62 protein-coding genes (1 of these 62 only partly in view) are annotated in these 53,631 nt (G+C 69.4%); 22 read left to right on the top strand and 40 right to left on the bottom strand.

Annotation, left to right across the window (positions count from 1 at the left end):
- Window positions 1-430: the final stretch of a YhjD/YihY/BrkB family envelope integrity protein gene (locus ACYVAG_RS12535; protein ID WP_460770137.1), read on the top strand. Its footprint begins 944 nt before the window's first position; only the last 430 of its 1,374 coding nucleotides appear in the window; the start codon falls outside the window, past its left edge; the stop codon is at window positions 428-430.
- A 342-nt stretch (window positions 431-772) separates the two neighbouring features.
- Here the strand turns inward: ACYVAG_RS12535 and ACYVAG_RS12530 are convergent, their stop codons facing one another.
- Both ACYVAG_RS12530 and soxR read right to left on the bottom strand, forming a co-directional pair.
- A complete protein-coding gene (locus ACYVAG_RS12530) occupies window positions 773-1,993 on the bottom strand; it encodes a pyrophosphate--fructose-6-phosphate 1-phosphotransferase (protein ID WP_460770135.1) in 1,221 nt (406 codons plus the stop codon).
- 70 nt (window positions 1,994-2,063) lie between these two features.
- Entirely contained in the window at window positions 2,064-2,510 is a 447-nt protein-coding gene (gene soxR, locus ACYVAG_RS12525; RefSeq protein ID WP_460770134.1) for a redox-sensitive transcriptional activator SoxR, read from the bottom strand.
- 45 nt (window positions 2,511-2,555) lie between these two features.
- Here soxR and ACYVAG_RS12520 point away from each other — a divergent pair, with 45 nt between their 5' ends.
- Entirely contained in the window at window positions 2,556-2,969 is a 414-nt protein-coding gene (locus ACYVAG_RS12520; RefSeq protein ID WP_460770132.1) for a pilus assembly protein TadE, read from the top strand.
- A gap of 36 nt (window positions 2,970-3,005) precedes the next feature.
- Here ACYVAG_RS12520 and ACYVAG_RS12515 read toward each other — a convergent pair whose 3' ends face one another.
- The gene (locus tag ACYVAG_RS12515; protein WP_460770131.1) at window positions 3,006-4,142 is read right to left on the bottom strand and encodes a MalY/PatB family protein; all 1,137 of its coding nucleotides are present in this window, start codon (window positions 4,140-4,142) and stop codon (window positions 3,006-3,008) included.
- Window positions 4,143-4,256: 114 nt separating this feature from the next.
- Between ACYVAG_RS12515 and ACYVAG_RS12510 the strand changes: the two genes are divergently transcribed.
- Window positions 4,257-4,880 carry an L-threonylcarbamoyladenylate synthase gene (locus ACYVAG_RS12510; RefSeq protein ID WP_460770130.1) on the top strand — a complete coding sequence of 208 codons (624 nt, stop codon included), beginning with the start codon at window positions 4,257-4,259 and terminating at the stop codon, window positions 4,878-4,880.
- A gap of 60 nt (window positions 4,881-4,940) precedes the next feature.
- On the opposite strand, the gene ACYVAG_RS12505 is transcribed toward ACYVAG_RS12510, so the two are convergent.
- The 3 genes from ACYVAG_RS12505 to ACYVAG_RS12495 form a co-directional block, all read right to left on the bottom strand.
- Window positions 4,941-5,843: an HpcH/HpaI aldolase/citrate lyase family protein gene (locus ACYVAG_RS12505; RefSeq protein ID WP_460770128.1), complete on the bottom strand. Its 903-nt coding sequence runs from the start codon at window positions 5,841-5,843 to the stop codon at window positions 4,941-4,943.
- A gap of 127 nt (window positions 5,844-5,970) precedes the next feature.
- Window positions 5,971-6,174 (bottom strand): YbdD/YjiX family protein, encoded by a 204-nt coding sequence (locus ACYVAG_RS12500; protein WP_460770127.1) that lies wholly within the window; start codon window positions 6,172-6,174, stop codon window positions 5,971-5,973.
- Window positions 6,171-8,345 (bottom strand): carbon starvation CstA family protein, encoded by a 2,175-nt coding sequence (locus tag ACYVAG_RS12495; protein ID WP_460770282.1) that lies wholly within the window; start codon window positions 8,343-8,345, stop codon window positions 6,171-6,173. The genes ACYVAG_RS12500 and ACYVAG_RS12495 overlap by 4 nt, the downstream gene beginning before the upstream one ends.
- Window positions 8,346-8,620: 275 nt before the next feature.
- Between ACYVAG_RS12495 and ACYVAG_RS12490 the strand changes: the two genes are divergently transcribed.
- Genes ACYVAG_RS12490 through ACYVAG_RS12480 form a run of 3 tightly spaced genes read left to right on the top strand, consistent with a single transcriptional unit; the run spans window position 8,621 to window position 11,645 of the window.
- On the top strand, window positions 8,621-9,757 hold the full coding sequence (locus ACYVAG_RS12490; RefSeq protein ID WP_460770125.1) for an alcohol dehydrogenase catalytic domain-containing protein: 1,137 nt from the start codon (window positions 8,621-8,623) through the stop codon (window positions 9,755-9,757).
- A complete protein-coding gene (locus tag ACYVAG_RS12485; protein WP_460770124.1) occupies window positions 9,754-11,202 on the top strand; it encodes an NAD-dependent succinate-semialdehyde dehydrogenase in 1,449 nt (482 codons plus the stop codon). The genes ACYVAG_RS12490 and ACYVAG_RS12485 overlap by 4 nt, the downstream gene beginning before the upstream one ends.
- A complete protein-coding gene (locus ACYVAG_RS12480; protein ID WP_460770123.1) occupies window positions 11,202-11,645 on the top strand; it encodes a GNAT family N-acetyltransferase in 444 nt (147 codons plus the stop codon). The genes ACYVAG_RS12485 and ACYVAG_RS12480 overlap by 1 nt, the downstream gene beginning before the upstream one ends.
- On the opposite strand, the gene sppA is transcribed toward ACYVAG_RS12480, so the two are convergent.
- Entirely contained in the window at window positions 11,638-13,371 is a 1,734-nt protein-coding gene (sppA, locus tag ACYVAG_RS12475; RefSeq protein WP_460770121.1) for a signal peptide peptidase SppA, read from the bottom strand. The two genes, ACYVAG_RS12480 and sppA, sit on opposite strands and share 8 nt — an antisense overlap.
- A gap of 63 nt (window positions 13,372-13,434) precedes the next feature.
- Window positions 13,435-14,727, bottom strand: a complete 1,293-nt coding sequence (locus ACYVAG_RS12470) for an FUSC family protein (protein WP_460770120.1) — start codon at window positions 14,725-14,727, stop codon at window positions 13,435-13,437.
- A 65-nt stretch (window positions 14,728-14,792) separates the two neighbouring features.
- Between ACYVAG_RS12470 and ACYVAG_RS12465 the strand changes: the two genes are divergently transcribed.
- The 3 genes from ACYVAG_RS12465 to tpx all read left to right on the top strand — a co-directional run bounded on the left by ACYVAG_RS12465 (window position 14,793) and on the right by tpx (window position 16,459).
- Window positions 14,793-15,059 (top strand): DUF2277 domain-containing protein, encoded by a 267-nt coding sequence (locus tag ACYVAG_RS12465; protein WP_460770118.1) that lies wholly within the window; start codon window positions 14,793-14,795, stop codon window positions 15,057-15,059.
- 67 nt (window positions 15,060-15,126) lie between these two features.
- Window positions 15,127-15,882, top strand: a complete 756-nt coding sequence (locus ACYVAG_RS12460) for a hypothetical protein (protein WP_460770117.1) — start codon at window positions 15,127-15,129, stop codon at window positions 15,880-15,882.
- 79 nt (window positions 15,883-15,961) lie between these two features.
- Complete coding sequence (gene tpx, locus ACYVAG_RS12455; RefSeq protein WP_460770116.1) at window positions 15,962-16,459, top strand: thiol peroxidase; 498 nt, start codon at window positions 15,962-15,964, stop codon at window positions 16,457-16,459.
- A 16-nt stretch (window positions 16,460-16,475) separates the two neighbouring features.
- On the opposite strand, the gene ACYVAG_RS12450 is transcribed toward tpx, so the two are convergent.
- The 3 genes from ACYVAG_RS12450 to ACYVAG_RS12440 form a co-directional block, all read right to left on the bottom strand.
- Complete coding sequence (locus ACYVAG_RS12450) at window positions 16,476-16,862, bottom strand: hypothetical protein (protein WP_460770114.1); 387 nt, start codon at window positions 16,860-16,862, stop codon at window positions 16,476-16,478.
- Window positions 16,863-16,895: 33 nt separating this feature from the next.
- Entirely contained in the window at window positions 16,896-17,987 is a 1,092-nt protein-coding gene (locus tag ACYVAG_RS12445) for an Hsp70 family protein (RefSeq protein WP_460770112.1), read from the bottom strand.
- Between the two features lie 77 nt (window positions 17,988-18,064).
- A complete protein-coding gene (locus tag ACYVAG_RS12440) occupies window positions 18,065-18,823 on the bottom strand; it encodes an endonuclease/exonuclease/phosphatase family protein (protein WP_460770111.1) in 759 nt (252 codons plus the stop codon).
- A gap of 94 nt (window positions 18,824-18,917) precedes the next feature.
- Between ACYVAG_RS12440 and ACYVAG_RS12435 the strand changes: the two genes are divergently transcribed.
- Window positions 18,918-19,673 carry a phosphatase PAP2 family protein gene (locus tag ACYVAG_RS12435; protein WP_460770109.1) on the top strand — a complete coding sequence of 252 codons (756 nt, stop codon included), beginning with the start codon at window positions 18,918-18,920 and terminating at the stop codon, window positions 19,671-19,673.
- A 6-nt stretch (window positions 19,674-19,679) separates the two neighbouring features.
- On the opposite strand, the gene ACYVAG_RS12430 is transcribed toward ACYVAG_RS12435, so the two are convergent.
- Together ACYVAG_RS12430 and ACYVAG_RS12425 are read right to left on the bottom strand one after the other, a co-directional pair.
- Complete coding sequence (locus tag ACYVAG_RS12430; RefSeq protein WP_460770108.1) at window positions 19,680-20,372, bottom strand: tyrosine-protein phosphatase; 693 nt, start codon at window positions 20,370-20,372, stop codon at window positions 19,680-19,682.
- 79 nt (window positions 20,373-20,451) lie between these two features.
- Window positions 20,452-20,835 (bottom strand): DUF4870 domain-containing protein, encoded by a 384-nt coding sequence (locus tag ACYVAG_RS12425; RefSeq protein ID WP_460770106.1) that lies wholly within the window; start codon window positions 20,833-20,835, stop codon window positions 20,452-20,454.
- Window positions 20,836-20,958: 123 nt separating this feature from the next.
- Between ACYVAG_RS12425 and ACYVAG_RS12420 the strand changes: the two genes are divergently transcribed.
- Window positions 20,959-21,870 (top strand): AEC family transporter, encoded by a 912-nt coding sequence (locus tag ACYVAG_RS12420; RefSeq protein WP_460770105.1) that lies wholly within the window; start codon window positions 20,959-20,961, stop codon window positions 21,868-21,870.
- Window position 21,871: 1 nt separating this feature from the next.
- On the opposite strand, the gene ACYVAG_RS12415 is transcribed toward ACYVAG_RS12420, so the two are convergent.
- Window positions 21,872-22,174 (bottom strand): hypothetical protein, encoded by a 303-nt coding sequence (locus ACYVAG_RS12415; RefSeq protein WP_460770103.1) that lies wholly within the window; start codon window positions 22,172-22,174, stop codon window positions 21,872-21,874.
- A 108-nt stretch (window positions 22,175-22,282) separates the two neighbouring features.
- Between ACYVAG_RS12415 and ACYVAG_RS12410 the strand changes: the two genes are divergently transcribed.
- Window positions 22,283-22,672, top strand: a complete 390-nt coding sequence (locus tag ACYVAG_RS12410) for a DUF423 domain-containing protein (protein ID WP_460770102.1) — start codon at window positions 22,283-22,285, stop codon at window positions 22,670-22,672.
- Window positions 22,669-23,193, top strand: coding sequence for a flavin reductase family protein (locus ACYVAG_RS12405; RefSeq protein ID WP_460770101.1), 525 nt, complete (start codon window positions 22,669-22,671; stop codon window positions 23,191-23,193). The genes ACYVAG_RS12410 and ACYVAG_RS12405 overlap by 4 nt, the downstream gene beginning before the upstream one ends.
- A gap of 88 nt (window positions 23,194-23,281) precedes the next feature.
- Here ACYVAG_RS12405 and ACYVAG_RS12400 read toward each other — a convergent pair whose 3' ends face one another.
- From ACYVAG_RS12400 to ACYVAG_RS12385, 4 genes are all read right to left on the bottom strand, one after another.
- Entirely contained in the window at window positions 23,282-24,214 is a 933-nt protein-coding gene (locus ACYVAG_RS12400; RefSeq protein WP_460770099.1) for an ornithine cyclodeaminase family protein, read from the bottom strand.
- Window positions 24,211-25,578: an MFS transporter gene (locus ACYVAG_RS12395; protein ID WP_460770097.1), complete on the bottom strand. Its 1,368-nt coding sequence runs from the start codon at window positions 25,576-25,578 to the stop codon at window positions 24,211-24,213. Before ACYVAG_RS12395 ends, ACYVAG_RS12400 begins: the two co-directional genes overlap by 4 nt.
- A gap of 72 nt (window positions 25,579-25,650) precedes the next feature.
- Entirely contained in the window at window positions 25,651-25,857 is a 207-nt protein-coding gene (locus tag ACYVAG_RS12390) for a hypothetical protein (protein ID WP_460770095.1), read from the bottom strand.
- 84 nt (window positions 25,858-25,941) lie between these two features.
- A complete protein-coding gene (locus tag ACYVAG_RS12385) occupies window positions 25,942-27,333 on the bottom strand; it encodes a DEAD/DEAH box helicase (protein ID WP_460770094.1) in 1,392 nt (463 codons plus the stop codon).
- Window positions 27,334-27,541: 208 nt separating this feature from the next.
- Between ACYVAG_RS12385 and ACYVAG_RS12380 the strand changes: the two genes are divergently transcribed.
- Window positions 27,542-27,970: a DUF1810 domain-containing protein gene (locus tag ACYVAG_RS12380; protein WP_460770092.1), complete on the top strand. Its 429-nt coding sequence runs from the start codon at window positions 27,542-27,544 to the stop codon at window positions 27,968-27,970.
- A gap of 7 nt (window positions 27,971-27,977) precedes the next feature.
- Here the strand turns inward: ACYVAG_RS12380 and ACYVAG_RS12375 are convergent, their stop codons facing one another.
- Window positions 27,978-28,634 carry an SDR family oxidoreductase gene (locus ACYVAG_RS12375; RefSeq protein WP_460770091.1) on the bottom strand — a complete coding sequence of 219 codons (657 nt, stop codon included), beginning with the start codon at window positions 28,632-28,634 and terminating at the stop codon, window positions 27,978-27,980.
- Between the two features lie 146 nt (window positions 28,635-28,780).
- On the opposite strand from ACYVAG_RS12375, the gene ACYVAG_RS12370 reads away from it, so the two are divergent.
- Window positions 28,781-29,338: an NADPH-dependent FMN reductase gene (locus tag ACYVAG_RS12370; RefSeq protein ID WP_460770090.1), complete on the top strand. Its 558-nt coding sequence runs from the start codon at window positions 28,781-28,783 to the stop codon at window positions 29,336-29,338.
- A gap of 72 nt (window positions 29,339-29,410) precedes the next feature.
- Here the strand turns inward: ACYVAG_RS12370 and ACYVAG_RS12365 are convergent, their stop codons facing one another.
- A complete protein-coding gene (locus ACYVAG_RS12365; RefSeq protein ID WP_460770088.1) occupies window positions 29,411-29,587 on the bottom strand; it encodes a PspC domain-containing protein in 177 nt (58 codons plus the stop codon).
- Between the two features lie 163 nt (window positions 29,588-29,750).
- Between ACYVAG_RS12365 and ACYVAG_RS12360 the strand changes: the two genes are divergently transcribed.
- Complete coding sequence (locus tag ACYVAG_RS12360; protein WP_460770086.1) at window positions 29,751-30,089, top strand: hypothetical protein; 339 nt, start codon at window positions 29,751-29,753, stop codon at window positions 30,087-30,089.
- A 45-nt stretch (window positions 30,090-30,134) separates the two neighbouring features.
- Window positions 30,135-30,500, top strand: a complete 366-nt coding sequence (locus ACYVAG_RS12355; protein WP_460770280.1) for a DUF1345 domain-containing protein — start codon at window positions 30,135-30,137, stop codon at window positions 30,498-30,500.
- A gap of 9 nt (window positions 30,501-30,509) precedes the next feature.
- Here ACYVAG_RS12355 and ACYVAG_RS12350 read toward each other — a convergent pair whose 3' ends face one another.
- Both ACYVAG_RS12350 and exaC read right to left on the bottom strand, forming a co-directional pair.
- Entirely contained in the window at window positions 30,510-30,989 is a 480-nt protein-coding gene (locus ACYVAG_RS12350) for a DUF779 domain-containing protein (protein ID WP_460770084.1), read from the bottom strand.
- On the bottom strand, window positions 30,989-32,512 hold the full coding sequence (exaC, locus tag ACYVAG_RS12345) for an acetaldehyde dehydrogenase ExaC (protein ID WP_460770083.1): 1,524 nt from the start codon (window positions 32,510-32,512) through the stop codon (window positions 30,989-30,991). The genes ACYVAG_RS12350 and exaC overlap by 1 nt, the downstream gene beginning before the upstream one ends.
- Before the next feature lie 150 nt (window positions 32,513-32,662).
- Between exaC and ACYVAG_RS12340 the strand changes: the two genes are divergently transcribed.
- Window positions 32,663-32,884 carry a hypothetical protein gene (locus ACYVAG_RS12340; RefSeq protein WP_460770081.1) on the top strand — a complete coding sequence of 74 codons (222 nt, stop codon included), beginning with the start codon at window positions 32,663-32,665 and terminating at the stop codon, window positions 32,882-32,884.
- A gap of 24 nt (window positions 32,885-32,908) precedes the next feature.
- Here the strand turns inward: ACYVAG_RS12340 and ACYVAG_RS12335 are convergent, their stop codons facing one another.
- From ACYVAG_RS12335 to ACYVAG_RS12310, 6 genes are all read right to left on the bottom strand, one after another.
- A complete protein-coding gene (locus ACYVAG_RS12335) occupies window positions 32,909-34,597 on the bottom strand; it encodes an FAD-binding protein (RefSeq protein ID WP_460770080.1) in 1,689 nt (562 codons plus the stop codon).
- A gap of 119 nt (window positions 34,598-34,716) precedes the next feature.
- Complete coding sequence (gene aztD, locus ACYVAG_RS12330; protein WP_460770079.1) at window positions 34,717-35,955, bottom strand: zinc metallochaperone AztD; 1,239 nt, start codon at window positions 35,953-35,955, stop codon at window positions 34,717-34,719.
- Between the two features lie 84 nt (window positions 35,956-36,039).
- On the bottom strand, window positions 36,040-36,768 hold the full coding sequence (locus ACYVAG_RS12325; RefSeq protein WP_460770077.1) for a DNA alkylation repair protein: 729 nt from the start codon (window positions 36,766-36,768) through the stop codon (window positions 36,040-36,042).
- A gap of 42 nt (window positions 36,769-36,810) precedes the next feature.
- The gene (locus ACYVAG_RS12320) at window positions 36,811-37,227 is read right to left on the bottom strand and encodes a hypothetical protein (RefSeq protein ID WP_460770076.1); all 417 of its coding nucleotides are present in this window, start codon (window positions 37,225-37,227) and stop codon (window positions 36,811-36,813) included.
- 4 nt (window positions 37,228-37,231) lie between these two features.
- Entirely contained in the window at window positions 37,232-37,630 is a 399-nt protein-coding gene (locus ACYVAG_RS12315) for a thiol-disulfide oxidoreductase DCC family protein (protein WP_460770074.1), read from the bottom strand.
- Window positions 37,631-37,639: 9 nt separating this feature from the next.
- On the bottom strand, window positions 37,640-37,972 hold the full coding sequence (locus ACYVAG_RS12310) for a hypothetical protein (RefSeq protein WP_460770072.1): 333 nt from the start codon (window positions 37,970-37,972) through the stop codon (window positions 37,640-37,642).
- A gap of 59 nt (window positions 37,973-38,031) precedes the next feature.
- On the opposite strand from ACYVAG_RS12310, the gene ACYVAG_RS12305 reads away from it, so the two are divergent.
- The 3 genes from ACYVAG_RS12305 (at window position 38,032) to ACYVAG_RS12295 (ending at window position 39,724) form a co-directional block, all read left to right on the top strand.
- Window positions 38,032-38,811 (top strand): LysR substrate-binding domain-containing protein, encoded by a 780-nt coding sequence (locus ACYVAG_RS12305; RefSeq protein ID WP_460770070.1) that lies wholly within the window; start codon window positions 38,032-38,034, stop codon window positions 38,809-38,811.
- 369 nt (window positions 38,812-39,180) lie between these two features.
- On the top strand, window positions 39,181-39,438 hold the full coding sequence (locus tag ACYVAG_RS12300) for a type II toxin-antitoxin system Phd/YefM family antitoxin (RefSeq protein WP_460770068.1): 258 nt from the start codon (window positions 39,181-39,183) through the stop codon (window positions 39,436-39,438).
- 1 nt (window position 39,439) lies between these two features.
- Entirely contained in the window at window positions 39,440-39,724 is a 285-nt protein-coding gene (locus ACYVAG_RS12295; protein ID WP_460770066.1) for a Txe/YoeB family addiction module toxin, read from the top strand.
- 244 nt (window positions 39,725-39,968) lie between these two features.
- Here the strand turns inward: ACYVAG_RS12295 and ACYVAG_RS12290 are convergent, their stop codons facing one another.
- From ACYVAG_RS12290 to ACYVAG_RS12255, 8 genes are all read right to left on the bottom strand, one after another.
- A complete protein-coding gene (locus tag ACYVAG_RS12290) occupies window positions 39,969-40,298 on the bottom strand; it encodes a metal-sensitive transcriptional regulator (RefSeq protein ID WP_460770064.1) in 330 nt (109 codons plus the stop codon).
- 11 nt (window positions 40,299-40,309) lie between these two features.
- Entirely contained in the window at window positions 40,310-42,457 is a 2,148-nt protein-coding gene (locus ACYVAG_RS12285; protein WP_460742078.1) for a heavy metal translocating P-type ATPase, read from the bottom strand.
- Window positions 42,458-42,526: 69 nt separating this feature from the next.
- Window positions 42,527-43,123, bottom strand: a complete 597-nt coding sequence (locus ACYVAG_RS12280) for a YdhK family protein (RefSeq protein WP_460770062.1) — start codon at window positions 43,121-43,123, stop codon at window positions 42,527-42,529.
- A 147-nt stretch (window positions 43,124-43,270) separates the two neighbouring features.
- A complete protein-coding gene (locus ACYVAG_RS12275; protein ID WP_460770060.1) occupies window positions 43,271-43,612 on the bottom strand; it encodes a hypothetical protein in 342 nt (113 codons plus the stop codon).
- A 52-nt stretch (window positions 43,613-43,664) separates the two neighbouring features.
- Entirely contained in the window at window positions 43,665-45,935 is a 2,271-nt protein-coding gene (locus tag ACYVAG_RS12270) for a heavy metal translocating P-type ATPase (RefSeq protein ID WP_460770058.1), read from the bottom strand.
- Between the two features lie 66 nt (window positions 45,936-46,001).
- Window positions 46,002-46,901, bottom strand: coding sequence for a heavy-metal-associated domain-containing protein (locus ACYVAG_RS12265; RefSeq protein ID WP_460770057.1), 900 nt, complete (start codon window positions 46,899-46,901; stop codon window positions 46,002-46,004).
- The gene (locus tag ACYVAG_RS12260) at window positions 46,901-47,110 is read right to left on the bottom strand and encodes a heavy-metal-associated domain-containing protein (protein ID WP_460770055.1); all 210 of its coding nucleotides are present in this window, start codon (window positions 47,108-47,110) and stop codon (window positions 46,901-46,903) included. Before ACYVAG_RS12260 ends, ACYVAG_RS12265 begins: the two co-directional genes overlap by 1 nt.
- Window positions 47,111-47,576: 466 nt before the next feature.
- Window positions 47,577-49,052 (bottom strand): MFS transporter, encoded by a 1,476-nt coding sequence (locus ACYVAG_RS12255; RefSeq protein ID WP_460770054.1) that lies wholly within the window; start codon window positions 49,050-49,052, stop codon window positions 47,577-47,579.
- 254 nt (window positions 49,053-49,306) lie between these two features.
- Between ACYVAG_RS12255 and ACYVAG_RS12250 the strand changes: the two genes are divergently transcribed.
- Entirely contained in the window at window positions 49,307-49,939 is a 633-nt protein-coding gene (locus tag ACYVAG_RS12250) for a TetR/AcrR family transcriptional regulator (protein WP_460770052.1), read from the top strand.
- 156 nt (window positions 49,940-50,095) lie between these two features.
- Here ACYVAG_RS12250 and ACYVAG_RS12245 read toward each other — a convergent pair whose 3' ends face one another.
- From ACYVAG_RS12245 to ACYVAG_RS12230, 4 genes are all read right to left on the bottom strand, one after another.
- Window positions 50,096-50,563: a hypothetical protein gene (locus tag ACYVAG_RS12245; protein WP_460770050.1), complete on the bottom strand. Its 468-nt coding sequence runs from the start codon at window positions 50,561-50,563 to the stop codon at window positions 50,096-50,098.
- 373 nt (window positions 50,564-50,936) lie between these two features.
- Window positions 50,937-51,971 (bottom strand): TniB family NTP-binding protein, encoded by a 1,035-nt coding sequence (locus ACYVAG_RS12240; RefSeq protein WP_460770048.1) that lies wholly within the window; start codon window positions 51,969-51,971, stop codon window positions 50,937-50,939.
- Window positions 51,962-52,564 carry a Mu transposase C-terminal domain-containing protein gene (locus ACYVAG_RS12235; protein ID WP_460770046.1) on the bottom strand — a complete coding sequence of 201 codons (603 nt, stop codon included), beginning with the start codon at window positions 52,562-52,564 and terminating at the stop codon, window positions 51,962-51,964. Before ACYVAG_RS12235 ends, ACYVAG_RS12240 begins: the two co-directional genes overlap by 10 nt.
- Window positions 52,551-53,378: a hypothetical protein gene (locus ACYVAG_RS12230; protein WP_460770045.1), complete on the bottom strand. Its 828-nt coding sequence runs from the start codon at window positions 53,376-53,378 to the stop codon at window positions 52,551-52,553. The genes ACYVAG_RS12235 and ACYVAG_RS12230 overlap by 14 nt, the downstream gene beginning before the upstream one ends.
- Window positions 53,379-53,631: the final 253 nt, after the last annotated feature.

Genomic DNA, 53,631 nt, shown 5'->3' with positions numbered 1-53,631 from the left:
CCACTGGGAGGAGGCCGACGCCGACCGCGCGCGGCAGAAGCACCAGGAGTCGGTCAAGGAATGGGAGAAGGAGAAGAAGGAGGCGGCGAAGGAGGGACGCCCGGCGCCGACCTATCCGATCCCGGGTCCCGACGTCATCCCGCCGGCGAAGCGCTCGCGTCGCATGGCCGGCGCGACCGCCGTGAAGTCGGTCGAGGAGGCCCAGGCCGTGCTGGCCGGCCAGGACCGGGAACGTGCCCAGGCGCGCGAGCAGGCGTACGCGGGTGGGGTGGAGGCGCGCCGTGCCTTCGACGGGACCGCACCGGTGTCCCGCGAGGCGGCGGAGCGCAACGCGCAGATGACGATGGGCCTCGGCTGGGTCACGGGCACGACGACGGGCCTGGGCGTGGGCGCGCTGCTGTCGTGGCTGCTGCGGAGGCGTAGGCGGTAGACGGGTCGGGGTTGCGTACGGACGTGGGCCAGCGTAGGGACGTGGGCCAGCGTAGGGACGTGGGCCTGCGTAGGGACGTGGGCCTGCGTAGGGACGTGGGCCTGCGTACGGACGTGGTCGGGGTTCCCCCTCCCGCAACTTGTGCACACGGGTGCGAGGATTGCGTTATTGACCCGGCGTGTCGCCCCAACTCGTGCACGCGTGTGCACAAGTTGCGTGACAGGGCGGAGCCCGGCGTGAGTCACAGGGCGGAGTCCGGCGTACGCGGCCTCGCGCGGTCCAGGCGACCAGACGCACAAGCGCCCCGGGGAATGATCCCCGGGGCGCCGTTGCGTGTACGCGTCAGTGGGCCTCGGTCGCCTGCGGCTTGGCCTGCCCGATGTCGGACAACATGGCCTCGAACCAGTCGGTCGTGATGTCGAACGGCTTGCCGCCCTTGATGCGCGGGAAGTCGATGGCCGACAGTACGTCGCCGTTCTCCTCGTCCTGGCCGATGACGCCCGACTCGCCCTTCAACGCGCAGTCGACGGCGAGGTCGGTGCACTGCTTGATCAGTTCGAGGTCGGCCTGGTTCGCGGCCGCCGACCGCGAGTAGTAGCCCGACTTCTGGACCATGACCTTTTCGGCCCCCAGCAGCTTGGCGAACTGGTCGCCGAACCACGCCCCGGGATTGACCTTGTCGAGCTTCACGTGGCCGAACGGGTCGCGCGGGACCTCGGCGCCCGACTTCTCGAGCTCGGCGACGATCGAGTCGAGACCCGCGCCCTCGGACAGGAAGATCGTCACGTTGCCGACGCGGTCCATGACCTCGTTGAGGCGCTTCGCCTCGGCCTCGATGTCGATGTGGCCCTCCGGCACGAACACCGCGTGGACGTCCCAGGCCTCCTTCGACAACCCGATCTCCGGCAGCCACTCGCGCGTGTCGAGCCACTCGCGATAGCGCTGCGCCGTCGCGGCCGTGAGCCAGCCGCAGTGGCGGCCCATGACCTCGTGGATGATCAGCATGCGCGAGCCCGAGTTGTGTTCCGCCACGACGTTCTGGGCGAACCGCGAACCCATCTCGGCCGCGGTCCACGCGCCCAGCGACTGCTTGATCGGGATGACGTCGTTGTCGATCGTCTTCGGGAGGCCGACCACGGTCAGCCCATAGTCATGCTTCGCCAGGAACGCCGCGAGGTCGGCCGCGGTGGTGTTGGTGTCGTCGCCGCCGATCGTGTGGAGCACGTCGACGCCGTCGGCCTCGAGGCGGTCGGCCGCGACCTTCAGGGGGTCGTCGCCCTCGTTGACGAGGCCGCGCTTGACGAGGTCCTTGGCATTGGTGAGCTTCACGCGCGAATTGCCGATGGGCGAGCCGCCATATTCGTGCAGCAGGTGGGCCTTCTCGCGGATCTCCGGGGTCACCGTGATCGAGTCGCCCTTGAGCAGGCCCTCGTAGCCGTGCCTGTAGGCGATGATCTCGGTCTCGGGCGACACCTCGGTGTAACGCTGGATCAGGCCACCGATCGCCGAGGACAGGCACGGGGCGAAGCCGCCGGCGGTGAGGATCGCAACCTTCTGGACCATGGAAAGACAACCTCCTGTAGATTTCGAACTCGGGTGCTCGAAGTCGGGTGATTCATGCGTCGCATCCACCCTATTGGGTGGTCTCGTCGAGCAGCACGGGACCCGAGGCGGAGTCGCCCAGCCGGTCCGACGGGTTCGACAGCGCACACTTCTCCAGACTCAGGCACCCGCACCCGATGCACTGGTCGAGGCTGTCCCGCAGCGCCTGCAGCCGCCGGATCTCGGCGTCCACGCGCGGCTTCCACGTCTCGGCCAGGCGCGACCAGTCGGCGGTGGTCGGCGTACGCCCGGCCGGCAGCGTCTCGAGCGACTCGCGGATCTCCTCGAGCCTCAGGCCGACGCGTTGGGCCGAGCGGATGAAGGCAATGCGGCGCAGCGTGGAGCGGGGATAGCGGCGCTGGTTGCCGGCCGTCCGCGTGGCCTCGAGCAGCCCGTGGGCCTCATAGAACCGCAGCGCGGACGGCGCGATGCCGGCGCGTCGTGCGGTCTCGCCGATCGTGAGCTGGTCATGGGCCACACGGCGAGCCTAGCGATGGTCCCCGCGGGTGGCAGAGTGACGGCCATGCGGGAGGTCGCTGGGCGAACGATGGGGGAGCGCGACGAGCGCGGCGCCTCGATGTCGGTGTGGGTCGTGCTCATGGTCACCGCGCTGATCATGGTCGCTGGGCTCGTCGTCGACGGGGGACAGCGCGTCACGGCCGCCCGCCGCGCCGAGGCCGCCGCTGCAGGCGCAGCACGCGCCGCGAGCGACGCCGGCGCGAAGGCCCGGCTGGGCGGTCGCGCCGATCCCGGTGCCGCGGTGCTGGCGGCGAAGAGCCACCTGGCGGGCAGCGGCGTACCGGGCACGGTCCAGGTCGATGCCGGTGCCGTGTCGGTGCGTACGCGGGTCACCGCACCGACGATCTTCCTGTCGATGATCGGTGTGCGCGAGGTCGCCGCGGAGGCGTACGCCGAGGCGGAACTGGTGCGCCCCTGACGTTGGCTGAGCGAGCGCCAGCGAGTCGAAGCCCCCTCAGTCCAGCGCCGCCCTCATCCGTCGCACGACCTCCGTCAGGATCTCCGGTGACGTCGCGAGGTTCACGCGCACGCACTGCTGACCGCCCGGGCCGAACTCGGCCCCGGAGTTGAGCGCGACCTTCCCGCGCGTCAGGAACGCTTTCTGCGGGTCGTCGAGCCCCAAGGCCGAACAGTCGACCCACGCCAGATAGGTGCCGGCCTGCGGCCGATAGCGCGCGCCCGGGAGGTGCGCGGCGAGCAGGTCGACCAGCAACGCGCGGTTGGCCTCGATCTCCGCCAGCGCCTCGGTGAGCCACGGCTGGCCCTCGCGCAGGGCGGTGGTGTGGGCGATGATGCCGAGGTGGCTGGCGCTGTGGGTGACCTGGTCGGGCAGCTCCAGCAGGCGTCCCGCGAGGTCGGGCGACGCCACCGCGACGCCCGCCTTCAGCCCCGCGAGGTTCCACGACTTCGACGCCGACGTCACGATCACGGCGTTGCGTACGCCGTCGACCGCGAGGAACGGCGTGTGACGGGCCGGGGCCGACACCAGCGGCGCGTGGATCTCGTCGGAGATCACCAGCACGTCGTGTTCCGCCGCCAGCTCCGCGACCCGGGCCAGCTCGTCGCGGGTGTGGACGGTGCCGTGGGGGTTGTGGGGCGAGCACAACAGGTACGCCTCGGGCTTCGGCCCCAACTCCCCGGCGAACGCCCGCTCGAGCGCCTCGAGGTCGAGGCGGCCGTCGGCGGTCAGCGGCACGTCGAGGACGGGCCGGCCGGCGTACGCCAGGTATTTGTAGAACTGCGGATACACCGGCGGGTTGATCACCACGGCCGCGTCGTCGGCGGTGAAGTGGTGGAGGACGGCGACGATGCCGAGCATGACGTCGGGCACGATCACCGACGCCGCATCGACGTCGAACGACCAGTCCCAGTGGGCCTCGGCGTACGCGCGAAGCGCTTGTTGGTAGGCGTTTCCGACCGGATAGCCCGTGTCGCCGGTCTCGATCGCGGCGTGCAGGCGGCGGCGTACGGGCTCGGCGGGGACGCAGTCCATCTCGGCGACCCAGGCCGGCAGGACGTCGTCGGGGTACGCGCGCCACTTCAGGCTCTCGCGCGCGCGTAGCTGGTCGATGGTCAGGTCGAAGACGGTCACGGGGCGACTCTAGTTGGCAGAAAACCGGGTTGCGCGGCGCCGTCTCGATCGAGAGGGGCGGGTTGCCCTGACAGCGGTCCTTGCCATCCGTCACCTGCGGTCTAGACTCCCGTCATGGCACGGTATTTCGACGTTCACCCCGACAACCCCCAACCGCGCTCGCTGCAGCAGATCGTGGACATCGTCAACGGTGGCGGCCTCGTGGCCTATCCGACTGACTCCGGCTATGCGCTCGGCTGCAGTCTCGGCAACAAGGACGGCCTCGACCGCATCAGGACGATCCGGCAACTCGACGACAAGCACCACTTCACCCTGGTCTGCAAGGACTTCGCCCAGCTCGGGCAGTTCGTCCAGATGGACAACGCCGTCTTCCGCGCGGTGAAGGCCCACACGCCGGGCCACTACACATTCATCCTGCCCGGCACCAAGGAGGTGCCGCGCCAGATGCTGCACCCCAAGAAGAAGACCGTCGGCGTACGCATCCCTCCCCACACGACCGCCCTGGCGCTGTTGGACGCGCTCGGCGCGCCGCTGATGAGCTCGACGCTGATCCTGCCGGGGCAGTCCGAGCCGATGTCGGAGGGCTGGCAGATCAACGAGGAGCTCGCGAACCAGGTGGACGCGGTGCTCGACTCGGGCGACGTGATCCCGTCGTCGACCACGGTCATCGACTGGACGGGCGACGAGCCGGTGGTAGCTCGTGCGGGCGCGGGAGACACCGAGCCGTTCGAGGTCTGAGGGGGCGTACGCGGGTCTTCGCGGCGCGTCTCCGTGAGCGCGAACCCTGTCAGAACACGCTCAGCAGTGGTACGTGTCCGTCGGCGCCGGGAAGTGCACGTCGTACCCCTCCGGTGCCTTCAGCCCGAATGCCCCCGCCAGGTCCAGGACCTTCCGCGCCCGCGCCAGGCGCGGCAGGTCCGACCCGTTGCGGATCTCCCCACCATCGGCGTCGAACTCCGTCAGGAAGTCCAGCGCCCACGACATGTCCTCGATCGAGGGCGACAGGATCTCGTTGACCGGCGCGCACTGCTCCGGCATCAGGCAGATCTTGCCGGTCATGCCGAACTGCTCGGTCACCGCGGCCGCGTCGGCCAGCTTCACGCCGAGCGCGCCGACGGCCGGCCCGTCGATCGGCCCCGGCAGGTTCGCCGCGCGGGCGGCGATGGTGAACTGCGACCGCGCGTACGCCAGGGTCAGCGGGTCGTCGGCGAAGCCGGTGTCGCGGCGGAAGTCGCCGATGCCGAACGCGAGACGGAACGTCGAGCGCGACGCGGCGATCTGGTCGAGGTGTTGCACCCCGCGCGCCGTCTCGACGAGCGCCACGATCTTCTGGTTCGGCGACAGCAGGTCGGCGGTCTTCATGACGTGCTCGGGCGACTCGACCATGGCCAGCATGACGCCGGTCATGCCCTCGAACCCGGCCAGTGCCTTGCAGTCGGCCTCCCACCACTCGGTGCCGAAGCCGTTGATGCGCACCCACGCCTGACCGCCGCGCTCGAAGAAGTCGACGACGTTCTGGCGCGCCCTCTCCTTGTCCTTGGGGGCGACGGCGTCCTCGATGTCGAGGATGACGACGTCGGCGGCGCTGGCGACCGCGGCGTCGAAGCGGTCGGCCTGCGAGCCGTTGACGAGCAGCCACGAGCGCGCGAGCTCGGGGCCGATGCGGGTCGTGGTGGAGGACTGGGCCTCTGCGGTCGTCATCGTTGACTCCTTCGTCTGGGGACGCCACCCAAATTACTGGAAAGTAGCGCCGGTGGTGCCGACGATCCCGATACATGGAACGCGCCCGGCCCGGCCGGATCGGCCGGACCGGGCGCCTCCCAGTCTGTCAGCAGCAGCGCGTCTTCGGGTTGCGTTCCGCGTCCGCGTGCTTGTCGTCCCAGAACTCACGCTCGGTGGGCACCGGCGCGTCCGGGTGATGGGCCCGCTGGTGGGCGACGAACTTCGCGTACGCGTTGTCGCCCATGATCTCGTGGACATACCAGCGCACGCGCTTGAGCACGCCGACCACGGAAGCCGTCGCGGTGCTCATTCGTGACTCGCCCCCACGTACGGGTTCGGCTCGAGCCCCGCCTCCTTCCACTCCGCCGCGACCTTCTTCTCGGTCGGGGTCGGGAAGAAGCCGGTGGGCGCGAAGATCTTCGACTCCACGTCGGGGGTCTCGGTCGTCGGCAGGCCGCCGTTGCGCAGCGCCTTCGCCGCGACCACCAGGGCCGCGATGAACACGATCAGAACGAGCACCGCATAGAAGATCGACAGCGAGCCCTGCACGAACGTGTTGCGGACCACGGCCTCGATCTCGGCCGGGTTCTTCGCCGTGGAGAACGTCGTCTTGCCCGAGGCGAGGGCCTGCTTGGCCGCCGCGTGCAGCGACCAATAGCCGATCTTGGGGTCGGGGGAGAAGATCTTCTGCCACGACGCCGCCATCGTCACGATGAGGTCCCACGCCAGGGGCAGGCCGGGGATCCAGGCCCACTTGAACAGGCCCTGCTTCATCACGACGGCGAAGACCACGGTCAGCGCGATCGCCGCGAGCAGCTGGTTGGCGATGCCGAACAGCGGGAACAGCATGTTGATGCCGCCCAGCGGGTCGGTGACGCCCATGACCAGGATCGAGCCCCAGCCCAGCACGACCACCGCGGAGCAGAGCCACGCGCCCACGCGCCACGACGGGTCCTTGAACTTGCCGAGGCCCTTGATATTGCCGAGGGTGTCGGACAGCATGAACCGCGCCACGCGCGTACCGGCGTCGATCGTCGTGAGGATGAACAGCGCCTCGAACATGACGGCGAAGTGATACCAGAACGACTTCAGGCCGCCGATCAGCGGGATCTGGTTCATGATCTGCGCCATGCCGAAGGCCAGCGTCGGGGCGCCGCCGGTGCGGGAGACGATCGTCTTCTCGCCGACCTCCGAGGCGGCGTTCGAGATCACGCTCGGGTCGATCGGCGGCAGCGGCTGGCCGCCCGGCGACAACAGCCCCATGCCGTTGACCCACTTGGCCGCGGTCTCCGGCGTACCACCCGTGACGCCGCCGGGCGCGTTCATCACGAAATAGAGGTGCTGGTCGATCACGCACGCAGCCACGAGCGCCATGATCGCGACGAACGACTCGGTGAGCATGCCGCCGTAGCCGATGATGCGGGCCTGCGACTCCTTCTCGATCAGCTTCGGCGTCGTGCCCGACGAGATCAACGCGTGGAAGCCTGACAACGCGCCGCACGCGATCGTGATGAACAGGAACGGGAACAGCGACCCGGCGAACGCCGGGCCGGTTCCGGTGATGGCGAACTTGCTCACCGCCGGCTGGGTGATGGTCGGCGCGGCGACGATGATCGCGAACGCCAGCAGCACGATGGTGCCGACCTTCATGAACGTCGAGAGGTAGTCGCGTGGGGCGAGCAGCAGCCAGACCGGCAGGACGGAGGCGGCGAAGCCGTACGCAGCCAGCCAGTAGGCGAGCTGGGTCTTCGACAGCGTGAAGATCGGGGCCAGGGTGGCCGACTCGGCGACCCAGTGGCCGGCGACGATCGCGAAGACCAGCAGGGCGACGCCGATCAGCGACACCTCGGTGACCTTGCCGGGCCGCAGATAGCGGAGGTAGACGCCCATGAACAGCGCGATCGGGATCGTCATCGCGATGGAGAACACGCCCCACGGCGAGTCCGCGAGAGCACCGATCACGACGATGCCGAGCACGGCGATGAGGATCAACATGATGCTGAACACGCCGATCAGCGCGGCCCAGCCGCCGACCGGGCCGAGCTCGTCGCGGGCCATCTGGCCGAGCGAACGGCCGCCGCGACGGATCGACAGGTGCATGACCATGTAGTCCTGCACCGCGCCGGCGAGGATCACGCCCACGATGATCCAGATCGTGCCGGGCAGATAGCCCATCTGCGAGGCGAGCACGGGGCCGACCAGGGGGCCCGCGCCGGCGATGGCGGCGAAGTGGTGACCGAACAGCACCTTGCGGTCGGTCGGCATGAAGTCCTTGCCGTTCGCGAACTGCTCGGCCGGCGTGGCCCGCGTGTCGCGCGGCTTCAGGAGCTTGGCCTCGATCAGGCGCGAATAGAACCGCAGCGCCAGCAGGTAGGAGCCGACGGCGGCGAGCACGAACCAGACCGCGTTCACGCGCTCACCGCGGACGATCGCGATCATGGTCCAGCCGAGCGCGCAGAGCACGCCGATGCCGATGAACATGGCCTTGCTGATGTTGGAGGATCGCGGCTTCTCCACGACGGCCACCGGCGGCCGGTCGGGATCGGTGCGGATGGTGCGGGGCTCGTCGCCGGGGCGCAGTGCCTCGTCGTCCTTGACGCTCGTGCTCATGGGGTTCTCCTAGGTCCAGATGCTTGGAGGCTATTACCACTGGTCGCTTCTGGCGAGACTTCTGGACGCCCTGTCGCGTAACGATTCGGGCCGGGCATGCTGGGGGAGTGCGGCCCGCAGCGGGCGGCGCGGGGACAGGAGGATCGATGAGGATCACAGGAGCCGTCTGTGAGGAGATGGGACGCGCGAGGCCGTACGCGGACTCGCGCCCGCTGACCGTGTGCGAGCTGGAGCTGTCAGATCCCGGACCGACGGAGCTCCGCGTACGCATGGAGGCCGCCGGCGTGTGCCATTCGGACCTGTCGACCGTGGACGGCGTACGCCCCCGGCCGATGCCGATGCTGCTCGGCCACGAGGCCGCCGGGATCGTCGAGGCCGTCGGGTCCGAGGTGACCGACGTCGAGCCCGGCACGCGGGTGGTGATGACCTTCATCCCCCGGTGCGAGGACTGCGCGGCGTGCGCCCAGGACGGCCGCGTGCCGTGCGAGAACGGGTCGCGGTCGAACGGTGCCGGCGAGCTGCTGACGGGCTCGCGCCACCTGACGCGCGACGGCGAGGAGGTCAAGCACCACCTCGGCGTCTCGGGCTTCGCCACCCACGCCGTCGTGGATCGCGCCTCGGTGGTGCCCGTCGACGCCGACGTGCCGCCCGAGGTCGCGGCGGTGCTCGGCTGCGCCGTGCTGACCGGCGGAGGAGCGGTGCTCAACGCGGCGCGGCCCGAGAGGGGCGACTCGCTGATGGTGATCGGCCTCGGTGGGGTCGGGATGGCGGCCGTCCTCGTGGCCGTCGGGCTCGGCCTCGAGCGGATCGTGGCCGTCGACACCATGCCGGAGAAGCTCGCGCAGGCCCGCGAGCTGGGCGCGACCGAGACGTACACGCCGACCGAGCTCGCCGAGCAGGGCGTGAAGACCACCCACGTCGTCGAGTGCGCCGGCCACGCCAAAGCGTTCGAGGCGGCGTTCTGGGCGACCGCCGCGGGCGGGCGTACGGTCACCGTCGGCCTGCCCGCCGGCGATGCCCGCACCGAGATCTCGCCGCTGGTCATGACCGCGGAGGCGCGCACGCTGATCGGCTCCTACCTCGGCAGCGCGGTGCCGTCGCGCGACATCCCGACGTACGCCCAGCTCTGGCGCGACGGCAGGCTGCCGGTGGAGAAGCTGATCAGCTCACGCATCACCCTGGACCGCATCAACGAGGCCATGGACGAGCTGGCCGAGGGACGCGCGGTGCGCCAGGTGATCATGTTCGACCAGCCCGACCAGACCCAGGAGGACCACGCATGAACATCGCCGAGCTGCTCGCGCGCATCCCGCGCACCCACTTCATCGACGGAGCGTTCACCGACGACGAGACGCCCCTGGAGGTGATCAACCCCGCGACCGGGAAGGCCCTGGCGACGATCGCCGACGGCGACGCCACCGTGGGGACGCGCGCGCTCGACGCCGCCTGCGCGGCCCAGGCCTCGTGGGCCGCCACCGAGCCTAGGGAGCGGGCGGAGGTCCTGCGCCGGGCGTACGACCTGATCCAGGAACGCGCCGAGGACTTCGCGTGGGCCATGACGCTCGAGATGGGCAAGCCGCTGGCCGAGGCGCGCGGCGAGGTCGGCTATGGCTCGGAGTTCTTCCGCTGGTTCTCCGAGGAGGCCGTGCGGATCGAGGGGCGCTATTCGGTCGCCCCGTCCGGCGGCAACCGCATCATCACCGTGAAGCAGCCCGTGGGACCGGTCTATGCGATCACGCCGTGGAACTTCCCGCTGGCCATGGGTACGCGGAAGATCGGCCCGGCGCTGGCCGCGGGCTGCACCGTGGTGATCAAGCCGGCCCACGAGACGCCGCTGACGACGCTGCTGCTGATGCAGGTGCTGAAGGACGCCGGGGTCCCCAAGGGTGTCGTGAACTGTGTGCTCACGTCGCGCTCGGGCGAGGTGTCCGAGCCGATCATCACCGACCCACGCCTGCGGAAACTGACGTTCACCGGCTCGACCCCGGTCGGGCGGAAGCTCATCGAGCAATCGGCCCGGCGGGTCCTGCGTACGTCGATGGAGCTGGGCGGCAACGCCGCCTTCCTGGTGCTCGAATCGGCCGACCTCGACAAGGCCGTCGAGGGGGCGGTGGCGGCGAAGATGCGCAACATCGGCGAGGCCTGCACCGCGGCGAACCGATTCCTCGTGCACGAGTCGGTCGCTGACGAGTTCGCCCGCCGGCTGGCGGAGAAGCTCGACGCGATGACCGTCGGCGACGGGACGCACGACGGCGTGCAGGTCGGCCCACTGATCACCCAGAAGGCGCTCGACAACGTGCTGGGCCTGGTCGAGGACGCGACGTCCAAAGGTGCCCGGGTGCTGACCGGCGGTGCACGCGCCGAGGGTGAGGGGTTCTTCATGCAGCCGACCGTACTCACCGGCGTGGACCCGTCGTCGCGCGTCATGGTCGAGGAGATCTTCGGCCCGGTGGCCCCGATCTCGACGTTCGCGACGCTCGAGGAGGGGCTGCGCCTCGCCAACGACACCGAGTTCGGCTTGATCGGCTATGTGTTCGCGGCCGACCTGTCCGAGGCGCTGAAGGCGGCCGAGGGCCTCGAGACCGGCATGGTCGGCCTCAACTCCGGCGTGGTGTCCAACCCGGCCGCGCCGTTCGGCGGCGTGAAGGCGTCGGGCCTGGGGCGCGAGGGAAGCCACGAGGGACTGGAGGAATACCTCGAGACCAAATACATCGGGCTGGCGCTCTGATGGAGCTCAAGGTCCACTCGGCACCGTGGCGTGAGCTCGATCCCGAGGTCGCGTACGCGATCCTGCGCCTGCGCCAGGACGTGTTCGTCGTCGAGCAGGAGTGCGCGTACGCCGACCTCGACGGCCGCGACCTCGAGCCGGACTGCCGGCACGTGTGGGTCGAGGAGGACGGCGTCGTGCTCGCGACCCTCCGGGTGCTCGCCGAGCCCGACGGCGTCCGGCGCATCGGGCGCGTCGCCACGGCGGTGTCGGCACGTGGCCGGGGTGTCGCCGCCGCGATGATCAGCCACGCCCACGACCTCATCGGCGCCGCCGACTCGGTGCTCGCCGCGCAGTCGCAGCTCGAGCACTGGTACGCCCGCTTCGGCTATGTGCCCGACGGCCCGCGGTTCCTGGAGGACGGGTTCGAGCACACGCCGATGCGGCGTACGGGCGTCAGCTGATCTTCACCTGCCACGGCAGGGACAGCACGCCGGCCGGCACGCTGATGCCGGCCAGGTGGGCCGCCACGGCGAGCAGGGCCTCGGGCCCGCCGCCGAACCCGGCCGGGGTCGCGATGCCGGGGCCGCCGCCGGTGTCCTCCGACGAGTTGGCCGAGCGCAGGCCCTCCATCCACGGCATCGCCGGGATCGGGCGCAGGGCCATCTTGTCCAGCGGCTTGCAGGCCAGGGCCGCGGCCCGGTCGAGCGCGGTGCCCATGCCGCCGAGGTGGTCGACGAGTCCCCGGGCGTGGGCGTCGGCGCCGGTCCAGACGCGGCCACGGGCCAGCGGCTCGAGGCGGTCGAGGTCCATCCCGCGGTCGTGGGCGGCCTTGGTGGTGAAGTCGGCGTAGACCTCGTCGAGCCAGGCGTCGAGCTTCTCCCACTGTTCGGGGGTGAAGCCCTCGACCGAGCCCATCATGCCGGCGTTGCGCCCGACGTCGATGGCCTCGCGCACCAGGCCGAGGCGCTCGACCAGGCGCTGGGTGACGAACTTGCCGGCGAGCACGCCGATCGACCCCGTCAGCGTCGTCGGGTTGGCGACGATCTCGTCGCAGCCCATGGCGGCGAAATAGCCGCCCGACGCCGCGTACTGGCCCATGGCCGCGACCACCGGCTTGCCGGTTTCACGCAGCTTGAGCACCTCGCGACGCATCGCGTCCGACGCGATGTAGGAGCCGCCGGGGGAGTCGACGCGCAGGACGACGGCCTTGACGGCGTCGTCGCGCGCGGCCTCGCGCAGGTGGGCGCCCACGGTGTCGGCGCCCGCCTGCGGGCCGCCCATCGGCGAACCCGGCCGGCCCGGGCCGGCCACGATCGCGCCCGACACGCTGACGACGCCGATCGCCGGCTTGTTCTTGTTCAGCAGGGGTTCGAGGCCCTCGAGGCGGCTGGGGCGGTGGTAGCGATGGGCATAGCGCAGCGCCACCTTGTCGTCCTTGCCGTAGCGGCGGCGGAGCTCGGCGTACACCTCGTCGCGATAGCCCAGCTTGTCGACCAGCCCGCGCTCGAGCGCCTCGGCGGCCGTGAGCGGGGAGGCGTCGATGGCCTCGCGCACGACGGCCTCGTCGAGGCGGCGCGTGGCGGCGATTCGGGCGACGGTGTCGTCGACCATCGACTCGCCGATGCGACGGAGCATCTCGCGGTGGGGCTCGGTCACCTCGCGGGCGGCGAACTGGTCGGCCGCCGTCTTGTATTCCTTGCGCTGCGAGAACTCCGGCTCGATGTCGAGCTTCTCGAGGCCACCGCGCAGCAGCATCGTCTCCAGGTGGACGCCGGCGAGCCCGAGGGCGCCGGACGGCTGCAGCCAGATCTCGCTGGCGGCGGTCGCGATGCGATAGGGGAGCAGGCCGCTGGTCAGCTCGCCGAACGACTCGGTCCACGCGATGACCGGCTTGCGGGTCGCCAGGTCGCGGACGGCTTCGGCGACCTCGTCGCCCTGCGTCGGTGTCAGCGGGCACTCGCCGAGGTGGAGCACCAGCCCGGCGACGTCGTCGTCATCCTTCGCGCGCCTCAGCGCATCGCGCACCTCGCGCATCGACGGCGACTGCCGCTGCCGGAACGCCTCGAGGGGCGAGCTCGGCGGAGCGGTGACCACGCCGCGGGCGAGGTCGAGCTCGAGGACGACGGGGCCGTCCGGGTCGGCCTTGGGGGAGCAGAGGGCGGTCCTGACCAGCGAGATGGGATCCATGCGGTCGAGCGTACGCGGGCGCGGGGCACCACCGAAGGGTGTCGCAGCCGGATGGGGGACCGCTCAGGGGTGGGTGTCCTCCGGCGGGCGGACCCGGCGTACGCCGGTGGTCGGCGGGCGTCGATGGCGCAGGGCCGCCAACGTGTCGCGGTTGATGAGCTGACCCGACGCGATGCGGCGGCCGGCCTGGCGCGCCTGCCACTCGCGCCGTGAGTCGGCCCGGGTGTCGAGGTCGAGGTGGCGCAGCACCTGCTCGATGCTGTCGAGGATCGTGCCGCGCAGCAGCCACAGCCCGGGCTGGTCGCGGGCGTCGACGAACATCAGCTCGGTGAGGCGTACGCGCGTCTCGCGGAGGACCTCGAGGGTCTCGGCGACCTGGTGACGCACCTCGTCGTCGGTGCCCTGGGCCTCCGCCTGGATCAGCTGGCCGAACGCCTCCACCGCGTCACCGAGGTCCTCGAGGACCACCGCGAAGGCCTCGCGCATCTCGTCGCCGAACGGATCGGGTCCGCCGTCGTCGCGGGGGGCCTCGCGCTCGATGGTGCTGAAGAGCACGCGGACCGCGAACAGGGTGTGCTCGAGGACGGTCAGCCCCGAGCGGAGGATGGGCTCGAGGTCGGCGGTGCCGATCGCGCGCGGATTGAAGCGGCGGGCCTCACCCACGTCGTGGACGCGGCGCGACGCCCTGACCAGCGCGTCGTGGATGTCGATCGTGCGCGACAGCCAGAGCCCCACCTGGTCGCGGGTGATCGGCTCCTTCGCCACCTGGGCGGCCGCCTCGTGGAGACAGCCGGCTGTGCGGTCCGCGACCCGTCGCACGGCATGGGCCGCGTGGCGCGTGGGCACGATCGGAGGCAGCAGGACGGCCATGACCATGCCGACCGCGGCGCCGACCAGGGTGGTGAGGACCCGGGTCTCGACGGCGATCTCCTGCCCGGCCGTGGCCAGGATCAACATGGCGGAGATGGGCGTCTCCAGGGCCTGGTCGCCGAGCCGGAACAGCTTGGCCAGCACCAGGGCGACCGCGACCGAGATGCCGAGCGACCACCACGTCAGTCCGACCTGGCTCGTGACGATCAGCGCGACCCCCACGCCGGTGAGGACCGCGCCGACCCGGACCAGACCCATCTTGAACGTGGCCGAGGTGGAGGCCTGCAACACCAGGAGTGCCGTCAGCGCCCCGGTCAGGTCGACCGCACCGCCCTTCATGAGGGGCATGGTGAGGGCGTACGCGATGACACTGCCGAGCGCGAGGCGGAACGCATTGATGAGCACGGGGGCAGCGCGGAAGGGGACCTCGGCCCACGTGCGTGGGTGCCCGGGCCAGATGATGTCTGCGAGCCTCCGGCGATTCACTCCGACAACTCTGGCACGGCGATCAACCCGTCTGCGACAGTGGGAGGACCCGATCGGAGGATTCCATGTGCCGCAACATCCGCGTCCTGCACAACTTCGAACCGCCCGCCACGCCCGACGAGGTCGAGGCCGCGGCGCTGCAATACGTCCGCAAGGTCAGCGGCGCCGCCAGGCCCTCGCAGGCCAACCAGGCGGCGTTCGACGACGCCGTCGCCGCGGTGACGGCCGCGACCCGCGAGCTGCTGGAGAAGCTCGTCACCACCGCGCCGCCCAAGGACCGGGAGGTCGAGGCGGAGAAGGCACGCCAGCGCAACGCCGTCAGGTTCGGCTGACGGCGCGGGGCTTGGGCCCCACGGCTTCGAGATGATGCCGTGAGGCGATTGCGGCAGACTGGGGCCCATGAGCAGTGACCGACCCGACCCCGATCCCCGTCCGACCTCGACCCGCGTGCAGCTCGCCGCGAGCCAGGCGGGACCGGCGGGCGAGGACGATGTCGCCACGCGTGTCCAGCCGATGGTCGACGGGGACCTCACGCGTGTCCAGCCGTCGGTCGACCAGCCCGAGCCGGCCCCTCCGTCGTCCGGCGTCGCCTGGGACGACCCCGCGACCCGCGCCGCGGCGCAGCGGCGCCTGCTGCCGACAGTCGTGGCGGCGGGGGTCGGCGTACTCGCCCTGGTGGCGACGGTGGTGCTGGCCGTCCTGGGGGTGATCCAGCAGCCGTGGGGCCTGTGGGTGCTGGTCGTCCTCGCCGGGCTCGCGGGCGGCTGCATCGCAGGTGCGCTGGCCGGGTGGGCCATCGAGGCACCGCTGCGCAGGCTGCTGAAGGCCCACCCGTGGGAGCGCCTGGAGGGACGTGTCGGCCTGCGCAACCAGCTCGTCGTCGTGGCCGACAACCGGCGCCGGGCCTATGACCTCGACCTGACCCGCGGCGAGACGGCGGGTGAGCTCGGCGACGCGCTGGCGGTCCGTGCGTGCGGGCCCCGCGACGAGAAGGTCGTCGAGCTCGGGCCGAAGAAGCGGTGGCGCCTGAGTGAGCGCGTCGCGGTGATGATGCCGGACGAGCGCGACCTCGACGAGTTGGACGACGACGATGACTGGCAGCCGACGGTGCCGAAGGGCGAGCAGCCCGACGCCGACGGCCTGTACGCCGGCTGAGCCACCGGCTGAGTCCGACCGGCTGGGCCCTGTCCGCCCGGCCACCGGGACCGCACGGCCGTGTGCTAGACACGGCCCCATGGCAACCACTGCGTTCAAGGGCACCCCCGTCCACACCGTCGGCGACCTCCCCGCCCAGGGAACCACCGCCCCCGACACCACGCTGACCGGGACCGACCTGGCCGACGTGCGCCCGGCCGACTTCTCCGGCAAGCGCCTCGTCCTCAACATCTTCCCCTCGGTCGACACCGGCACCTGCGCGACCTCGGTGCGCCGCTTCAACGAGATCGCCGCGGGGCTCGACAACACCGCCGTGCTCTGCGTCTCGGCCGACCTGCCGTTCGCCCTCAAGCGCTTCTGCGGCGCGGAGGGCATCGAGAACGTCACATCGGCCTCCACGTTCCGCAGCGACTTCGGCGACACCTTCGGCGTGCGCATGACCGACGGCCCGCTCGCCGGTCTGATGGCCCGCTCGGTGGTGGTGCTCGACACCGACGGCAGCGTCATCCACAGCCAGCTCGTGGACGAGATCGCCTCAGAGCCTGACTACGACGCGGCGGTGGCGGCGCTGGGCTGACGCCAGCCCGCAGCGGTCAGGCTCCCAACGCCCGCGCCAGGGTGTGGCCGGTGTCGAGGTCGGTGATGCGCGCCTCGACCAGGCCTGCCGCGTCGATCTCGTAGCGTTCCTCGACCACGGGCCCGTCGCCGATCCGTTCGACGGCGAGGTTGCGGGGCAGGGTGCCGCCGCCCTGCAGCGCGCGGTCGAAGGGGAACACGATCTCGCCGAACGGCACGATGTCGCCGCTCGGCTGGCCGTGGACGTCGAGGTCGGCGAACTCCACGAACCGGAACCAGGCGACGTTGTGGTCCGCCCGATAGCGCCGCGTCACGACCGTCGACCGGCCCGCCGGGATGGAGTCGTCGCGGGTGAAGACGGGGTCGAACTGCACCTGCGTACCGTCGCTGGCCTCGCGGAACACGCCGAACCCGCGCGACAGTCGGTCGTCGAGCGACTATCCCGCCGTCGGATCGGCGGCGATCGCCAGCCCGATCGCGGTCGAGGCGCCCGGGTAGGGCGAGCGGTGCACGCGGCGTCCGAAGCGCTCGCGGAGGCAGCGGGGGATCAGCGGGAGGCTGGACGCACCCCCGACCAGATAGATGCCGGCGATGTCGGTGAGGTCGGGGGAGTCGTCGTCGAGGCCGCCGACCAGGGGCGCCATGGCGGCCAGGGTCTGGTCGACCAGCGGGGTCGCCCGGCTATAGAAGTCGTCGACCCGGACGGTGACGGCCTCCCCGCCCAGGTCGAGCGTGACCCGTTTGGACTGGGGCGACAGGTGTTCCTTGGCGTCGCGGCAGTCGTCGAGGAGCGAGGCGTACGCCCGGTCGTCGAGGTCGCGCCGGGCCAGCCAGGCCTCGTCGAGCACCAGACCCGCGAGCACCGCGTCGAAGTCGTCGCCACCGGGCCGGTTGTGACCGAGGCTCGCGACGATCTCGTGGGCCGTGCCGTCGACCTTGACCAGGGAGGCGTCGAACGTGCCGCCGCCCAGGTCGTAGACGATGATGCGGGTGCGCTTCGAGTTGAGCGTGCGGCCCTGGCTGTGGGTGTATTCCAACCCCGCCGCTGACGGTTCGTTCACCACGGCGGAGACGTCGAACCCCGCCCGGTTGAAGGCCTCGAGGGTGAGGAAGCTCTGGGTGCCGGGCGCGTGGGCGGGCACGGCGATCACGCAGCGGCCCTCCATCGCGGTGGCGAGCTGGGGGTCCGCGTTGGACCGCGTACGGAGGGTCGAGCGCAGCGATCGCAGGAAGTCGAACATCAGCTCGAGGATGGAGACCTCGAGGTCGCCCACGCGGACAGGGGTGTGGGGCGCAACGTTCGGATCGGCCAGTGCCCGCTTGAACGAGCGCAGCGCGGCGGCGCCCGACTCGGCGGCCTCAAGGGCGTCGAAGCCGTGGACGAGCGAGCCCTCCACGGCGGCCACCACCGAGGGCACGTGGTCCACGGCATCGCCGAACTGGTCGCTGAAGCTCACGACCGGATAGTTGCCCCGGTCGGCGAAGGCGACGACGGTGCGGGTGGTGCCCAGATCAATCCCCAACTGCATGCGCCGACGCTAGGACACCCCCGGGGCGATCGGGTGACGGGGAGGTGGCGGGGAGGTTTCCCCCACGGCGCGGGGGGTCAGTCGCCCTGCCCCTCCTCGACCTCCGAGCCGAGTTCGAGGAGCAGCGCGGCGTGGTCGGTGAGGGCCGGGCGTACGCCGTGGTCGAGCCTGCACGTGGTCACGCGTGGCGCGAGGTCGGGCGTGACCAGGGCGTGGTCATAGCGGCAGCCAACCCCGGTGTGGTCGACCCACGACCGCTCGGCGGCGTCGGGGTTCTGCGCCCGCCACGCGTCGACCAGGCCGAGGTCGCCGACCAGGCGCACGTACGCGGCCGTCTCCTCCGGCAGGACGTACGGCAGGCGATCGGTGTGGACCGGGTCGCAGAGGTTCAGGTCGCCCATGACCACGCTGCCCGGCTCCAGCCAGCCCTCGACGGCGTCGACCCATGCGGCCAGGAAGGCCCGCTTGCGCTCGCGCTGGGCGGCGCTCGCGTACCGGACGGGGTCGCTCGCGGCACCGTAGGTCGCGAGAAGGCGTACGCCGGCGACCGACACCGGCAGGACGCGCCCCGGGAGGACGGCGAGGTCGAGCGCGGGCAGCGGCTCGAGGGCGAGGGCCCGGGCCACCACGGCGACGCCCAGTTCGGCGGAATCGCTCGCGAGGACGGTGAACCCGGCCGTCCGGAGCGTGCGGAGCAGCAGCGACGAGCCCGCGCCCCGGCCCAGCTCGCTGAGCACGAGCACGTCGGCGTCGGCCGAGGCGAGGTGGGCGAGGAGCCGCTCGGCCGCCGCCGTCGAGGGAGACGCGACGTTCAGCGCCTCGATCCGGATCGACATGTCGGCGACCCTAGCGCCGCGCCAGCCGCCTCGACACCGCCGCAGCCGGTAGGGTTCCCGCACCGGGGACGGTCCCCGCGCGAGGAGGACGACCATGGCGACCCACGAGACGGAGCGTACGCAGGGCCGCGACCCCGTGGAACGCGGCACGAGCGAGCGCGCGCCCGAGGTTCCCGACGCGCGGCAGGATCCGCCCCTGTGGCGCCCGAAGCTGATGATCCCGGGCGCGCTGATCCTCGCCCTCGCGTTCGCGTTCGGTCCGTACGTCATGGCGGTCGACCCGAAGTCGAACGGTGACCACCAGCTGCTCCACTGGCTCGGCACCCACCGCGTGGACGCGGTGACCGCCTTCGCGAAGGTGCTCGACGTGGTCGGCGGACCGTCGGTGACCCCGTGGCTCACGCTGGCCATCGCCGTCGCTCTGGCCATCTTCCGCCGCGCGGTCCTTGGGGTCCTCGTCGCGCTGATCACCCTCCTGAGCTGGCTTCCCGGCCATTTCGCCAAGAAGATGTTCACGCGCCCCCGTCCGCCGGCCGACGTCAACCCTGCGTTCCAGTATTCGGGGCCGGGCGCCAACAGCTTCCCCAGCGGCCACACGTCGTTCGTCGTCGCGCTCGTCATCGCACTGGCGTTCGCGCTCGGCGTCACCGGACGCCGCCGTCGCTGGGCCCTCGTGGTCGGCGCGATCCTCGTCGGCCTCGTGGCGTTCGCCCGCACCTATCTGGGCGTGCACTGGCCCACCGACGTGATCGCCGGCATCTGCTTCGGTCTGGGCACGGCCCTGATCCTGTGGCCGATCGCGACCTGGTTGTATGCGAAGGCCCGCGCGAAGTGGCCCCGCTGGGCCTGACCGCGCTCAGGCGACGCGGTCCCGCAGCCGATTCAGCGTGGCCTCGTCGAGCCCCAGCCCATCGCGCAGGTAGCCGTCGAGGTCACCGAACCGCGCGGTGACCTCGGCGAGCGCCGACTCGAGGTACGCCGCGCGCACCACGTTGACCGGGTGGCGCGACCTCGCGTACGCCGGACCGCGCCGCAGCAGGTCGCCCACGTAACGCGCGGCCACCATGCCGCGTACGGCACGACCGGACGCCAGATAGGCCTCCTGCACGGCGCGCGCGTCGTCGCCGCCGATGTGCTGGAGGAGTGCGGCGATCCAGCCCGTGCGGTCCTTGCCGTCGGTGCAGTGGACCAGGACGCCGCCGTCGTGGTCGGCGACGGCGGTGAGCACGGCGGTGACCCGCTCGCGCTGGCCCTCGTGGGCGACCATCTGGCGGTAGCGCGCCGCCATGAGGTCGGCGCCGACCAGATCGCGGACGTCGTCGGCGCCGATGACGTCGATGTTCACGTGGGCCGCTCCGGGCACCGGGCGGTCAGGGAACGCCGCAGCGGCAGCGGGAGAGCGCAGGTCGATCACCAGCGTGACACCCGCGGCGGCCATGCGGCTCCGGGCGTACGCGGTGGTCAGCATCAATAGGCCGGAACGGAACACGACCGGGGGACGCGTACGCCCCCGCGTGACGACCGGACGGAAGTTGTAGGCGCCGAGCACGGGCCAAGCCTAGGCGAGAACGCCGCCGGCGCGGGCCCCGTGGGACCCGCGCCGGCGGTTGTCGATCGTGCTCAGACCGTCACTGGAGGATGCGCAGCTGGGCAGGGTAGCGGTAGGCCTCGCCGCGCGACGCCTTCATCGCGCCGCGGATGTGGCACCACAGCGTCATGATGCCGGCGATCGCCCACAGGACGATGGCGACCGGGATGCCGACGACGGTGTAGAGAAGGATCCAGGCGATGACGTTCATGAGCCACGCCCAGAGGTTGAAGTTGAACGAGCCGGCAGCTGCCTGACGGACGAACGGGCTGCGGTCCTTGTACATGAACCACAGCACGAGCGGCCCGATGAAGCTGAGCCAGCCGGCGGTGACGACCATGGCGATGATGGCCGAGAGGTGGGCGACGACCGCGGCGGTGCGCTCGTCCCCGTTGGTGGGATGGGTGGGCTGGTTCGCATACATGGGTCCATTATCGCGGGTCGGCGGCGCACGTCGATCGATTCTCGGGGTGGGCTCCGGGGCGGTTCGGGGTCCGGGCCCCGGACGAGGCGCCCCGGGGTCGGGGAAGACCCGTACGCTGCTGCGGTGGCCCTGCTGAACGCGCTCTGGAACGTGATCCTCCCGGTGGTGATCGTGGCCGGCGTCGGCGCTCTCATGGGGCGGCGGTTCGCCATCGACCCCGCCACGATCGGCAAGCTCGCCCTCCACGCGCTGACGCCCGCGATCGCCCTCCACGTGCTTCTGACGACCAAGGTGTCGGGTCAGGTGGGCATCCAGATCGTGGTCGCGTACACGCTGGTGACCCTGGTCGCCGTCGTCGTCGCCCGCCTCGTCTCACCCGGGCTCGACGCGCGCGCCCGCCGGGCCGTGATGGTGTCGGCCAGCACCGTGAACAGCGGCAACATGGGCCTGCCGATCGCGCTGTTCGCCCTCGGCACCGCCGGGCTCGAGCAGACGGTCCTCATGTTCCTCACCTCGACGGTGTTGATGTTCGTCCTCGTGCCACTCATCCTCGGGGCCGGTGACGGGGCGATCTCCGCACTCCGCGGGATGGCGCGGCTGCCGGTGCTCTGGGCGGTCCTGGTCGCGGCGATGCTGCGGGTGGCGGGGATCGAGCTGCCGCTCGGCGTGATGCGCGGCGTGGAGCTGCTGTCGGACACGTGCCTGCCCATGGCGCTGATCGCCCTGGGTCTCCAGCTGGCGGGGAGCGGGCGGTTGCGGCTCACCCGGCCGGTCATCACCGGCGCGCTGATGCGGATCGTCGCGATGCCGGCGGCCGCGCTGGGCATCGGCCTCGCGCTCGGCATGCACGGCACACCCCTGCAGGCGCTGGTGCTCGCGCAGGCCATGCCGGTCGCGGTGAACGGCTATCTGCTGACCATGGAATATGGCGGCGACGTCGAGTCGGTCGCCCACACCGTCACGCTGTCGACGATCGCGGGATTCGCCACCATCGCAGGGATCACGGCCGTCCTGCCGCTGCTGGGCACGCTCTGAGTCAGGCCCGCCACGACGCGGCGTCGCCGTCGGCGGGCGCGTACGCGATGCCGGGGAAGCCGAGATCGGGATTGCCGTGACGGAAGGCGATCCAGCCCTCCACGCACTCACCGACGGCCAGCCGTTGGTCGGTGTAGAGGGGACTCCGGGTGCGATCGAGGGTCTCGGGAGTGATGCGCAGCGTCCCATGGAACTCACCGCCCTCGAGGTCGACCGGGGGCGGCGGTGGTGGTCGCGACTCCTGGCGTCGAGGTCGTCGGGACCGGCGTCGACGGCGACGCGGGCGGCGGGCCCGGGTTCGCACAGCCGACCACGGCGAGGATCGCCACACTCACGCCGAGGCACCGCACGATCAGTCTCCTTCGGTCCTTTCGGCCCGTCCTCGTCGAGGAAGGGGTGGGACAATCACATCATGTCGTCACGCACCTCGATCATCACCGGAGCCCTCCTCGCCGCCCTCGGCATCGCCTTCGGGGCGTTCGGCGCCCACGGGCTCAAGGACCTCGTCACGCCCGAGCGCCTCGCGACGTTCGAGACCGGCGTCCGCTATCAGATGTACGCCGCGCTGGGCCTGCTCGCCCTCGGAGCGATGGGTGGGCAGCGGCGCGCGCCGTGGTTCCTCGTCGCCGGCGCGGCGGTGTTCTCCGGTTCGCTCTATCTGCTGGTCGCCACGGGCATCGGCTGGCTGGGCGCCATCACCCCGATCGGCGGGGTGCTGCTCATCGTGGGCTTCGCGCTGGCGGCGCTCGACGCGGCCCGGCGTGCGCCCGAGCGGGTCGACGCGGGGGAGCGGTCCGCATGACCGACCCGGCGTACGACGAGTGGATGGCCGACGTCGACGTCGCGCTGGTCGCGGTCACCGCGACCGACGGGGTCGAGCGCGCGGGGTGCCTGGTGGGGTTCCACACCCAGTGCTCGATCGATCCGCCGCGCCACATCGTGTGGCTGTCGCGGGCCAACCACACCTATCGCGTGGCCCTGTTCGCCGAGGTCCTCGGCGTCCACCTGCTCGGCGTCGACCACCGCGACCTGGCGTTGGCGCTCGGACACCACACCGGCGACGAGGAACCGACGTTCGACGGCATCGAGGTGGTCGAGGGGCCGCACGGGGTGCCGATGCTGGCGGCTGTCGCACACCGTTTCGTCGGGCGCAGGGTGGCCGTCCTCGACACCGGCGGCGATCACGTGGGTTTCGTGCTGGACGTCAGCGCCACCCACATCGGCGACGAGCCGTGTACGCCCCTGCGGGCGAGCGATGTCGAGGGCGTGGCCCCGGGTCACGAGGCGACCGATCGGCCGACGCCGCGGGGGCTGGGGGGCTGACTCCTCGTCTCGCTTCGCTCGCTCGGAGAACGTTCGAGGAGAGCGCTCGCTCGGAGAACGTTTGAGGGAAGCGCTCGCTCGGAGAACGTCAGGTGGTGCGCGCGATCCCGTCGGCCACGACGAGGTCCTGCCACGCCATGCCGACGCTCTTGAAGACCCGGGGGCGACCGGCCGGGAGGTCGACCTCGCCCCGCACCACCTCGCCGAGCGTCACGAGATCGTCGGTCGTCACGTGGCCCTCCGCGATCGCCATCACGACGTCGCCGGCCTCACGCAGCGCGGTCGCCCCGTCCTCGATCACCACCAGGCTCCGGCCCAGGAGGGCGCCGCCGAGCTCGCGGCGGTCGGGGTCGTGGGAGCCCACGGCGACGACGCACGCGCCATCGGCCACCCACGCCGAATCGATGACCGGCTCGCCCGCGCCGGTCGCGCACACGACCAGCTGGGCCTTCTCGACCGCGGCCCTGAGCTCGTCGCGGTCGGTCGTCGACGAGACCTCCACCCCGTCGCGCGCGATCTCGGAGGCGCAGGCCCGGGCCCGCTCGGCGTCCCGGCCCGACACCACGATGTGGCGGGGTCGGCGCGCGGCCAGCACCGCGTCGGCGTGGCCCACGGCCTGTGGCCCGCTGCCGACGATCACCACGGTGTCGACCTCGGCGGCGCACAGGGCGTCGATGGCCACCGCAGAGACGGCCGGCGTACGCAGGGTCGTGAGTGCCGCCCCGTCGAGGATGGTGTGGGGCGTGAGCGTCTCGGCATCCATCAGGACATAGAGCGCCTGGATGCGGGGGAGCCCGCGCTCGGGGTTGTCGGGCGACACCGACGCGACCTTCACGCCGGCCGACGGTCCCCAGACCGACGGCATGACCAGCAGCTGGCCCGTGCCGGCGGGAGCGCCGAGGCGCGCCGGGTCGAGGGTGGGGTCGAGCCCCTCGGCGAGCGCCGTCCTCAGGAGTTCGCGGGCGCGGGCGGGCCCGAGGTCCATCACCTGGTCGGCGTCGATCCAGCGGGGTGCGGTCATGCGCGGGCTCCGTTCTCGGGGGTGGGGGTGTGGTGGGGTGCGTCATCGTCCTCGTCGACGGCGATGCGGCGCGAGAACAGCGCCGCCACGAGTGACACGGCGCAGATCACCGCCAGATAGGTGGCCACCGGCCACCAGGCCCCGTTCCACTCCTTGACCAGCCACTCGGCGATCATCGGAGCCGTGCCGGAGAACAGTGCGGCGCCGATCTGGTATCCCAGCGTGATGCCCGTGTAGCGCACGTTGGCGGAGAACGTCTCCGACATCATCGTCCCCAGTGTGGCTGTCACCGGCGCCCAGGCGACGCCGAGCGCCAGGACGGACGCGGCGTACAGGAGTGTGGTGTTGCGCGTGGCCACCAGCGGGAAGTAGGCCACCGAGGCAAGGCCGAGGGCGACGATGCCGACGATGTAGACCTGCCGTCGCCCGAAGCGGTCGGACAGCCAGCCCGAGATCGGGATGAAGATGGTCGACACGAGCGCGCCCAACAGGACCGCGTTGAGGACCTGAGGGCGGGTGAAGCCGAGTTGGCGCGTGCCGTAGGAGACGATGAAGGTCGCGAAGATGTAGAATGGCGCGGTCTCCGCAGCCTTGGTGAGCACGGCGACCAGCACGGCGCGCCAGTGGTGGGTGAGGGTGGTGGCGAGCGGGAGCTTCTCGACCTTCTCCGAGCTCTGCAGCTTGCGGAAGGCGGGGGTCTCGTCGAGGCCCTTGCGGATCCAGAGCCCGACGGCCACCAGCACGATGCTGAAGATGAACGGCAGGCGCCAGCCCCAGCTCTCGAACTGGGAGTTCGGCAGCAGGCCGGCCAGCAGGATCGCTGCGTTGCCGAGGAGCAGGCCGATGGTCACGCCCGTCTGGGGGACCGAGCCGAAGAACCCTCGGCGCTCGCGGGGCGCGTACTCGTAGGCCAGCAGCAGCGCGCCGCCCCACTCGCCGCCGATGGCGAGGCCCTGGATGATGCGGCAGAGGTAGAGCAGCGCCGGGGCCGCCATGCCGATCTGGCCGTAGGTCGGGAGGAGCCCGATCGCGACCGTGCCGAGACCCATCATCGAGAGGGTCAGGACAAGGGTCTTCTTGCGGCCGATGCGATCGCCGATGTGGGCGAAGAAGACGCCGCCGAACGGACGGATCACGAAGGTCAGCAGGTTGCCGATCCAGGCGAGCATGGTCGCCACGAAGGGGTCGCCGGCCGGGAAATACTGCTTGTTGAAGATCAGCGTGGCGGCGGTGCCGTAGAGCAAAAAGTCGTACCACTCGATGGCCGAACCGGACAGGCTGCCGAGCAGCACGCGTCGGTTCGTGATCGGGTTGCCGACGGGGGTGTCGGCGGCGGGCGTCTCGTCCGCGGCGGTGTGGGTCATGGGGGCTCCTTCGACCCCCGGACTCTAGGCGAGCCCCCGACGACAATCATCGACCGCCGAGGAGCGAGACCGTCACGGCGTCAGGTCGGGCTTGTCCAGGACGTCGACCCGCGGTGGCCGCAGGATGCTGCGCGCGACGTTGCGGAAGTCGAACTGGTCGAGGAGGCGTGCGGCGTCCTCATCCGTCAGGTCGTACGCGTGGGCGAGCATGCGGACGTTCTCGGTGTAGAAGGCGTGAAGCTTGTCCACGCCCCTGATGAACTCGAGTTCATTGCTCATGGGGTGCTCCTCGCGCTGGCGTCGGGCGCTGGATGGGTCGTGCGGGCGACGCTACGGCATCGCCCGCACGTGTCGACATGAGGGTCAGGCGCTGACGCGGGCCCCGCGCGAGCCGCCACCGCGACCCCCGCGGGAACCGCGGGCCGAGCCGCCACCGTTGGACGATCGACCCTGGCCGGAGCCGGCCTGGCCACGCCCGGAACCACCGCGTCCGGAGCCAGTGCGACCCGTTCGGCCACGACCGCCCCCGCCACCGTTGCCGCCCGGGTTCTCGGTCGGCACGGCGATCTTGAGACCGCCCGGAACCAGCGTGCGCTCGCCGGGGGCGAGCTCGGTGAGCAGGGGGTGGGCGGCGTGAACCTTCGTCGTCGTCGGCTTGATGCCGGCGGCGCGCGTCAGGGTGCGGACATCGGCGACCTGGGCGTCGGTCATCAGGGTGACGACGGTGCCCTCGTTGCCGGCGCGCGCGGTGCGGCCCGAGCGGTGGAGGTAGGCCTTGTGCTCGGCCGGCGGGTCGGCGTGGATCACGAGGGACACGTCGTCGACGTGGATGCCGCGCGCGGCGATGTCGGTCGCCACGAGGGTGGTCGCCTCGCCCGCGTGGAACGCGGCCATGTTGCGCGTACGCGCGTTCTGGCTGAGGTTGCCGTGCATCTCCACGGTGGGAACGCCACGGCCGTTCAGCTGGCGGGCGAGGTTGCGCGCGCCGTGCTTGGTGCGGCTGAACACGACGGTGCGGCCCGGGGCGCTCGTCAGGTCGGCGAGGATCGCGAGGCGATCGTCCTTGGCGACGTGGAGCACGTGGTGGCTCATCGTCGACACCGGCGACTGGGCCGAGTCGGCGTGGTGGGTCACCGGATCGGTGAGGTAGCGCTGGACGAGCACGTTGATGCCGCCGTCGAGCGTCGCCGAGAACAGCAGGCGCTGCCCGTTCCTGGGCGTCTTGTCCATGATGCGCTTGACCCCGGGCAGGAAGCCGAGGTCGGCCATGTGGTCGGCCTCGTCGAGGATCGTGATCTCGACGGCGTCGAGGGAGCAGAGGCGCTGGTTCATCAGGTCCTCCAGGCGTCCGGGGCACGCGATGAGGACGTCGAGGCCGGCGCCGATCGCCTTGACCTGCGGGTTCTGGCCGACACCGCCGAAGATGGCGTGCGTACGCAGGCCGGCGGCTTCGGCCAGCGGCTTCAGCGCGTCGTGGATCTGGTTGGCGAGCTCGCGCGTGGGCGCCAGGATCAGGGAGCGCGGCGCCTTGGCGCGACGGCTCTTCCCGGAGGCGACCAGGTTGGCGACGAGGGGGAGGAGGAAGGCGTACGTCTTGCCGGAGCCGGTGCGGCCGCGGCCGAGCACGTCGCGACCCGCGAGGGAGTCGGGCAGGGTCGCCGCCTGAATGGGGGTGGGCGTGGTGATGGACTGTCGCTCGAGGACGGCTGCGAGGTTCGCGGGCACGCCGAGGGCGACGAAGGACTGCGTGGTCAAAGAATTCTCCATTGGGGAACGTGGGTGGTCTCGCCCGTGCAACACACCTGCTGGGGCAGGTGGGGGGCGGCGAAGAAGCGCTACGACGTCACCGCGCATCCGCGGCAAGACTGGGCGGATACGTGACTTCAGAGTACGACACGAGGGGCGAGGACCGAAATCGGAGCCCGCCGTGGGCGCGCCACCGGCGCCTTGCCACAGTTGGGGGATGACCGACACCTTCGACCTCGAACGCTTCGTGGACGCCCAGGCGGGCGGCACCTTCGACACGGCCCTCGGCGAGCTGCGACGTGGGCGCAAGGACAGCCACTGGATGTGGTTCGTGTTCCCCCAGATCGCCGGCCTCGGCCGCAGCGCGATGGCCCAGCGGTATGCGATCACCTCGCTCGACGAGGCTCGCGCCTATCTCGCGCATCCCGTGCTGGGGCAGCGATTGCGGGAGGCCGCACTGGTTGTCGCCGACGGTCCGACCGATTCGCCCGAGGACCTGATGGGCGGCATCGACGCCGTCAAGCTGCGGTCCTCGATGACGCTGTTCCGCGAGGCTGATCCCGACGAGCCTGCGTTCGTCGCCGTGCTGGATCGCTTCTGGGGAGGCGATCCGGACACGGCGACGATGGAGAGGCTCGCAGGCTAGAACCCCGTCAGCGGGCGACCGTGTCGAGCGCCTCGGCGATGGGGGTCGAACCGGCGTTGAACGGGATGTCCGTGCCCGCAAGGGAATCGCGGCGCTGGACCACCTCGGCGAGCACCGCGGCCACATCGGCCCGGGAGACTTCCTGTGCCTCGGACGCGGTCACGTCGATCGATCCGGTGGGATCGTCGAGCGTGAGCGTGCTGGGCATCAGGATCGTCCAGGCCAGCGAGCTCGCGCGCAGGTGGGCGTCGGCATCGGTCTTCGCCTGGGCATAGGCGTGGAAGGGATTCTCGGGGTCGACGCCGTGATCGGGTCCGGCCCCGAAATAGCTCACCATCACGTAGTGCCCGACACCCGCGGCCGCGGCCGCGTCCATCGAACGCACGGCTGCGTCGCGGTCGACGGCGCGGGTGCGCTCGGGGGAGCCGCCGCCTGCGCCGGCCGACCAGACCACTGTGTCACTGCCCCGGAGGAGTTCGGTGAGCTCGCCGGTGTCGAGGTGTTCGACGTCGGCCACGACCGGCGTCGCCCCGGCCGAGGTGACGTCATCGGCATGGTCCGGATTGCGGATCACCGAGCGCACGTCGTGGCCTTTGCGGGCGAGCAGCGGGGCCGCCAGGAGGGCCACCTTGCCGTGGCCGCCGATCAGGGTGATGCGAGACATGTGGGTCCTTTCGTCGTCCTGCTCATGGGTGCTCCTACGCCTGGGACAACGGGGTCGACCCGGCGCCTATTCCGGTGGGCGGAGCGGGACTAAAGGGGGAGTGCCCTACGTTGAAGATGGTTGAACATTCCAACGAAAGGACCTCCATGAAGATCGGCATCATTCTGGGCAGCACCCGTCAGGGCCGCGCGGGCGAGGGCGTCGCGCGCTGGGTCAACGAGGTGGCGAGCAAGCGCGACGACGCCGAGTTCGAGCTCGTCGACCTCGCCGACTACGACCTCGAGCTGCTCACCGAGCCGACCGTCCCGGGCGCCGCGAACCGCCAGTACGAGAGCGAGGCGACGCGCCGCTGGAGCCAGAAGATCGACTCGCTCGACGGCTTCGTCTTCGTCACCCCCGAGTACAACCACGGCGTGCCCGCGGCCCTCAAGAACGCCGTCGACGTGATCTACCCCGAGTGGAACAACAAGGCGGTGACCTTCGTGAGCTACGGGGCCGACGGCGGCGTACGCGCGGTCGAGCAGTGGCGCGGCATCGTGGCGAACGTGTTCCTCCAGGCCACGCGCGCCCAGGTATCGCTGTCGTTGTTCACCGACTTCGGCGACAACGGGTTCCAGGCGAGCGAGCGTCGCGAGGGCGAGCTCACCACCGCGCTCGACCAACTCGTGCCGCTGGCCGGAGCGGTGAAGACGCTGCGCGCCTGACATCGCGCCGACGCCACGACGGCCGGACCCCGATGGGGGTCCGGCCGTCGTCGCTTGCGTGCGGAATGTCGCTCACTCGTTCGGCAGCAGCGCCCAGAGCGCGAGGTACACGATGACCTGCGGCCCGGGGAGCAGGCAGCTGAGGACGAAGATCAGACGCATGGTGTTCGGGCTGGTGCCGAAGCGGCGCGCCAGGCCGGCGCACACGCCGCCGATCATGCGGTTGCGGGGTCGGACGAGGGTGCTCACGATGGTGACCTTCCGTTCGGTGGTGCGGACACCGTCCACACTGCCGGGTCGCGGCGGCGTTGATCAGAGTTCACTGCAACAACCGGGGTACGCCCGGGGCGATTCCCCAAGGGTGACCCCTGAGCGCGGCGTGGTGCGACCCCTCCGGTGGAATGCTGGGCCCATGACCGCCGACCCGACCCCTGGTGCGGGATCGCACCGTGCGCAGCCGGACCTGTCACGCGTACCCCGCCTCGCCTCCGACTATCATCGCAACTCGTGGTGCATCGGTGTGGCGATGGTCGTGCCCATCGCCATGACCTTCGTCCTGGGCGACGTGGACCCACGCCAGCGGACGATCGTGTTGGTCCTGCTGTTCTGGGGCTCCTTCGCGGTGCTCACCGCCGCGGTGACGTACGTCGTCTTCGCCCGGATGGACGGTGAGCAGCTGCGGAACGCACTGCTGTGGGGAGAGCGGCACGAGCGCGGCCTCACCGCACGCATGCTGCGGAACAAGCACTAGCGCGCGCTCGTCACCGGAGGCGAGGCGCCGTCGTGGTCGGTGCAGATGTCGTTCGTGGCCCTGGTCGCCGCCGTGTGGCTCGCGGTGGCTAACCAGGGCAGGCCAGGTGCGGTCCTGCTGGTGAGCGGGGTGGTGGCCGTGATCGGCTCGTGGGTGAACGTCCTCATGACGTACGCGGTCCACTACGCCCGGCTCGACGCGCGCCACCGCTGCCTCGGCTTCCACGACGACGGCGAGCGGGAGTTCTCCGACTACGTATATCTCGCCGGGGCGGCGCAGATGACGTTCGGCACGACCGATGTCGAGACGCGGTCGGCCACGATCCGTCGGGTGTTGACCATCCACGGAGTCATCGCCTTCGCGTTCAACACGGTGATCGTCGCGATCCTCGTGAGCCTGCTGGTCCGGTGATGGTCCTGTTCAGTTCAGGATCCGCGACCGGATCAGGAAGCGCTTGCCCTCCGGAGCCTCCACGCTGAACCCGGCACCGCGCCCCGGCACCACGTCCAGGGTCAGGTGGGTGTGACGCCAGAGCGCGAACTGTTCGGCCGACATCCAGAACTCGACGGGGCTCTCGCTGCCGTCGTCGAGGGGGAGGTCGAACGTGCCGAGCAGGACGTCGGCGTCGGAGGTCAGGAAATCGCCCACGGGGAAGCACATCGGTGACGACCCGTCGCAGCAGCCGCCGGACTGGTGGAACATCAGCGGGCCGTGGCGATCAACGAGCAGCCGCAGCAGCTCGGCCGCGGCCGGCGTCAGGGCGACGCGGGAATCCGCCTCGCCCTGGATCGCCGGCCGGGCGTCGAGACTCCTCGACTCGCTGCGCTCGCTCGGAGAACGTGAAGTCTCGCTGAGCTCGCTCGGAGAACGTGGAGTCTCGCTGGGCTCGCTCGAGGGCATCAGAAGAATCCCAGCTTGGTCTCCGCATAGCTGACGAGCAGGTTCTTGGTCTGCTGGTAGTGGTCGAGCATCATCAGGTGGTTCTCGCGTCCGATGCCCGAGGACTTGTAGCCGCCGAACGCCGCGTGGGCAGGGTAGGAGTGGTAGTTGTTCACCCACACGCGACCCGCCTGGATCGCGCGGCCGGCGCGATAGGCGGTGTTGATGTTGCGGCTCCACACGCCGGCGCCGAGGCCATAGAGCGTGTCGTTGGCGACGGAGATGGCCTCGTCGTAGTCGGAGAAGGGCGCCAGGGCGAGCACCGGGCCGAAGATCTCTTCCTGGAAGATGCGCATGGAGTTGGTGCCTTCGAAGACGGTGGGCGTGATGTAGAAGCCGTTCTCGAGGTCGCCGCCGAAGCCGGCGCGCTCACCGCCGGTGAGGATCTTCGCGCCCTCGTCCTTGCCGATCTGCAGATAGCTGAGGATCTTCTCGAGCTGGTCGTTGGACGCCTGCGCGCCGATCATGGTGTCGGTGTCCAGCGGGTTGCCCTGCTTGGTGGCCTCGACCCGCTTGAGGGCGTCTCCGACGAAGGAGTCGTACATCCCCTTCTGCACAAGGGCTCGCGAGGGACAGGTGCAGACCTCGCCCTGGTTCAGCGAGAACATCGCAAAACCTTCGAGCGCCTTGTCGTAGTAGTCGTCCTTGTCCTGCGCGACGTCGTCGAAGAAGATGTTCGGCGACTTGCCGCCGAGCTCGAGCGTGACGGGAATGAGGTTCTGGGACGCGTACTGCATGATGAGGCGGCCCGTGGTGGTCTCGCCGGTGAAGGCGATCTTCGCGATGCGTTTGTTGGAGGCAAGGGGTTTGCCGGCCTCGGCGCCGAAGCCGTTCACGATGTTGAGGACGCCCTCGGGGAGGAGGTCGCCGATGATCTCCATCAGCAGCATGATGGATGCGGGCGTCTGCTCGGCCGGCTTGAGGACGATGCAGTTGCCGGCGGCGAGCGCGGGGGCGAGTTTCCATGTGGCCATAAGGATCGGGAAGTTCCACGGGATGATCTGGCCGACGACGCCGAGCGGCTCGTGGAAGTGGTAGGCCACGGTGTCGTCATCGATCTGGCTCAGAGTGCCTTGCTGGGCACGGATCGCGCCGGCGAAGTAGCGGAAGTGGTCGATGGCCAGGGGGATGTCGGCGGCCAGGCACTCGCGGACGGGCTTGCCGTTGTCCCACGTCTCGGCGACGGCGATCTTCTCGAGGTTCTCCTCGATCCGGTCGGCGATCTTGTTCAGGATCACCGCGCGCTCCGCGGGGGAGGTGCGGCCCCAGGCGGGGGCGGCCCTGTGTGCCGCGTCCAGGGCGAGCTCGATGTCCTCGGCCGTCGAGCGCGCGACCTCACAGAACGTCTGGCCCGTGACCGGCGAGGGGTTCTCGAAATAGTCGCCCTTGACGGGGGCCACCCACTGTCCGCCGATGTAGTTCTCGTAGCGGGACCTGAAGGCGACGACGGCACCCTCGGTGCCGGGGTTGGCGTAGACGGTCATGCGGACTCCTCGTTGAGCGCGGTACGCAGCGGCGTACGGGATTGGCAGGGTGACGTGGGTCACCCGGTCCCAGTCACCGTAGGCGCTAACCGGCTCGGTCTCAATGGGTCACGTGCGGCGGCGGGCAGCTCGTCGGCTACGGTCGTCCGCATGACCAACGAATCCGCGACCGGGCCGAAGGCCGAGGCGCTCCAGGCCGTCATCGATCGCGTCGTCTCCTACGAGGAGTCGGCCACCCCCGAGACCATCCGCACCCAGCTCGTCGAGGGCCTCGGGGAGGCCGGTGTCACGCTGGACGACGGCCAGATCGACCGTCTCGTCCAGCGCATCGCCGACGATCCCGAGGACATTGCGGCGGCCGACTACCTGTGAGCCGCCGTCGCTGAGCGAGGCCGCTCAGCGGGCCGCCGCCTCGCCCGCCGCGTGCAGGGCGGCCACGTGGCCGAACACCAGTCCCTGGCCGATCGTGCAGCCGGGGCCCGGATAGAACGTGCCGAACGCATTGCCGGCGGCGTTGCCGATGGCATAGAGGCCGTCGATGGGGGAGCCGTCGGCACGCAGGGCCCGGGCGTACGCGTCCGCGCGTACGCCGCCGCAGGTGCCGAGGTCTCCCGGAACCACCTTCACCGCATAGAACGGCGCCTTCTCCACCGGCGCGAGGTTCGGGTTGGGGAACTGGCGGGGGTCGCCGTAGTAGTGGTCATACATCGAGTCGCCGCGGCCGAAGTCGTCGTCCTTGCCCTGGCCAGCCATGAGGTTGAAGCGTTCGACGGTGGACGTGAGTTCCGGGAGGCCGAGCTGGGTGGCGAGTTCGGCGATCGTCGATGCCTTCTTGGCGATGCCGGCGTCATACCAGGACCTGGGCAGGTCCATGCCGGGCATGGCGCGCGTGCCCAACAGGTACCGGTTCCGGTGGTTCGTGTCGATGATGAGCCACATCGGCAGGTGTGGCGCCCCGCCGTCGTCCTGGCCGAGGATCTCCTGCCCGGCCGTCATGTAGTTCACCGACTCGTTGAAGAAGCGGCGGCCGGTGCCGTCGACGATGATGCTGCCCGGCAGTGAGCGCTCCGCGAGCATGGCGAGCGGCGAACCGCCTGCTGGGTTGGGGATCGCGGGGAACCACCACGCCTGGTCGAGGAAGGCCATGTCGGCTCCCGCCGCGGCGGCGATCTCGAGGACGTCGCCGGTGTTGGCGCGGCTGCCCAGGCCCCAGTGTTCGGTGAGGGCGGGGGACTGGAACTTCTGGCGCAGCTGGAGGTTGTGCTCGAACCCGCCCGAGGCGAGGATCACGCCGCGGCTCGCGGCCACGTCAACGCTTCGTCCGTCGCGCCGGACGGTCACGCCGGTCACGCGGCCGCCGTCGGTGCGAAGGCCGGTGAGCGGCGCCTCGGTCCAGATGTCGACGCCCGCCCGGCGGAGTCCGGCGATGAGCCCGGCCGCCAGGGCCTGGCCGCCGGCGAGGTAGTGGCGCCTGATGAGTTTGCCGCCGACGCCCTGGGTCACACGCTTCGCGGCGGTCAGCAGGCCGCGGGGCTGACGCGTCATGAGATTGATCCAGCGGTAGTCGGCCCCGGTGATCGGCATGGGAACCGGGCTCTCCATCGACGTGGGTTGGAGCAGTTTCAGGTCGTCGCCGAGGACCGATGCGTCGAAGGCGTCGGATTCGCAGGCGCGGCCGCTGGGCGCGGCCCCGGGGATGTCGGTGAAGTAGTCGGGGTAGTCGCGCATGTGCACGAAACGGTTGGGGGCGTACTTGCGCAGCATGGTGACCGCAGCGGGCCCGTGGTCGAGGTAGGCCTGATAGCGCTCGCGCGGTGCGACGTCGCCGATCAGGTTGTCGAGGTAGTCGCCGGCGCGCTCGCGGCTGTCGCGTGCGCCATGGTCGGCGAGGATCGAGTTGTTGGGGATCCAGAACCCGCCGCCTGACATCGCCGTCGAGCCGCCGAGGTGGGGCGCCTTCTCGACCAGGAGGGTCCTCAGCCCGCGGTCGGCCGCGGTGATGGCGGCGAGCATGCCGGTGCCGGAGCCGACGACGATGACGTCGTAGCTGAGGAGGTCGATGCTCTGGTCTGCGTGCTGGCTCATGGCCGTTCCCTTCGTCGTTGAAGCTGGTCGGCTCCATCTTCGTCTGGCGGGGCGGCACACGGACTCGGGGGTGGGCTGCTTGCGCAGCCCACCCCCGTGACCTTTCGCTGTCGGTCGGGTCAGTCCTTGTGCTCGTGCTGCTCGCCCTGGACCAACGAGACGATCTCGTTGGGCGCGTGCGGGAGTTTCACCGAGTCGACGACCTTCTGGCTGGCGAGATGGACGGCATGCACGGTGTTCGTGGACGGCTCGGTCACGAGGGCGACGCCGCCGGACACGGCGAGCGTGGGGCGCTCGCGCTGCCACTTGATCGGCTCCTCCCACGGTGCGGTCACCTTGATGCGGTTGGTGATGGCGCCCGTCGTCGGGTCGATGACGGTGAGGTTGCCGTCAGTGGTCAGGACCAGCGCCTCGCCCTTGGGGCCGCGACCCAGCGAACGGAAGCTGTAGGACGCGCCGAGGTCGACCAGCTTGAGTTCCTTGGCCACGCTGTCGATGAGGCTGATGCGGGTCGGGCGCTCGAGCTCGGCGTCCTTGTCGACCTTGTAGTCGCCGAGGGTGACCGGCGAGGCCTCGGAGCCCGCCTGGTTGCCGATGCGGCCGTAGGCGTCCGGTGCCTTCACCTTGGTGAACTGCTTGCCGTCGAAGACGAGCGCGCCGTCGGTGCAGCCGATCACGACGTGGTCGTCCTTGGCCACGCTCTCGCCGTGGAGGCCGGGGCAGTCCTTGCTCTCGGTGATGGTCTTGCCCCCGGAGTCGATGACGGCGGCACCCGTACGCGTCTTCTCGTCGCCCACCGAGACGAGGAGCTGCTCGTCGTGGAGCGGGACCGCGACGCCGTGGTGGGCGTGGGGGGCGGTCCAGGTCGGCTTCTGTGCGGGCCCCTTCGTCAGGTCGGCGACCTTGTGCACCTGCACGGTGCCGGCGCCGTCGGACCACAGCGCGACCTTGTCCTCGTGGCGCACCGCATGGCCTGCCTTGGGCGCGGGGAAGACGGTCTTCGTCAGCCCCGGCGTGGTGGCGTAGTAGTGGAAGTGGTCGCCATGGCCCTGCGCCTCCACGCCGGTGTCGAGGAGCTGGAAGCTGTCGGCGTTGGACACGAACGCGTGCCGCTGGTCGCCCGCGGGGTTGAGCCGCAGGAAGCCCGGGTGGGGGATGTCGGCGACGACCTTGAGCGAGTCTCCGTCCAGCACCATGAGCCCGCCGTCGTAGGTCGCCGCGACGCGGGGCCCTGAGATCTCGACGCGTGGCGGCTTCGACTCGGGTGCGGTGGCGGCCTGGCCGCCGGCATTGCAGGCGGTGGTGGCAAGCAGGGCGGTCGCTGCGGCGGCGACGAGGGCGCGGCGGGGAAGGCTCATGAGGGCTCCTAACTGCACATGATTATCAGATGCGATGCAATCTAGACGGTCTCCTGCCGTTGGGCAAACCAGTTCCGGGGTGCCTCAGCGCCGGTCGAGGAGGCGCCTGCGTACGCCTGGCTCGTGCTTCTCCACGGCGTACCGGAGGGCAGTGCGCGGCATCGTTGCGGCGTGCTTCTCGAGGAAGGCGGCGACGGCTGCGCGGTCGCGCGATCCGAGCTCCTTGAGCATCCAACCGACCGCCTTGTGGATGAGGTCCTCGTCGTCGTGCAGCAGCCGGGCGGCGACCGACAGGGGGAGCGCGGTCTCGCCGGCGCGGATGGGGCCCAGCATGGCGACCATCGCGAGCCTGCGGCGCCAGAGCAGGGGAGAGGTGACCAGCGGATCGAGGACGGCATCCCTTTTTTCCGTGGACTTTCCGACCAGCCACGGGCCGAGCGTGTGCGGTGCGACGGTGTCGACGAGGTCCCAGTTGTCGAGGCGATCGGTGCGGCGCACGACGAGGTCGACGATGGCGTCCTTGATTCTGGGTGGCGTCCGCTTCGGCTTGGACAGTTCGGAAAGGAGGATGGCCGCGAGCAGGCGTACCTCGTGGATGTCGTTGTCCAGAAGGGAATCGAGGTCGTCGAGGGTGACGCTCTTCCTCGCATCCCGGGCGATCGCGCGCAGCGCGGGGACGCTGACGCCGACGAAGCGGTCGCCCTCGGGGTTCTCGCCGGGACCGGCCCTGAAGAACCGCGCCTTGGCCAGGGCGTCGTCGGGATTGCTTGCCTCGACGACGATTGCCGCGAGACGTTCGGCGAAGGCGGTCACGGATTCGGGAGGATGTCGTGCGTGGCGGCCAGTTCCATCGGGTCAGCCCTGGGCGTCGGTGAGGTTCTCAGTGGTGATCCAGTGGGCGTCCATCACGACATAGGGGCCCGGTTCAGCCTCGTCGACGCCGTCGGGGATGACGTTGTCCATGCGCATGCGGAGGCCGCCGTCGGTGGGGGAGAGCTCGATGGTCCAGCCCCAGCCGGAATAGGTCATCGCGAGGTGGACCGTGTCGTCGGTGACGCGTCCGGTGAGCTGGCCGAGCTGGGGCTTCTGGTGCCACGATTCGACCCAGGCCGCGGTCAGGGAGCCGTCGTCGTCGGGGGAGCCGAGCAGGAGGGTGCCGGACTGGGCGCCGTCGGCCGCGCTGGACTCTCCGCGCACCAGGTCGTCGGTGGGCATCAGCCGGAAGGCGCAGGTGCCGGCGTACGACCCGAGGGGGAGGGGCATCGCGTCCATGGGCTCAGCCTTTCGTTGCGGGGTTGGCGGGCATCGCGCAGGCCTGCGTACCGCCCGTCAGGCGATGGCGGTTGGCCGCCACCCAGCCGTAGACGGCGGAGGCGGGGCGCTCGAGCAGACGCGAGTCGAGGGCGTGACCGGCGAGGCGGAGGGGGAGCGGCCCGCACTTCAGGATCTCGGCCCAGGCGTGGTGTCCCCACGCGACACGGCCCTCGGCGGTGACCGCCGGCATCTCGGCCACGGCGCGATCGGGATCGATGCCGAGCGCCTGGAGGTCCGCGGCCTGGATCGAGGAGACCTCGATGCCGGAGCTGATACGCGGGATGTACGCCGCGCACCGGGTGCAGAAGCCGCAGTCGGCGTCATGGAGGACGAGGAGCTGGGGCGTACGCGGGAATTCCATGGGAAAAGTCTAGTCAGGGGCCTCGGCGAGCTTGTCCGCCAACCAGTCCGGAGTGTGCGCGGCGTCCCGCGGGAAGACCCTTGCGTCCTCGACGTACGCCAGGTCGGACGGAGGGACGTGGAACGCGGGCTGCGAGTCATAGTCGAACCGGGTGTCGGCGGTGCCCTCGCGTCGCACGAGCACCTCCATGGTGAACCAGGTGCCGACACCTGGTGTGTACATGAGGTGGCGCAGTCGCTCGGCGGCGCGCTCTGCGGCTGAAGGAGCCAGAGTCCGAAGCTCGGGTCCGCCGTCGCTGATGAACACGGCGTACGACCTCACCGGGGCCGTCATGTGCGCCACGAAGCGAGCGGTACGCCAGTCGCCTGCGACGTTCGAGCCGACCAACTGCGCTCTCGCGGATGAGCGCTGCCTGCTCCAGGGGACCAGTGAATGCGGAGTCTGGCGGACTCGGAGCGCTGTTGGGTCCGGGTCCCAAGGTCGAACCCGCGCTCCTGGAGGCGACCTTCTCGATCCAGTCAGCCGATGTCGTGGCTGCGGCGATGGCTCCCTCGCTCCTGCGGTTCGCCAACGAGGAGGCCCCCGGAGTGACTTTCAGGTTTCGTCCCGAGGAGGGCGAGGCGAGCCCTGGGCTTCGCGACGGCCGGATCGACCTGGAAGTGGGATCGATCGATCATGTGGACCCGGAGACCAGGGTCGACGAGCTCGTCAGGCTGCGTATGGTGGCGGCCGTGAGGTCTGGACACCATCTCACCCGAGGAGTCGTCACCCCGGAACGGCTGGCGGCCGCCCGACACGTGGTCGTGAGTCGTCGAGGGCGCTTCTCCGGCCCCCTCGACGCGGCACTGGCCGGACTGCAGCTCGAGCGTCGCGTGGGCATCGTCGTGCCGAGCCACGTGTCGGCGATGTCCCTCGCCGCGCGAACCGACTTCGTGTGCCTCGTTCCAGCCGGGCCTGCGGATGAGGCCCCGTCCTTGCTGACTGGCGTGGCTGTGAGCATGGGACTGCAGCTGATCGACATTCCCGTGGAGCTTCCCTCGTTGATGATCGGCATGGCCTGGCACCCGCGGTTCGATGCAGACGGGGCTCACCGATGGCTTCGTTCTGCGGTCCGCCGGACGTTCCGTCAGCGGATCGGGCCTGGAGCCGCGGGTCTGCGTGACGGTGAGGAACAGTGGTGACACGAGGTGCTTGTCCGGAGCGACCGGCGTGACGCTTCGGCGGAACACGTCATCGGTGGAGTCCAGCCAGGCGAGCGCGTCCGCGACCTGGGCACGCTCGAGATCGTCGTGCGGGGTGATGCCGGCCACGAGGTCGCGCGCTGATCGGGCGGCGTCGGTGATCGCGTTCACGGAACGTGACTGTAGTCGAGTGTGGCTGCCCGCAGGCGATCGTCATCGCGGACTTACCGAGCGGGTGGTGGAGTTGAACCGCGTAGTCACGGCTCAACTCCGCCATCCGAGCGGTCAGAATGCGCAGCGAGATCGTTGGGCCGGGGCGGTGCTTGGGGTCACCTCATGCCGTACACTTTTCTGTACAGGAGGCTCACCATGAGAACAATGAGTTACACGGAGTCGCGAGCGCACTATGCGGAGGTGCTCGACGCTGTCGCCAACGACCGGGAAGAGGTCATCATCACCCGGGCGGGCCACGAGTCCGTGGTCATCGTGTCTCTCGAAGACTACGAGTCCCTGCGTGAGACGGCCTATCTGATGCGGTCTCCGGCCAACGCACGGCGACTGCTTGACGCGATGGAGAGCCTCGAGAGCGGGAAGGGGCAGGCGCACCAGATCTGCGAGGCCGACTGACGTGCTGCTTGTGTGGGACGAACACGCCTGGGATGACTACCTGTGGTGGCAGGTGCAGGATCGCAAGACTCTGAAGCGGATCAACGGGCTGCTCGTGGACATTCAGCGGCACGGCAACGAGGGCATCGGCAAGCCGGAACCGTTGAAGCACGACTTCGCGGGCTATTGGTCCCGTCGCATCACCGATGAACACCGCCTCGTGTACAAGATCGCCGGGAACGAGGTTCGGATCGCGGCTTGCCGTTGTCAGGTTGCATCCATGATGAGGCACGAGCGTCGATTCTGACGCGGTGCCTCAGGTTGGATGCAACCACAGCGACGGATATTTTGCATCCAACCTGAGGCAAACTGACTTGGGAGCCCCCACTGGATACTTGGGATTCTGCTTCGCACGCTTCATAGCGGGTGGGGGCCGGATCGAATATGGCCAGTTCGATTGGTTGAGAATTGGTCGATGTGGCGCCGCTGGCGAGCCTCGCGTAACCCTTGGTCGAGTCCGCCGCCAGGGGCGTGACGGGTGGGCTTGGTTCTTAGGAGCGGACGAGGCGGTTGATGGCGTCGGTGGCTTCCTGGATCTTGGCGATGGCGGCGTCGTTGTCGCCTTGCTTGGCGGCGTCGAGGACGCAGTGCTTGAGATGGTCGTCGAGTAGGCCGGTCGCCACGCCCTGCAGGGCCCGGGTGAGCGCGGAGACCTGGGTGAGAATGTCGATGCAGTACTTCTCGTCGTCGATCATCTTGCCGATGCCGCGAGCCTGGCCTTCGATGCGTTTCATTCGGCTGCGGTAGCGGTCCTTGTCGCTGATGTAGCCGTGTTGATGAGTCCCGGTGTCGGACCCGATCTCGGTGGTGTCGGTGTTCATGGGGGTGTCCTTCACTTGTGGTGCTCCAGGACGGAGCGGGTGCTGGCTTCTGGGGTGAGGTCGATGCGCCGCAGTAGCTGGGCGTTGAGCGCGACGACGACGGTGGACAGGGACATCAGGATCGCGCCGATCGACATGGGCAGGACGAACCCGATGGGGGCGAGGACGCCGGCCGCGAGCGGGACGGAGATGAGGTTGTAGCCGGCGGCCCACCACAGATTCTGCTTCATCTTCCGATAGGCGGCGCGGGAGAGCTGGATGACCGAGAGGACGCTGCGCGGGTCGGAGCTGGCGAGGATGACGCCGGCGGAGGCGATGGCGACGTCTGTTCCGGCTCCGATGGCGATGCCGACGTCGGCTTGGGCGAGTGCGGGGGCGTCGTTGACGCCGTCGCCGACCATGGCGACCTTCTTGCCCTCGTGCTGCAGCGCGGCGACCGTGGCGGACTTGTCTTCGGGGCGGACCCCGGCGAAGACGCGGTCGATGCCGAGTTCCTGGCCGACCTCGTTCGCGACGGCCTCGGCGTCGCCGGTGATCATGACGACCTCGACGCCGAGCCGGTGCAGCGCTTCGACGGCGTCGCTGGACTCCGGGCGGACCTCGTCGGCGAGCTTGAGGCCGCCGATCACGTCGCCGTTCTGCAGGACGTGCAGGATGATCGCGCCCTCGGTTCGCCAGATTTCGGCGGCATCGATCTCGTTCTGCCTGGTCTCTTCGAGCAGTCGAGGTCCGCCGACGCGAATCTCCTGGCCGGCCACGGTCGCGGTGACGCCGACCGCAGGCGAGGAGGTGAACCCGCCGGCCGGCTTGAGGGCGAGACCGCGTTCCTTGGCGGCGGCGACGATGGCCCGGGCGAGGGGGTGCTCGCTGTCGGCCTCGGCGGAGGCGGCCAGGGCGAGCACTTGGTCGGCGTCCTGGTCTTCGGTCGGCTCGACGCCGGTGACAATGGGCTCGCCCCGGGTCAACGTGCCGGTCTTGTCGAACAGAACTGCATCGACTTGCCGCATCGATTCCAGGGCGAGGCGGTCCTTGATCAGGACACCGCCGCGCGCGGCGCGCTCGGTGGCGATGGACACGACCAGTGGGATCGCCAGGCCCAGGGCGTGGGGGCAGGCGATGACCAGCACGGTGACGGTGCGCACTACGGCCTCATCAGGCAGCCCGAAGAGCGTCCAGACGACTGCCGTGATCAGGGCCGCTCCGAGGGCGAACCAGAACAGCAGGGCGGCGGCGCGGTCGGCGATGCGCTGCGCGCGGGAGGAGGAGCCTTGCGCCTCGGCGACGAGCCTGTTGATGCCGGCCAGTGCGGTGTCGTCGCCGGTGGCGGTGATCTCCACGCGTAGGCCGGAGTCGGTGGCCACGGTGCCGGCGGTGACCTGGTCGCCCTCGCCGCGGGCGACCGGGCGTGACTCTCCGGTGATCATGGACTCGTCCATGTCGGCGCGGCCGTCGACGACGGTGCCGTCGGCGGGAACGCTGCCGCCGGGGCGGACGATGACGACGTCGCCGATGCGGAGGTCAGTCGGGTCGACCTTGATGACGTCGTCGCCCTCGACGCGCTCGGCCTCGTCGGGCAGCAGTGCGGCGAGGGAATCGAGCGCGGAGGTGGTCTGGGCCAGGGAGCGCATCTCGATCCAGTGGCCGAGGAGCATGATGACGATCAGCAGCGCCAGCTCCCACCAGAACTCGAGCTCGTGGTGAACGAGCCCGACGGTGGCGGCCCAGGAGGCGAGGAACGCCACGGTGATGCCGAGCGCGATCAGCAACATCATCCCGGGCTGACGGCTCTTGAGTTCGCTCCAAGCACCGGTGAGGAACGGCGTGCCGCCCCAGGCGTACATGACGGTGCCGAGCACCGCAGCGGCCCAGCCCGCCCAGCCGGGCACGGAGTACCCCAGAAGCATGGCGAACATGGGGGAGAGCGCGACCACGGGGACCGCGATGACGAGGTTGATCCAGAACAACCGGCGGAACTGGCCCACGTGGTCCCCATGCCCGGCATGTCCGCCATGGCCGCTGCCGTGATCGTCGTGTCCGGCGTGGTCCATGCCATGGCCGTCGTGCGCCGCGTGCGCGCCGTCGGTCGCCGTGACGGCGTCGGGCTCGCCGTGCACGGCCTCGTCGGCGTCGCCGTGGTGGTGCGTGGACGGGTTCGTCATTGCTCTCGCTTCCCCTCGATCGGGTCTGGTCTATCTCGCCACGGGCCTTCTGGGGCTCCGACGGACGGCTCAGGAGGCCGGCTTGATCTCGCTCTCGACGACCCACTTGTGGTTGGTCATCTTCATTCCGTCAGCCTCGTAGTCGACCATGTAGACGGTCTCGTCGGTGGAGGAGGCAATGGTGGCCTTCGCGTCCTTCATGCCCTTCATGTGTTCGGCCTCCAGGGTGACCTCGGTGCCGTCGGCCAGGCGCTGGTCGCCGGCGTCTTTGATCTCCTCCTGGACAACCCACTTGTGGTCGGTGATCGGCTCCCCGCCGGAGGTGGGTGTGAAGTTCACCGCGTAGGTGGAGGTGTCGAATGCCCCGGCGATCGTGGCCTTCGCGCCATCCATGCCCTCCATGTGGTCAGCAGTGAGCGTGACCTCGGTGCCGACGGGGTACTTGGCAGACGCAGCCTTCTCAATGCCCGCGGGAGCAGGCCCGCCGTCCATCGGGTGCTCCATCCCGCCGCTGTCAGAGCCGCTGCCACTGCTTCCGTGGCCCTCGTGCTGGCTGGTCGACGAGGGGGTCGCTTGGTCCTGGTCTCCTCCGGTGCTGCAGCCAGTGAGCACGAGTGCTCCTCCGAGCACTCCTGCGGCGACGGTGGTCGTGAGGCGCTTACGCATAAAGTCTCCTATTGATTCTGGTCCGAGCAAACTATACCCCTCTGGGGTATCTTCCAAATGTCGATCGGCGGCGTGGAATCGCTCAGCGACGATCCAGTCGACCCCGGGCGGCAGCAGTGATGCTGCAGCCCCGGGTGCGTCGAAGGATCAGGCCATGTTGGCGGCGTACTTGGCTGGATCGGAGTCGAAGGTCGGTCCGCAGCCTGGGCAGCAGAGCCAGTAGCGCTGCCCGTCGTAGTCACGGAAGAGGCCCTTTTCTTCGGCGTCCTGTTTGTTGACCGGATTGCCGACCATGACGGGGCAGGTGGTCGTGGCGTCGCTTCCTTGGACGAGGAGGTTTTCGCGATGGCCGAAGTCGGCGGCGGGGTTTTCTGTGCCGGCTGTGCCGCAGCAGCTGGAACCGGCGCTGATAGGCGCCTTGGGGGAGGATGCCTCCGGTGCGGAGGAGGTGCTGCAGCAGCTGTCGGAGTTCTGGTGTTCGTTGCTCATTCTCGAGGAATGCCTTTCGTGTTTCGTGTGGTTGGGTGTGGGTTCTGCGGGGTCACTGCTTGGCGACACTGCCGAATCCGCGCAGGCGGAGGCTGTTGCCGACGACGAAGACGCTGGAGAACGCCATCGCCGCGCCTGCGAGCATGGGGTGGAGCATGCCCAGCGCAGCGACCGGGATGGCCGCGACGTTGTAGGCGAACGCCCAGAACAGGTTGGTCTTGATCGTGCTGAGGCTCCTGCGGGAGAGCCGGATGGCGTCGACCGCGGCCCGCAGGTCCCCGCGCACGAGGGTGATGTCGGAGGCTTCGATGGCGACGTCGGTGCCGGTGCCCATCGCCAGGCCCAGATCGGCTTGGGCGAGGGCGGGGGCGTCGTTGACGCCGTCGCCGACCATGGCGACGACCTTGCCCTCTTCCTGGAGTCGGGTGACGACGTCGACCTTGTCCTTGGGCAGGACCTCGGCGATGACCTGGTCGATGCCGACCTCGGCGGCGATCCGGCGGGCGACGGCCTCGTTGTCGCCAGTGAGCAGCACGGGGGTCAGGCCCAGGTCCTCCAGGCCCTGGATCGCCTCGGCACTGGTGGGCTTGACGGTGTCGGCGACGACGAGGATCCCGCGAGCCTGTCCTTCCCAGCCGACGGCGACGACGGTCTTGCCCTCGTCCTCGGCTGCGGCCTTGGCGGCGGCGACGACGGGGGAGAGGTGCTGGGACCAGTCGGCCAGCAGGGACTCCCGGCCGACGAGCACGCCGTGGCCATCGATGACTCCCCGGACGCCCTTGCCTTCGATGTTCGCGAAGTTCTCGGGCGTGGGCAGCTGCCCGACCTCCTGGACCGCGCCCTTGGCGATGGCCTGGGCGATCGGGTGTTCGGAGGCGTCCTCCAATGCGCCTGCCAGGCGGAGCAACTCGGTGCGGTCGGTGCCCGGTTCAGTGATCGCGTCGACTAGGGTCATATTGCCGGTGGTGACCGTACCGGTCTTGTCGAGGACGACGGTGTCGACTGTGCGGGTGGACTCCAGCACCTCGGGGCCTTTGATGAGGACGCCCATCTGTGCGCCGCGGCCGGTGCCGACCAGCAGCGCGGTCGGGGTGGCCAGACCCAGGGCGCAGGGGCAGGCGATGACCAGGACCGCGACCGCTGCGGTGAAGGCGGCGGAGACGGGGAATCCGGCACCGAGCCATGCGCCGAGGGCGATGACCGAGATGGCGATGACGATCGGGACGAACACGCCGGAGATCCGGTCGGCCAGGCGCTGGACCGCGGCCTTGCCGGTCTGGGCGTCCTCGACGAGTTTGGCCATCTGTGCCAGTTGGGTGTCCGATCCGACGCGGGTGGCGCGAATGACCAGGCGGCCGCCAGCATTGACGGTCGCACCCGTGACGGGATCGCCTTCGCGGACCTCCACGGGCACGGACTCTCCGGTGAGCATGGAGGCGTCCACGGCCGACGCCCCGGAGGCAACCGTGCCGTCGGTGGCGATCTTCTCGCCAGGGCGGACGACGAACTCGTCGCCGACGGCCAGTTCGGCGGTCGGGATCTTGACTTCTGCCCCGCCGCGCAGCACCGAGACTTCCTTCGCGCCGAGTTCGAGCAGTGAGCGCAGCGCGGCACCGGCCTGGCGTTTGGAGCGCTTCTCGAAGTAGCGGCCGGCGAGGATGAACATGGTCACCCCGGCCGCGGCCTCGAGGTAGATGTTCCCGGCTCCATCGGACGGAGCGATGGTGAACTCGAAGGGATGGGTCATCCCCGGTGTCCCCGCGGTGCCGAGGAACAGGGCGTAGAGCGACCACAGGAACGCCGCGGTCGTGCCCATCGAGATGAGGGTGTCCATGGTCGCGGTGCCGTGGCGCAGGTTGGTCCAGGCTGCCTTGTGGAACGGCCACGCCGCCCACACGATCACCGGTGCGGCAAGCGCGAGGGAGGCCCACTGCCAGTAGGTGAACTGGAGCGCGGGGACCATCGCCATGGCGATCACCGGGACGGTGAGCACGATCGCACCGATGAGGCGGTGCTTGAGCGACATCAGCTCGGAGTCGGGAGCCTGGTCGCCGTCCTCGGTCTGACCCGACGGCTTCGCGTCCTTGGGCTGGGGCATGGCGGCGGAGTACCCGGTCTTCTCGACCTCGGCGACCAGCACGGCGGGGTCGTACCCGTCGGGCACGGTGACCTTGGCCTTCTCGGTGGCGTAGTTGACCGTGGCCGAGACGCCGTCGAGCTTGTTGAGCTTCTTCTCGATCCGGTTCGCGCAGGAGGCGCAGGTCATCCCGCCGATCTGGAGTTCGATACCGGAGTTCGCAACGAGCGGGGTTGGTGCAGTCATCCTCAGTCCTTCTTTCTCTCAGCCCTGCGGCGACCAGAGCTGTGTCGGGTCGTCACACGAATTGGGTCAGTGATTGGCGTCGACCACGAACTCGGCGGTGCGGACCTTGCCATCGACCTGGAAGTCCAGGTACAGCAGGTATCGGCCGGCGGTGGGGACCTCGGCGGCGAAGCCGATCTCCGGGCCCCCGGTGTCGCCCGTTTGGGGTTCTCGGCCGGTGGGGTGCACGTGCAGGTAGGCCAGATCGCCCTCGCGCAACGCGACTAGGTGGCCGAACGCGCCGAGGTATGGCTGCAGTGCCGTGACCGGCTTACCATTGCGCTCGACGGTGGCCGTCAGTTCGCTCGTGCTGCGGGCGCTCAGGCCCCCGTCCAAGGTGACGGTGTACCCGTCGACCTCGTCGGTGCGCGAGACCTTCGCCTCGACCGGGGCGTGGTCACCGGCGACCTCGACGGCGCGGCTGAGCGTGACGGCCTCGGCGTCCTGCCCGACCGGGGTGAAGTCGGTGTACACGCGGTACGTTCCCGCCTTGTCCCAGCTCCACGACGGCACCTGCCAGGTGCCGGTGGCCTCGTCCAAGTCCGGGTGCACGTGGCGGAACTGCGTCCCGTCGGTGCGCACCACGATCAGGTGCAGGTCTTTCTCGTGAGCCGTCGTGTACTTCGTCACCGGCTGCCCGTCCTCATCAAGGATCCGGAAGCTCAGCACGCCCGCATCGTCGGTACCAGAGGGCGCTGTCACGGGGGAAAGGGCGTAGCCGGCGGCACTGGCCGACACGCCGTTGATCGCATGCTCCACGGATTTCTCTTCGGCGCCGTGACCCTCGCCGTGCGAGCCCGAGTCGCTGCTCTGGGCCCAGGCGGCGACGGCGCTGTCAGGGACGGCGACGCCGGCGAGCCCGAAGGCTGCACCGAACGCCACCACCAGCCCAGCGCCGTAGGCAGCGAGCCTGACTGGTGCCTTCATCACACACGCACCGCCGTGTAGCCGGCTTCCTCGACCGCGGCCAGAACCTTCGCGTCGTCGACCTCGCCGGAACCGGAGACGACGAGCTTGCCGGTCTGCGCACTGACCTCGATGTCGGTGACGCCGGAGACCTCGCTGACCTCCTCGCGGACCGACATCTCGCAGTGCCCGCAGGTCATGCCCGTCACCTGGTATTCGTTGGCAGTCATCGAATCTCCTCCTCAATGTGGATACCCCCAGCGGGTATCTGTACGCGGTAACACTATACCCCCGCGGGGTATTCCTGCAAGGATGGACGGCCAGCGTCTGCTAGCGCGCCTCAGCCGGTGGCGGGACGAGCGCCCACGGGTCCGTGGAGCTGCCACCGTCGTGGAATTTCCCAACGTCGGGGCAACCTGGGCCCCCTTGCCCGGTCTTGGCATCTGCGTGGTGTGAGAGACGGGGTGGATGCCTCTGACGCGCCGCATCGAACCAGGCAGCGCAGCACGCGCCGCACTGTCGGTGACGGTCTGAGAGCGTCGATGGTGTGGCCGAGCATGGCCATCGTGGCTCCTTCGTCGTGGTTCGGCGGGCTCTTCGCGGGACGGATCTGCCGTCCTCCGGTGCTCGTGCTGCAAGTGGTCGGCGTTCGTGTCCGGCGGCTCGTTCGGCCGCCGGACACGAAGCGTCGGGGTATCACGACTCGTGAACTGGCTCCTTCTCGGCCTCGTTCTGCGTCTGTCCGGTGGGGCGGATGTGGCGCAGTCCGACGGCGGCGATAATCGCAGCGACGGCGGCGATGGTCGCGGAGGTGATCCCTGCGGCGTTCAGTCCGGTGGTGAACGCGTGCTGGGCCGCGGTCGTCAGTGACTCTCCGAGGTTGCCGGGCAGTTGCTTGGCGGCGGCGATGGCCCCGTCGATTCCGGTCTGCGCCGCGGCCGCCGCCTCCGGTGGCAGGCCATCGGGCAGGGAGCTGGTGATCTGGCTGCGATAGGCGGCGATCCCGATGCTGCCGATGACTGCGACGCCCAGGGAAATGCCCAGGTCGTTGACGGTCGTCGCGAGCCCGGAGGCACCGCCGGCCTTCTCCGGCGGGACCGAGCTCACCACCAGGTCCGTGGTCAGCGCCATGGACGGCGCGACCCCGGGGTAGGTGACGACGAAGCTCGCGATCACCAGCGCCAGACCGGTGCCGGCGTCCAGCTGGGTGAACAGGACGTAGCCAACGACCTGGGTGAGCAGCCCGACTGCGATCACATTGCCCGGACGGAATCTCCGGGCGAGCATCGGTGAGAGCGTCGAGACGACGATCAGGACTGCCGCGGCCGGCAGAATCGACAGCCCGGCCTGCATGGGCGAGAGTCCCTGCACCTGCTGCAGGTACTGAGTGAACAGCGAGTACACCCCGCCCAGCGCCGCGGCCGACAGGAGGAACACCGCGAGTGCTGCGCTGACGGTGCCGTTGGCGAACAGTCGAACGTCCAGCAGGGGCTGGGTCGCGCGAAGTTGCCGGATCACGAACCACAGCCCGACCAGTGCTCCGGCGAATAGTAGGCCGATCGACGGTACGGCCGGTTCTTGGGTGGCGAAGCGCTTGACCCCGTAGATGATGGCCAGCAGTGAAGCGACCAAGAGCAGTGCGCTGAACAGATCGATCTTCGCAGTCGGATCTTTGTGCTCGGGCAGCAGCAGCGGCGCGCCGATGGCCACCAGTGCCATCACGGGCACCGCCACCAGGAACGTCGCCTGCCAGCCGAAGACCTCCAGCAGTAGACCAGACAGCAGTGGGCCGAGGGCGACACCGGCGGAGATCCCGCCAGCCCACACGCCGATCGCAACCCCTCGCATCTTCGGGTCGGCAAAGAGCACGAAGATCAGCCCGAGGGTGGACGGGAGCATCATGGCTCCTCCCAAGCCGAGGACGGCGCGCCAGGCGATCATCAGCTCGGGACTGGTGGTCAACGCCCCAGCGATGGACACGATCCCGAACAGGGCCGCGCCGATCACCATGAGCAGTCGCTTCCCGATCCTGTCGCCAAGGACACCCATCGCGACGAGGAACCCGGCCATGACGAACCCGTAGATGTCGAGGATCCACAGCAACTGTGGACTCGTCGGGTTCAGATCAGCAGCCATGTTCGGGGCCGCCAGGAACAGGATCGTCAGCATCATGAACAGCAGGGTCGACGGAATCACCAGGACCGTCAGGCCCCACCACTGCTTTGCGCTGGCCCGGGGCGCAGGTGCATTCGTCTCAGGCATGGTGCACCTTCTTGTTCTGCGTCGTTGTTCTCATGGCTCCATTGGTCCTTTCGTTCTCGACAGGGTTGTCACGGGCCGGGGGCCCTGAACCGAAGTCAAGCATCGGTGTACGACTTCCAACGGCTATAGTAGCTCGTATATTCCCGTACGAGTTAGGGGTGGGTATGGCGAACGACAAGGCCGCAGTTGGCGCGGGTGAGCAGAAGCCCGTGCGACGAGGTAAGACGGCCAACCAGCGGGCAGACGCTCAGCGCAATCGGGCGAAGATCCTTGCGGCGACTCCCGACGCGCTCAGGAAGGACCCCGATGCCTCCGTCGCCGACATTGCCGCCGAGGCGGGCGTCGGCCGGATGACGCTCTATGGGCATTTCAAGACCCGTGCCGAGCTCATCGACGCGACGCTCGCCGACAGCCTTGAGCGGGCCGAGGCTGTCTTGGCCGACGTACCCCTCGACGGTGATGCAGGCGAGGCGTTCGAGGCCCTGATCACACCGAGCTGGATGCTCCTGGAGCGCATCCGCGCTGTGCTCGTGGTGGCTCAGCGTGAGTTGCAGCCGGCTCGCATCCGCGAGATGCACCAGAAGGCCGAAGCCCGGATGCGGGGCCTGATTGAGCGCGGCCAGCGGGAAGGCGTCTTCCGCAGCGATCTGCCTGTCGACTGGCTCCTCGCGGTCACCCACCTGAGCATGAATGCCGCAGCCGAAGAGGTCACGGCCGGTCGGCTCGACAGCGATGACGCAGCCCGCGTCATCGTCGTCACCTTGCGCTCCGCGTTCGCGCCAAATGGTCGTAACTGACCCATCGGTGCGCTGGGCCGCGCCTCGTCGTCCTCGCGAGCTGGTGATGCCCGAGCAGCCCGTCGTCGTCCGGCCTCTCGCCAAGCGCGTCGCCCGCGAGCGCAGGTCTCCACCGTCCCGGCAATCCCGTGATCGGTGGGGTCCTGTCGATGAATGTCAGGGCCGGCTATGTCTGGAGCTGGGGCGCGCTGCCATACGGAAGAACGCGTCATAGGCTCCGGTCGGTGTGTAGCGCCCGGTGACCTCCTGGCGGATTTGGTTCCTGTACGTGTCGATTTGCCGAGGGCCGAGGGACTGCCAGTCCTTGCCGCGTGGCAAATCGATGAAAATTGTGGTCAATGCCACCGTGGAAGGGTAGGAGCTCGCCTCCAGAACCATGCCGTGGCCGAGGCGGTCGACTTGATCCCGCAGTAGGAGGCCGCGTTCGCGAACCCGTTCGGGAAGGAGCCCTCGGTCTGCGTAGACCAGCGCTACTTCGCGGGCGTCTTCGTAGGCGCGCAGCACCACCGGGCGTCCAAGGTCCCTGATGAGGTGGCGGTGCTGTCGAGCGGCTCTGCTCAACTCGGGGTAGATGTCTCCGAGCAGCAGTTGCTGATGCGGAGTTGCGGCATTGCCGATCCACATCCGGTGTTTGGTGCAGAGGACCTCATCGTGTTGGTAACTCACCAACGGATACACATGGTCCGGGCTGTGCCGAAGTGCGCATCGCCGGCACGCGGCCCTGCTGGGTGGGTGAGGGAGACCTCGCAACGATCCGACAGCGGACCGGCCGTCAACAAGGTCGGGAATCGCCAAGGCGAGCACATGCGTGGTGACGCCCGAGAGTGCCGCCAAGTTATTCAATCGGTCGCGACCAGGTGCCCGGACCAAGGTTTGGATGAGGTCCGATCGTATGCGATTGGCGCGTGAGAGCCGCTCAATATAGGAGTGTGTGGTCTCGTTGGGGAAGGGGCGTACCGTCTTTGGTAACGCGCGTAGCGGTGGCTCTAACGGGTCTTCAGCCCGCACGAGCAGTCCTCAAAGGTGGGCGTGGGGTGACACTCTCGGCGGCGTGGTCGATCTGTACGCGGTCGAGCAGATCTCGGTCGATAGTCTCGGTTTCATCGAGGATGGCATCGATCGCTGCGGACCTGACAAGGTGGGACAAGCTGCTGATGCTGCCACCTGTGCGCCGGTGGAGGTATGTGGCGTGGCCTACCAAGGTGCCTGGGGCGTGGCGTTCGAGGCGCAGTGCTTGTTCGAGTGTCGCCACCAACTGAACCCATTCGTCGGTGTTCGGAAACGGCCCTGTCTTGGTGAGGGAGTAGCGACCCGAGATCTGTTGGCCGCGAACTCCCGAGAACAGTCCCGTGGACTCCACGTTGATGCCTGCGTACACAAACGTTGCGGGCAGATGATCGGTGAAGTACTTCAGATGGTCGGACATGTCTTCGCCGGCGCTGGTGGCCAAGTTCAGGTTATGAATCTCATCGACTATGACGAGGTCGGTTCTGCTGGACGTCAGGACATCGCAGACTCGATCGGCGATGTCGACGACGTTTTGGCGTGGTGTGCTGGGCAGTCCGAGGAAATGGGCGAACTCGCTGGCGAGTTTCTTGGGGGAACCCTTGGGTGGGGTGGTGATGTAGACGACCGGGATTCGATCCTGACCGGGGTACTTGCGTCGTATGGACAACTCGTGGGTCTTGCCGAGCTGGTGGATCGACGTGGTCTTGCCGCTGGCCCAAGGCCCAGAGACGATCAGGCCTCGCCGGGCACTCACTTCCCGTTGGTTCAAGAGCATCAGCTTGCGGCCTTGTTTCGTGACTTCTCGAACGGAGGAGGTCTGCACGACGACCAAGGCGGAGTGGTACGCGATGCGCCGATCGTTGTAGGAACGCTGGTCCGCCTCAGGCAGCCCTGCATGCAGCCTGGGTGGTTCAAGAGTGAATGTTGCGGGAGGGCGTTGCACAAAGCGACGCCAGCCTTCCAAGGTCGTTACCGGGATCCGGACACTGTCCAGTCCATCCTCGCTTTCGTTGGTCACCACCATGTGGATGCTTCCTGTTCTGCGTCGTAGACCGGCAGGGGAATCACTTTGGCGAGGGTTTCGTCTGGGATGGGTTCCGAGGGCGCTTGCCGGGCCGGGGGAGGGGGAGGCTTGTCAGTCGTGTCGGCTACCGGCTGGCGTTCGTTGCGGGCCTGTCTGGCGGCGTTGTCGCGTGCTCGGGTGCGTCGTGCCTTCTTGGTTGTCCTCTTCTGTGGTGTTGTCGGGTTGTGCGCCCGGTCGAGCAGGTCATCGACTGCGGCGTGGATCTCTTCCTCGGTCGGTCTGTCGACGCCGCGTTCCTTGACCAGTTGTTGGGACTGGCGCCAGACATCGGCACCGAATGGCGCGGGTGCAGCCGCGAGACGTCGCCAGGGGACCATCGTCATACCTTCAGGAAGGCGTACCCACACGCGCGTCACGTCGTAGGGGTCGTAGTGCACCGGCCAGCGGTTAGTTGTGGACGTCATGCCGGAGGGCCGGTGTCGATAGGGGTTCAGCGCTTCGCAGTCGTAGACGCGGTGGTTGACCTTGATGCCTTCCGAGCCGATTACCCGGTTGACCGTTGGTTGCAACTCAACGTAGTCATCGGCACTCAAGGGCACTGGGACATAGCCTGCGACGGCGACCATCGCGGCGTACATCTCGTTCGGGGTCAATACGGTCCGCGTGGCGAGGGGGTCGCGCAGGCCTTGGTGGCGACGGTTTTGCCAACCTGTCACGATCCATTCGTCGAGGAGAATGTTGAAGTTCGACGATGCTAAATGCGGCTGCTTGCTCGGCGTTCTTGCCGCGACGCTCCACGCTCGAGCCAAGGTATCCGCGCACGTGCTGAGCGAACAGAGTCCCCACCGATTGGAGTGTTCGTTCGATGTGCGGCTTGTCTGTCGGGGTGTCCTGATGCGCCGGCTGGATGGTGATGCCCAGCGTACGACAGGCATTTTGGAAGGCCCGGCTCACGTAGACCGATCCGTGATCCATCACGATCGTCTCGGGCATGATCACCGGCCGCGCCGCGGCATTACTCATCCGTTCGTCGATATTGGACAACTCTTGGAACGGAAGAGCCGAATAGGACATATGCAGGGTCTCGGTCCACCCTGGGCGCATCTGTTCCGGGGTGAGTGCGTGTGCCAGCATGGACGCGACATCGACTGCTTTGGTCGTTGGACGCAAGACTTGGGCCATGACGGTCCTTGTTGCCACGTCCACCATTCCAGATAGTTCAACCCGACCAACGACGCCTTCATCGAGAACCACGGCGATGTCCAGGGGAGTGGAGTCGACCTCAACATATTCGCCGGGTCGGGCTGGGTGCACCGCCGAGAACTGCCGTTGCGGTTGCTGGGCCAGTGTGCGCCGAGTGCGGGCCGATCCGGTGGCGTGACGGCCGTTGGCTGTCTCGGCAACCATTCGTCGCAGCGTAGCCGTGGGGGGTGTCAGATGGTCTGTGTAAGTGGGGGTCTCCGATTGAAGGAGATTGACTGTGTCTATGACCAAGCCGAAGAAGGGCGCCGAGGACGAGCCTGAGGCGCGCCAGTTACGTCGTGAGCTGTTCGACGACGCGATGCTCGACAAGTTGATGGCCGCGACCGGTGAGCGGGGCGTGGCGTTGACCGGGGAGGGCGGATTCCTGCCCGAGATGATCAAAGCCGTCCTCGAACGC

This window comes from Mariniluteicoccus flavus, assembly GCF_054776655.1.
The sequence above is the reverse complement of the archived record's forward strand: the minus strand, read 5'-3'. Positions and strand labels throughout refer to the sequence as shown.

Bases quoted from the DNA above. Each gene is read 5' to 3' on its own strand.
- ACYVAG_RS12340 (WP_460770081.1), top strand. From the start codon at position 32,663: ATGACCAACGAATCCGCGACCGGGCCGAAGGCCGAGGCGCTCCAGGCC.
- ACYVAG_RS12400 (WP_460770099.1), bottom strand. From the start codon at position 24,214: ATGACCGCACCCCGCTGGATCGACGCCGACCAGGTGATGGACCTCGGG.
- ACYVAG_RS12500 (WP_460770127.1), bottom strand. From the start codon at position 6,174: ATGAGCACCGCGACGGCTTCCGTGGTCGGCGTGCTCAAGCGCGTGCGC.
- ACYVAG_RS12520 (WP_460770132.1), top strand. From the start codon at position 2,556: ATGCGGGAGGTCGCTGGGCGAACGATGGGGGAGCGCGACGAGCGCGGC.
- ACYVAG_RS12485 (WP_460770124.1), top strand. From the start codon at position 9,754: ATGAACATCGCCGAGCTGCTCGCGCGCATCCCGCGCACCCACTTCATC.
- ACYVAG_RS12410 (WP_460770102.1), top strand. From the start codon at position 22,283: ATGTCGTCACGCACCTCGATCATCACCGGAGCCCTCCTCGCCGCCCTC.
- sppA (WP_460770121.1), bottom strand. From the start codon at position 13,371: ATGGATCCCATCTCGCTGGTCAGGACCGCCCTCTGCTCCCCCAAGGCC.
- ACYVAG_RS12280 (WP_460770062.1), bottom strand. From the start codon at position 43,123: ATGCGTAAGCGCCTCACGACCACCGTCGCCGCAGGAGTGCTCGGAGGA.
- ACYVAG_RS12245 (WP_460770050.1), bottom strand. From the start codon at position 50,563: ATGTGGATCGGCAATGCCGCAACTCCGCATCAGCAACTGCTGCTCGGA.
- ACYVAG_RS12405 (WP_460770101.1), top strand. From the start codon at position 22,669: ATGACCGACCCGGCGTACGACGAGTGGATGGCCGACGTCGACGTCGCG.
- ACYVAG_RS12260 (WP_460770055.1), bottom strand. From the start codon at position 47,110: ATGACTGCCAACGAATACCAGGTGACGGGCATGACCTGCGGGCACTGC.
- ACYVAG_RS12255 (WP_460770054.1), bottom strand. From the start codon at position 49,052: ATGATGCTGACGATCCTGTTCCTGGCGGCCCCGAACATGGCTGCTGAT.
- ACYVAG_RS12350 (WP_460770084.1), bottom strand. From the start codon at position 30,989: ATGCCCTCGAGCGAGCCCAGCGAGACTCCACGTTCTCCGAGCGAGCTC.
- ACYVAG_RS12305 (WP_460770070.1), top strand. From the start codon at position 38,032: ATGAGCGCTGCCTGCTCCAGGGGACCAGTGAATGCGGAGTCTGGCGGA.
- ACYVAG_RS12370 (WP_460770090.1), top strand. From the start codon at position 28,781: ATGAAGATCGGCATCATTCTGGGCAGCACCCGTCAGGGCCGCGCGGGC.
- ACYVAG_RS12505 (WP_460770128.1), bottom strand. From the start codon at position 5,843: ATGACGACCGCAGAGGCCCAGTCCTCCACCACGACCCGCATCGGCCCC.
- ACYVAG_RS12275 (WP_460770060.1), bottom strand. From the start codon at position 43,612: ATGAGCAACGAACACCAGAACTCCGACAGCTGCTGCAGCACCTCCTCC.
- ACYVAG_RS12290 (WP_460770064.1), bottom strand. From the start codon at position 40,298: ATGAACACCGACACCACCGAGATCGGGTCCGACACCGGGACTCATCAA.
- ACYVAG_RS12375 (WP_460770091.1), bottom strand. From the start codon at position 28,634: ATGTCTCGCATCACCCTGATCGGCGGCCACGGCAAGGTGGCCCTCCTG.
- ACYVAG_RS12425 (WP_460770106.1), bottom strand. From the start codon at position 20,835: ATGTATGCGAACCAGCCCACCCATCCCACCAACGGGGACGAGCGCACC.
- ACYVAG_RS12445 (WP_460770112.1), bottom strand. From the start codon at position 17,987: ATGCAGTTGGGGATTGATCTGGGCACCACCCGCACCGTCGTCGCCTTC.
- exaC (WP_460770083.1), bottom strand. From the start codon at position 32,512: ATGACCGTCTACGCCAACCCCGGCACCGAGGGTGCCGTCGTCGCCTTC.
- ACYVAG_RS12465 (WP_460770118.1), top strand. From the start codon at position 14,793: ATGTGCCGCAACATCCGCGTCCTGCACAACTTCGAACCGCCCGCCACG.
- ACYVAG_RS12250 (WP_460770052.1), top strand. From the start codon at position 49,307: ATGGCGAACGACAAGGCCGCAGTTGGCGCGGGTGAGCAGAAGCCCGTG.
- ACYVAG_RS12510 (WP_460770130.1), top strand. From the start codon at position 4,257: ATGGCACGGTATTTCGACGTTCACCCCGACAACCCCCAACCGCGCTCG.
- ACYVAG_RS12335 (WP_460770080.1), bottom strand. From the start codon at position 34,597: ATGAGCCAGCACGCAGACCAGAGCATCGACCTCCTCAGCTACGACGTC.
- tpx (WP_460770116.1), top strand. From the start codon at position 15,962: ATGGCAACCACTGCGTTCAAGGGCACCCCCGTCCACACCGTCGGCGAC.
- ACYVAG_RS12460 (WP_460770117.1), top strand. From the start codon at position 15,127: ATGAGCAGTGACCGACCCGACCCCGATCCCCGTCCGACCTCGACCCGC.
- ACYVAG_RS12480 (WP_460770123.1), top strand. From the start codon at position 11,202: ATGGAGCTCAAGGTCCACTCGGCACCGTGGCGTGAGCTCGATCCCGAG.
- ACYVAG_RS12300 (WP_460770068.1), top strand. From the start codon at position 39,181: ATGAGAACAATGAGTTACACGGAGTCGCGAGCGCACTATGCGGAGGTG.
- ACYVAG_RS12390 (WP_460770095.1), bottom strand. From the start codon at position 25,857: ATGAGCAATGAACTCGAGTTCATCAGGGGCGTGGACAAGCTTCACGCC.
- ACYVAG_RS12395 (WP_460770097.1), bottom strand. From the start codon at position 25,578: ATGACCCACACCGCCGCGGACGAGACGCCCGCCGCCGACACCCCCGTC.
- aztD (WP_460770079.1), bottom strand. From the start codon at position 35,955: ATGAGCCTTCCCCGCCGCGCCCTCGTCGCCGCCGCAGCGACCGCCCTG.
- ACYVAG_RS12320 (WP_460770076.1), bottom strand. From the start codon at position 37,227: ATGGACGCGATGCCCCTCCCCCTCGGGTCGTACGCCGGCACCTGCGCC.
- ACYVAG_RS12355 (WP_460770280.1), top strand. From the start codon at position 30,135: ATGTCGTTCGTGGCCCTGGTCGCCGCCGTGTGGCTCGCGGTGGCTAAC.
- ACYVAG_RS12265 (WP_460770057.1), bottom strand. From the start codon at position 46,901: ATGAAGGCACCAGTCAGGCTCGCTGCCTACGGCGCTGGGCTGGTGGTG.
- ACYVAG_RS12315 (WP_460770074.1), bottom strand. From the start codon at position 37,630: ATGGAATTCCCGCGTACGCCCCAGCTCCTCGTCCTCCATGACGCCGAC.
- ACYVAG_RS12490 (WP_460770125.1), top strand. From the start codon at position 8,621: ATGAGGATCACAGGAGCCGTCTGTGAGGAGATGGGACGCGCGAGGCCG.
- ACYVAG_RS12495 (WP_460770282.1), bottom strand. From the start codon at position 8,345: ATGTTCATCGGCATCGGCGTGCTCTGCGCGCTCGGCTGGACCATGATC.
- ACYVAG_RS12230 (WP_460770045.1), bottom strand. From the start codon at position 53,378: ATGGTTGCCGAGACAGCCAACGGCCGTCACGCCACCGGATCGGCCCGC.
- ACYVAG_RS12530 (WP_460770135.1), bottom strand. From the start codon at position 1,993: ATGGTCCAGAAGGTTGCGATCCTCACCGCCGGCGGCTTCGCCCCGTGC.
- ACYVAG_RS12285 (WP_460742078.1), bottom strand. From the start codon at position 42,457: ATGACGAACCCGTCCACGCACCACCACGGCGACGCCGACGAGGCCGTG.
- ACYVAG_RS12440 (WP_460770111.1), bottom strand. From the start codon at position 18,823: ATGTCGATCCGGATCGAGGCGCTGAACGTCGCGTCTCCCTCGACGGCG.
- ACYVAG_RS12240 (WP_460770048.1), bottom strand. From the start codon at position 51,971: ATGGTGGTGACCAACGAAAGCGAGGATGGACTGGACAGTGTCCGGATC.
- ACYVAG_RS12380 (WP_460770092.1), top strand. From the start codon at position 27,542: ATGACCGACACCTTCGACCTCGAACGCTTCGTGGACGCCCAGGCGGGC.
- ACYVAG_RS12360 (WP_460770086.1), top strand. From the start codon at position 29,751: ATGACCGCCGACCCGACCCCTGGTGCGGGATCGCACCGTGCGCAGCCG.
- ACYVAG_RS12270 (WP_460770058.1), bottom strand. From the start codon at position 45,935: ATGACTGCACCAACCCCGCTCGTTGCGAACTCCGGTATCGAACTCCAG.
- ACYVAG_RS12435 (WP_460770109.1), top strand. From the start codon at position 18,918: ATGGCGACCCACGAGACGGAGCGTACGCAGGGCCGCGACCCCGTGGAA.